General features: G+C 40.6%; 65 protein-coding genes and 1 tRNA gene (2 of these 66 only partly in view). 56 read left to right on the top strand and 10 right to left on the bottom strand.

The window, feature by feature from the left end; all coding sequences use genetic code 11:
• The 28 genes from pnpS to LEUCM_RS09445 all read left to right on the top strand — a co-directional run.
• Positions 1-784: the end of a two-component system histidine kinase PnpS gene (gene pnpS, locus LEUCM_RS09580; protein WP_025016324.1), read on the top strand. Its footprint begins 878 nt before the window's first position; 784 of the gene's 1,662 nt are visible here — the last part of the coding sequence; its start codon lies off the left edge, out of view; its stop codon occupies positions 782-784.
• Between the two features lie 92 nt (positions 785-876).
• Entirely contained in the window at positions 877-1,737 is an 861-nt protein-coding gene (locus LEUCM_RS09575) for a phosphate ABC transporter substrate-binding protein PstS family protein (protein WP_011374210.1), read from the top strand.
• Positions 1,738-1,746: 9 nt separating this feature from the next.
• Entirely contained in the window at positions 1,747-2,670 is a 924-nt protein-coding gene (gene pstC, locus LEUCM_RS09570; protein WP_011374211.1) for a phosphate ABC transporter permease subunit PstC, read from the top strand.
• Positions 2,670-3,554, top strand: a complete 885-nt coding sequence (gene pstA, locus LEUCM_RS09565) for a phosphate ABC transporter permease PstA (RefSeq protein WP_016264731.1) — start codon at positions 2,670-2,672, stop codon at positions 3,552-3,554. The genes pstC and pstA overlap by 1 nt, the downstream gene beginning before the upstream one ends.
• A 9-nt stretch (positions 3,555-3,563) precedes the next feature.
• Positions 3,564-4,373: a phosphate ABC transporter ATP-binding protein PstB gene (gene pstB, locus LEUCM_RS09560; RefSeq protein WP_011374213.1), complete on the top strand. Its 810-nt coding sequence runs from the start codon at positions 3,564-3,566 to the stop codon at positions 4,371-4,373.
• 20 nt (positions 4,374-4,393) lie between these two features.
• Positions 4,394-5,152: a phosphate ABC transporter ATP-binding protein PstB gene (pstB, locus tag LEUCM_RS09555; protein ID WP_011374214.1), complete on the top strand. Its 759-nt coding sequence runs from the start codon at positions 4,394-4,396 to the stop codon at positions 5,150-5,152.
• Between the two features lie 16 nt (positions 5,153-5,168).
• Positions 5,169-5,846: a phosphate signaling complex protein PhoU gene (gene phoU, locus LEUCM_RS09550; protein ID WP_011374215.1), complete on the top strand. Its 678-nt coding sequence runs from the start codon at positions 5,169-5,171 to the stop codon at positions 5,844-5,846.
• Positions 5,847-6,184: 338 nt separating this feature from the next.
• Complete coding sequence (locus LEUCM_RS09545) at positions 6,185-6,655, top strand: nucleoside 2-deoxyribosyltransferase (protein ID WP_011374216.1); 471 nt, start codon at positions 6,185-6,187, stop codon at positions 6,653-6,655.
• Between the two features lie 191 nt (positions 6,656-6,846).
• Entirely contained in the window at positions 6,847-8,034 is a 1,188-nt protein-coding gene (locus LEUCM_RS09540) for a glycine C-acetyltransferase (RefSeq protein WP_056936479.1), read from the top strand.
• A 19-nt stretch (positions 8,035-8,053) separates the two neighbouring features.
• Positions 8,054-9,001: an L-threonine 3-dehydrogenase gene (locus tag LEUCM_RS09535; RefSeq protein WP_025016323.1), complete on the top strand. Its 948-nt coding sequence runs from the start codon at positions 8,054-8,056 to the stop codon at positions 8,999-9,001.
• Between the two features lie 186 nt (positions 9,002-9,187).
• Complete coding sequence (gene liaX / locus LEUCM_RS09530; RefSeq protein ID WP_025016322.1) at positions 9,188-10,663, top strand: daptomycin-sensing surface protein LiaX; 1,476 nt, start codon at positions 9,188-9,190, stop codon at positions 10,661-10,663.
• A gap of 27 nt (positions 10,664-10,690) precedes the next feature.
• Entirely contained in the window at positions 10,691-10,927 is a 237-nt protein-coding gene (locus LEUCM_RS09525) for a PspC domain-containing protein (RefSeq protein ID WP_016264736.1), read from the top strand.
• On the top strand, positions 10,927-11,202 hold the full coding sequence (locus LEUCM_RS09520) for a hypothetical protein (RefSeq protein ID WP_025016321.1): 276 nt from the start codon (positions 10,927-10,929) through the stop codon (positions 11,200-11,202). Before LEUCM_RS09525 ends, LEUCM_RS09520 begins: the two co-directional genes overlap by 1 nt.
• The gene (locus LEUCM_RS09515) at positions 11,202-11,576 is read left to right on the top strand and encodes a phage holin family protein (RefSeq protein ID WP_025016320.1); all 375 of its coding nucleotides are present in this window, start codon (positions 11,202-11,204) and stop codon (positions 11,574-11,576) included. Before LEUCM_RS09520 ends, LEUCM_RS09515 begins: the two co-directional genes overlap by 1 nt.
• A gap of 137 nt (positions 11,577-11,713) precedes the next feature.
• Positions 11,714-12,655 carry an HPr(Ser) kinase/phosphatase gene (gene hprK, locus LEUCM_RS09510; RefSeq protein WP_016264738.1) on the top strand — a complete coding sequence of 314 codons (942 nt, stop codon included), beginning with the start codon at positions 11,714-11,716 and terminating at the stop codon, positions 12,653-12,655.
• Between the two features lie 127 nt (positions 12,656-12,782).
• On the top strand, positions 12,783-13,610 hold the full coding sequence (gene lgt / locus LEUCM_RS09505; protein WP_025016319.1) for a prolipoprotein diacylglyceryl transferase: 828 nt from the start codon (positions 12,783-12,785) through the stop codon (positions 13,608-13,610).
• A gap of 17 nt (positions 13,611-13,627) precedes the next feature.
• A complete protein-coding gene (locus LEUCM_RS09500; RefSeq protein ID WP_025016318.1) occupies positions 13,628-14,650 on the top strand; it encodes an NAD(P)H-dependent glycerol-3-phosphate dehydrogenase in 1,023 nt (340 codons plus the stop codon).
• Between the two features lie 170 nt (positions 14,651-14,820).
• The gene (locus LEUCM_RS09495) at positions 14,821-15,168 is read left to right on the top strand and encodes a hypothetical protein (RefSeq protein WP_229295513.1); all 348 of its coding nucleotides are present in this window, start codon (positions 14,821-14,823) and stop codon (positions 15,166-15,168) included.
• Positions 15,169-15,283: 115 nt separating this feature from the next.
• On the top strand, positions 15,284-16,204 hold the full coding sequence (gene trxB / locus LEUCM_RS09490; protein WP_025016316.1) for a thioredoxin-disulfide reductase: 921 nt from the start codon (positions 15,284-15,286) through the stop codon (positions 16,202-16,204).
• 155 nt (positions 16,205-16,359) lie between these two features.
• Positions 16,360-18,084 (top strand): phospho-sugar mutase, encoded by a 1,725-nt coding sequence (locus LEUCM_RS09485; RefSeq protein ID WP_025016315.1) that lies wholly within the window; start codon positions 16,360-16,362, stop codon positions 18,082-18,084.
• A gap of 124 nt (positions 18,085-18,208) precedes the next feature.
• A complete protein-coding gene (locus LEUCM_RS09480; RefSeq protein WP_025016314.1) occupies positions 18,209-18,841 on the top strand; it encodes a YfbR-like 5'-deoxynucleotidase in 633 nt (210 codons plus the stop codon).
• Positions 18,842-19,048: 207 nt separating this feature from the next.
• Positions 19,049-21,052: an excinuclease ABC subunit UvrB gene (gene uvrB, locus LEUCM_RS09475; protein WP_016264745.1), complete on the top strand. Its 2,004-nt coding sequence runs from the start codon at positions 19,049-19,051 to the stop codon at positions 21,050-21,052.
• 9 nt (positions 21,053-21,061) lie between these two features.
• Positions 21,062-23,914, top strand: coding sequence for an excinuclease ABC subunit UvrA (gene uvrA / locus LEUCM_RS09470; RefSeq protein ID WP_056936480.1), 2,853 nt, complete (start codon positions 21,062-21,064; stop codon positions 23,912-23,914).
• Positions 23,915-24,035: 121 nt separating this feature from the next.
• Positions 24,036-24,572, top strand: a complete 537-nt coding sequence (locus LEUCM_RS09465; protein ID WP_016264747.1) for a DUF308 domain-containing protein — start codon at positions 24,036-24,038, stop codon at positions 24,570-24,572.
• Between the two features lie 125 nt (positions 24,573-24,697).
• Positions 24,698-25,582 carry an RNase adapter RapZ gene (gene rapZ / locus LEUCM_RS09460; protein WP_011374234.1) on the top strand — a complete coding sequence of 295 codons (885 nt, stop codon included), beginning with the start codon at positions 24,698-24,700 and terminating at the stop codon, positions 25,580-25,582.
• Positions 25,579-26,613: a gluconeogenesis morphogenetic factor MgfK gene (gene mgfK, locus LEUCM_RS09455; RefSeq protein ID WP_016264749.1), complete on the top strand. Its 1,035-nt coding sequence runs from the start codon at positions 25,579-25,581 to the stop codon at positions 26,611-26,613. Before rapZ ends, mgfK begins: the two co-directional genes overlap by 4 nt.
• Positions 26,614-26,615: 2 nt before the next feature.
• Positions 26,616-27,560, top strand: a complete 945-nt coding sequence (whiA, locus tag LEUCM_RS09450) for a DNA-binding protein WhiA (RefSeq protein WP_011374236.1) — start codon at positions 26,616-26,618, stop codon at positions 27,558-27,560.
• Between the two features lie 91 nt (positions 27,561-27,651).
• Positions 27,652-28,107 (top strand): MarR family winged helix-turn-helix transcriptional regulator, encoded by a 456-nt coding sequence (locus LEUCM_RS09445; RefSeq protein WP_025016313.1) that lies wholly within the window; start codon positions 27,652-27,654, stop codon positions 28,105-28,107.
• A gap of 114 nt (positions 28,108-28,221) precedes the next feature.
• On the opposite strand, the gene LEUCM_RS09440 is transcribed toward LEUCM_RS09445, so the two are convergent.
• From LEUCM_RS09440 to LEUCM_RS09430, 3 genes are all read right to left on the bottom strand, one after another.
• Positions 28,222-28,746, bottom strand: coding sequence for a DsbA family protein (locus LEUCM_RS09440; RefSeq protein ID WP_025016312.1), 525 nt, complete (start codon positions 28,744-28,746; stop codon positions 28,222-28,224).
• A gap of 224 nt (positions 28,747-28,970) precedes the next feature.
• A complete protein-coding gene (gene clpP / locus LEUCM_RS09435) occupies positions 28,971-29,555 on the bottom strand; it encodes an ATP-dependent Clp endopeptidase proteolytic subunit ClpP (protein ID WP_025016311.1) in 585 nt (194 codons plus the stop codon).
• A 543-nt stretch (positions 29,556-30,098) separates the two neighbouring features.
• Positions 30,099-30,680, bottom strand: a complete 582-nt coding sequence (locus LEUCM_RS09430; RefSeq protein WP_025016310.1) for a glycoside hydrolase family 73 protein — start codon at positions 30,678-30,680, stop codon at positions 30,099-30,101.
• A gap of 214 nt (positions 30,681-30,894) precedes the next feature.
• On the opposite strand from LEUCM_RS09430, the gene LEUCM_RS09425 reads away from it, so the two are divergent.
• Positions 30,895-31,854 carry a nucleoside hydrolase gene (locus tag LEUCM_RS09425; RefSeq protein ID WP_025016309.1) on the top strand — a complete coding sequence of 320 codons (960 nt, stop codon included), beginning with the start codon at positions 30,895-30,897 and terminating at the stop codon, positions 31,852-31,854.
• 189 nt (positions 31,855-32,043) lie between these two features.
• Positions 32,044-33,993, top strand: coding sequence for an adhesive domain-containing protein (locus tag LEUCM_RS09420; RefSeq protein WP_025016308.1), 1,950 nt, complete (start codon positions 32,044-32,046; stop codon positions 33,991-33,993).
• A gap of 75 nt (positions 33,994-34,068) precedes the next feature.
• Here LEUCM_RS09420 and LEUCM_RS09875 read toward each other — a convergent pair.
• Positions 34,069-34,180: transfer RNA gene (locus tag LEUCM_RS09875), tRNA-OTHER, on the bottom strand.
• A 729-nt stretch (positions 34,181-34,909) separates the two neighbouring features.
• Here LEUCM_RS09875 and LEUCM_RS09415 point away from each other — a divergent pair.
• The 3 genes from LEUCM_RS09415 to LEUCM_RS09405 all read left to right on the top strand — a co-directional run bounded on the left by LEUCM_RS09415 (position 34,910) and on the right by LEUCM_RS09405 (position 36,944).
• The gene (locus tag LEUCM_RS09415) at positions 34,910-35,554 is read left to right on the top strand and encodes an NAD(P)H-binding protein (protein ID WP_016264756.1); all 645 of its coding nucleotides are present in this window, start codon (positions 34,910-34,912) and stop codon (positions 35,552-35,554) included.
• 99 nt (positions 35,555-35,653) lie between these two features.
• Positions 35,654-36,034 carry a winged helix-turn-helix transcriptional regulator gene (locus tag LEUCM_RS09410; RefSeq protein ID WP_025016307.1) on the top strand — a complete coding sequence of 127 codons (381 nt, stop codon included), beginning with the start codon at positions 35,654-35,656 and terminating at the stop codon, positions 36,032-36,034.
• A gap of 163 nt (positions 36,035-36,197) precedes the next feature.
• Entirely contained in the window at positions 36,198-36,944 is a 747-nt protein-coding gene (locus LEUCM_RS09405; protein WP_025016306.1) for an SDR family oxidoreductase, read from the top strand.
• A 31-nt stretch (positions 36,945-36,975) separates the two neighbouring features.
• Here the strand turns inward: LEUCM_RS09405 and LEUCM_RS09400 are convergent, their stop codons facing one another.
• Positions 36,976-37,377, bottom strand: a complete 402-nt coding sequence (locus LEUCM_RS09400; protein WP_025016305.1) for a MerR family transcriptional regulator — start codon at positions 37,375-37,377, stop codon at positions 36,976-36,978.
• A gap of 79 nt (positions 37,378-37,456) precedes the next feature.
• On the opposite strand from LEUCM_RS09400, the gene LEUCM_RS09395 reads away from it, so the two are divergent.
• From LEUCM_RS09395 to LEUCM_RS09385, 3 genes are all read left to right on the top strand, one after another.
• Entirely contained in the window at positions 37,457-38,200 is a 744-nt protein-coding gene (locus tag LEUCM_RS09395; RefSeq protein ID WP_025016304.1) for an SDR family NAD(P)-dependent oxidoreductase, read from the top strand.
• Positions 38,201-38,283: 83 nt separating this feature from the next.
• Positions 38,284-38,823 carry a hypothetical protein gene (locus LEUCM_RS09390; protein ID WP_025016303.1) on the top strand — a complete coding sequence of 180 codons (540 nt, stop codon included), beginning with the start codon at positions 38,284-38,286 and terminating at the stop codon, positions 38,821-38,823.
• Between the two features lie 174 nt (positions 38,824-38,997).
• A complete protein-coding gene (locus tag LEUCM_RS09385; protein WP_025016302.1) occupies positions 38,998-39,915 on the top strand; it encodes a zinc-binding dehydrogenase in 918 nt (305 codons plus the stop codon).
• Here LEUCM_RS09385 and LEUCM_RS09380 read toward each other — a convergent pair.
• Positions 39,912-40,766: a helix-turn-helix domain-containing protein gene (locus LEUCM_RS09380; protein ID WP_025016301.1), complete on the bottom strand. Its 855-nt coding sequence runs from the start codon at positions 40,764-40,766 to the stop codon at positions 39,912-39,914. The genes LEUCM_RS09385 and LEUCM_RS09380 overlap by 4 nt on opposite strands.
• Positions 40,767-40,840: 74 nt before the next feature.
• On the opposite strand from LEUCM_RS09380, the gene LEUCM_RS09375 reads away from it, so the two are divergent.
• Entirely contained in the window at positions 40,841-41,023 is a 183-nt protein-coding gene (locus LEUCM_RS09375) for a hypothetical protein (protein ID WP_025016300.1), read from the top strand.
• 21 nt (positions 41,024-41,044) lie between these two features.
• Here LEUCM_RS09375 and LEUCM_RS09370 read toward each other — a convergent pair whose 3' ends face one another.
• Both LEUCM_RS09370 and LEUCM_RS09365 read right to left on the bottom strand, forming a co-directional pair.
• Positions 41,045-42,163, bottom strand: coding sequence for an NAD(P)-dependent alcohol dehydrogenase (locus LEUCM_RS09370; RefSeq protein WP_096695404.1), 1,119 nt, complete (start codon positions 42,161-42,163; stop codon positions 41,045-41,047).
• A gap of 110 nt (positions 42,164-42,273) precedes the next feature.
• The gene (locus LEUCM_RS09365; protein ID WP_035146470.1) at positions 42,274-42,915 is read right to left on the bottom strand and encodes a DNA-3-methyladenine glycosylase; all 642 of its coding nucleotides are present in this window, start codon (positions 42,913-42,915) and stop codon (positions 42,274-42,276) included.
• Positions 42,916-43,053: 138 nt separating this feature from the next.
• Between LEUCM_RS09365 and LEUCM_RS09360 the strand changes: the two genes are divergently transcribed.
• The 7 genes from LEUCM_RS09360 (at position 43,054) to LEUCM_RS09330 (ending at position 49,044) form a co-directional block, all read left to right on the top strand.
• Complete coding sequence (locus tag LEUCM_RS09360) at positions 43,054-43,926, top strand: ABC transporter ATP-binding protein (protein WP_051524261.1); 873 nt, start codon at positions 43,054-43,056, stop codon at positions 43,924-43,926.
• A 3-nt stretch (positions 43,927-43,929) separates the two neighbouring features.
• Positions 43,930-44,673, top strand: a complete 744-nt coding sequence (locus LEUCM_RS09355; RefSeq protein WP_025015939.1) for an ABC transporter permease — start codon at positions 43,930-43,932, stop codon at positions 44,671-44,673.
• The gene (locus LEUCM_RS09350; protein WP_025015938.1) at positions 44,673-45,800 is read left to right on the top strand and encodes a sensor histidine kinase; all 1,128 of its coding nucleotides are present in this window, start codon (positions 44,673-44,675) and stop codon (positions 45,798-45,800) included. The genes LEUCM_RS09355 and LEUCM_RS09350 overlap by 1 nt, the downstream gene beginning before the upstream one ends.
• Complete coding sequence (locus LEUCM_RS09345) at positions 45,793-46,398, top strand: response regulator transcription factor (protein WP_025015937.1); 606 nt, start codon at positions 45,793-45,795, stop codon at positions 46,396-46,398. Before LEUCM_RS09350 ends, LEUCM_RS09345 begins: the two co-directional genes overlap by 8 nt.
• A 92-nt stretch (positions 46,399-46,490) precedes the next feature.
• On the top strand, positions 46,491-46,793 hold the full coding sequence (locus LEUCM_RS09340) for a DUF6506 family protein (protein ID WP_235803805.1): 303 nt from the start codon (positions 46,491-46,493) through the stop codon (positions 46,791-46,793).
• Positions 46,794-46,916: 123 nt separating this feature from the next.
• Entirely contained in the window at positions 46,917-48,554 is a 1,638-nt protein-coding gene (locus LEUCM_RS09335; RefSeq protein ID WP_025015935.1) for a peptide ABC transporter substrate-binding protein, read from the top strand.
• Between the two features lie 82 nt (positions 48,555-48,636).
• Entirely contained in the window at positions 48,637-49,044 is a 408-nt protein-coding gene (locus tag LEUCM_RS09330) for an organic hydroperoxide resistance protein (protein WP_025015934.1), read from the top strand.
• A 65-nt stretch (positions 49,045-49,109) separates the two neighbouring features.
• On the opposite strand, the gene LEUCM_RS09325 is transcribed toward LEUCM_RS09330, so the two are convergent.
• Positions 49,110-49,289, bottom strand: coding sequence for a hypothetical protein (locus tag LEUCM_RS09325; protein ID WP_035146478.1), 180 nt, complete (start codon positions 49,287-49,289; stop codon positions 49,110-49,112).
• A 167-nt stretch (positions 49,290-49,456) separates the two neighbouring features.
• On the opposite strand from LEUCM_RS09325, the gene LEUCM_RS09320 reads away from it, so the two are divergent.
• From LEUCM_RS09320 to LEUCM_RS09300, 5 genes are all read left to right on the top strand, one after another.
• Positions 49,457-49,819, top strand: coding sequence for a hypothetical protein (locus LEUCM_RS09320; RefSeq protein WP_025015932.1), 363 nt, complete (start codon positions 49,457-49,459; stop codon positions 49,817-49,819).
• 128 nt (positions 49,820-49,947) lie between these two features.
• A complete protein-coding gene (locus LEUCM_RS09315) occupies positions 49,948-50,838 on the top strand; it encodes an ABC transporter ATP-binding protein (RefSeq protein WP_025015931.1) in 891 nt (296 codons plus the stop codon).
• Entirely contained in the window at positions 50,838-51,704 is an 867-nt protein-coding gene (locus LEUCM_RS09310) for an ABC transporter permease (protein WP_025015930.1), read from the top strand. The genes LEUCM_RS09315 and LEUCM_RS09310 overlap by 1 nt, the downstream gene beginning before the upstream one ends.
• 26 nt (positions 51,705-51,730) lie before the next feature.
• The gene (locus LEUCM_RS09305; RefSeq protein ID WP_025015929.1) at positions 51,731-52,183 is read left to right on the top strand and encodes a LytTR family DNA-binding domain-containing protein; all 453 of its coding nucleotides are present in this window, start codon (positions 51,731-51,733) and stop codon (positions 52,181-52,183) included.
• 5 nt (positions 52,184-52,188) lie between these two features.
• On the top strand, positions 52,189-52,596 hold the full coding sequence (locus LEUCM_RS09300; RefSeq protein ID WP_035146481.1) for a DUF3021 domain-containing protein: 408 nt from the start codon (positions 52,189-52,191) through the stop codon (positions 52,594-52,596).
• A gap of 59 nt (positions 52,597-52,655) precedes the next feature.
• Here LEUCM_RS09300 and LEUCM_RS09295 read toward each other — a convergent pair whose 3' ends face one another.
• On the bottom strand, positions 52,656-53,003 hold the full coding sequence (locus LEUCM_RS09295; protein WP_025015927.1) for a bacteriocin immunity protein: 348 nt from the start codon (positions 53,001-53,003) through the stop codon (positions 52,656-52,658).
• 254 nt (positions 53,004-53,257) lie between these two features.
• Between LEUCM_RS09295 and LEUCM_RS09290 the strand changes: the two genes are divergently transcribed.
• The 7 genes from LEUCM_RS09290 to LEUCM_RS09260 all read left to right on the top strand — a co-directional run.
• The gene (locus LEUCM_RS09290; protein ID WP_025015926.1) at positions 53,258-53,512 is read left to right on the top strand and encodes a hypothetical protein; all 255 of its coding nucleotides are present in this window, start codon (positions 53,258-53,260) and stop codon (positions 53,510-53,512) included.
• A 413-nt stretch (positions 53,513-53,925) separates the two neighbouring features.
• Positions 53,926-55,092, top strand: coding sequence for a sensor histidine kinase (locus tag LEUCM_RS09285; protein WP_035148484.1), 1,167 nt, complete (start codon positions 53,926-53,928; stop codon positions 55,090-55,092).
• 1 nt (position 55,093) lies between these two features.
• Positions 55,094-55,840, top strand: a complete 747-nt coding sequence (locus tag LEUCM_RS09280) for a response regulator transcription factor (RefSeq protein WP_011374269.1) — start codon at positions 55,094-55,096, stop codon at positions 55,838-55,840.
• Between the two features lie 404 nt (positions 55,841-56,244).
• Complete coding sequence (locus LEUCM_RS09275) at positions 56,245-56,580, top strand: hypothetical protein (RefSeq protein ID WP_025015924.1); 336 nt, start codon at positions 56,245-56,247, stop codon at positions 56,578-56,580.
• A 98-nt stretch (positions 56,581-56,678) separates the two neighbouring features.
• A complete protein-coding gene (locus LEUCM_RS09270) occupies positions 56,679-56,861 on the top strand; it encodes a hypothetical protein (RefSeq protein ID WP_016264785.1) in 183 nt (60 codons plus the stop codon).
• Between the two features lie 137 nt (positions 56,862-56,998).
• Entirely contained in the window at positions 56,999-57,334 is a 336-nt protein-coding gene (locus LEUCM_RS09265; RefSeq protein WP_235803807.1) for a bacteriocin immunity family protein, read from the top strand.
• Between the two features lie 18 nt (positions 57,335-57,352).
• Positions 57,353-57,478: the beginning of a bacteriocin immunity protein gene (locus tag LEUCM_RS09260; RefSeq protein WP_082267673.1), read on the top strand. The gene runs 162 nt beyond the window's last position; only the first 126 of its 288 coding nucleotides appear in the window; the start codon lies at positions 57,353-57,355; the stop codon falls past the right edge of the window.

Raw genomic sequence — 57,478 nt, 5'->3', positions numbered from 1 at the left:
GAATCGGGAACGATTTGTCGATGCCAATGTGGTTCAGTTAAATACCGTGAAGTCTAAATTTCAGGCGTTAGTGATCTTGTATGATTTAACTGATATTCGCCGAGTGGAACAGATGCAGCTCGACTTTGTTAGCAACGTCAGTCATGAATTGAAGACGCCAGTGACGGCAATTACGGGCTTTGCTGAAACGCTGTTGGCAGGGGCCAAGGATGATCCGGAAACTTTACAGCAGTTCTTGAAGATTATTTACGAAGAAAGCACGCGCCTGACAGCCTTGATTCAGGATATTTTGGCGTTATCACACTTGGACCGTCAAGATCAAACGCAAGCGCAAGATATTGGGTTAAAAGCGATGGTGACAGCTAATTTAGAGTTGATGCAACAAAAGATTCAACAAAAAGAAATTCACGTTTCCGTCAATATACCAGAGACGCTGACGTTTAAGACGCAAAAAATGAAGTTAAACCAAGTCTTGAAGAATTTGATTGCCAACGGTATTACCTATAATAAACAAGCGGGGTCTCTTGTGATTGCGGCTCAAGTCGATCATCAACAATTGATAATCCGAGTTGTTGATTCAGGATTAGGTATTCCAAGTGATTTACAAGAACGGATTTTTGAACGGTTCTATCGCGTTGATCAGGCTCGGGCGACACATAAGAGTGGGACTGGGTTAGGCTTAGCGATTGCCAAGGAAATTACCGAAAGTATTGGTGGGCAATTGACGGTTGAAAGCCAATTAGGGGTCGGTAGTCAGTTTATTTTAACCTTCCCCTTAACGTGATTTACAAAATATTTACATTCAATAGTGTTAGATTTTACAATTCTTTTCTATAATTAATCAAAGGGTTTAAATGGAATTCGTGGAGGATTAGCATGCGTAAACGTAGTGTTATTGGCTTATTAGTCACATTCGTTGTATTACTATTAACTGGTTGTCAATCTAAACAAAATGGGCAATCAGTCACGGCAGTTGGGTCATCGGCCTTACAGCCATTGATTGAAGCGTTAGCCGAACAATACAGTGCCCAACATTCAGGTCAGTTTATTAACGTTCAAGGTGGCGGTTCTGGGACTGGTTTAAGCCAGATTCAAGAAGGCGCCGTTCAAATGGGTAATTCTGATTTATTCGCAGAAGAAAAAGCTGGCATTAAAGCGGGCAAATTAGTCGATCATAAAGTGGCGGTTGTTGGTATTACACCAGTCATTAATAAAAAAATTGGCGTTAAGAATTTATCGCTGACGCAGTTAGCTAAAATCTTTAGCGGCGAAATTACGAACTGGCAGCAAGTTGGTGGTCCTGATCAAGAAGTAGTCTTGGTTAACCGAGCACAAGGTAGCGGTACTCGTTCAACCTTTGAACAATGGGTGATGGGTAATCGCAAGACAAAGCCAGCGCAAGAACAAGATTCAACTGGGATGGTCCGTTCAATCGTGGCCAATACACCCGGGGCGATTAGTTATCTAGCCTTTTCTTATGTGGATAACACGGTTGCAACGCTTAAACTGGATGGTGTTGCACCAGATGATCAAAACGTTATGAATAACACTTGGCCAATCTGGTCATACGAACATGTTTATACTAAAGGCCAACCAACGGGATTAACCAAGGAATTCTTGGCCTATGTTTTATCGGATAAGATTCAAAACAAACAAGTTAGCAAAATGGGTTACATCCCAGTCGCACAAATGCAAGTTGAACGGTCGTTAGACGGCACAATTACGAAGGTTAAGTAGGTGGCAAAAATGGATCCAATTAAGGCAAGTTTACTGAAAAAATCACGGGCGGCGAAAACCGAAAGCCGTGGAAAATTAATCAGTTTATTGTGTATCAGTTTAATCGTTTTTATCGTTCTGGCTATTTTTTACTTTGTGGCTTCTAAAGGACTCGCAACCTTCTTTAAGGATAAGGTCAGCCTATGGCGCTTTTTAACGCAAAGCGATTGGAATCCAAGTCTTAAGGATAGTCATGGTCGGCCAGAAGTTGGGGCGCTCCCAATGATTATGGGCTCGTTTGGCGTGACGTTCTTGGCAGCCTTATTGGCAACACCATTTGCCATTGGCGCCGGGATTTTCATGACAGAAATTTCACCTAAACGGGGGGAAAAGATTTTACAACCCGTTATGGAATTACTGGTTGGGATTCCATCTGTTGTTTATGGTTTTATCGGGTTATCAGTAGTTGTCCCAACAATGCGCCATATCTTTGGCGGCAGTGGTTTTGGGATTTTAGCCGGAACCTGTGTGTTGTTCATCATGATTTTACCAACGGTGACTTCAATGACCGTCGACGCTTTGAAGAGTGTGCCACGGCACTATCGGGAAGCATCATTGGCACTAGGGGCAACGCGTTGGCAAACAACTTGGAAGGTTGTTTTAAAAGCAGCGACACCAGGGATTTTAACCGGGGTTGTCTTCGGGATGGCACGGGCGTTTGGTGAAGCACTTGCCGTTCAAATGGTGATCGGGAATGCGGCCTTAATGCCACATAACTTGATTTCACCAGCCTCAACATTAACCAGTGTCTTGACAATGGGAATTGGGAACACCGTTATGGGCTCACTTGCCAATAACGCCTTATGGTCATTGGCACTGCTCTTATTATTAATGTCACTATTATTTAACTTATTAGTTCGTTTAATTGGTCGGAAGGGAGCAATGGGTCGCTAATGGATGCAAAAAAATGGGATAAAGTTGCAACCGGCGTTTTAACACTAATCGCTGGCTTAATTGTTTTATTATTGGCAAGTTTACTAGGTTATATCTTAATTCGTGGGTTACCGCATGTGACTTGGCAATTCTTGACGAACCCAGCGTCAACCTTTACAAAAGGTGGCGGGATTGGCGTTCAGCTCTTTAATTCATTCTACCTATTGGTAATTGCGATGGTGATTTCCGTACCACTTTCAATTGGTGCTGGGATTTACCTCGCTGAATACGCGCCTAAAAACTGGGTGACAAATGTCGTTCGGACGGCAATTGAAGTTTTAAGCTCTTTACCATCAGTCGTGGTTGGTTTGTTTGGTTTCTTAGTCTTCGTTATTCAATTTAAATTAGGCTTTTCAATTTTAGCTGGGGCCTTGGCCTTAACCGTCTTTAACTTACCATTGTTAACACGGAACGTTGAAGATGCTTTGAAATCAATTCACTTTACCCAACGTGAAGCGGGCCTTGCGCTTGGTTTATCACGTTATGAAACAGTTAAACACGTCATTATTCCTGAAGCGTTACCCAATATTATTACTGGGATGATTTTAGGAGCCGGCCGGATTTTCGGTGAAGCCGCTGCTTTAATTTACACAGCAGGTCAAAGTGCGCCTTCATTAGATTTCACGAACTGGAATCCAACGTATATCGCAAGTCCTTTGAATCCAATGCGTCCAGCTGAAACATTGGCTGTGCATATTTGGAAGATTAATTCTGAAGGCATTATGCCGGATGCGACAGCTGTTTCAGCTGGTGCATCGGCCGTCTTGATTATCGCTGTCCTATTATTCAACTGGTTAGCACGGGTAATCGGCAAGCGCGTTTACCGCAAAATGACAGCAGCATAGGAGAAGTTTATGGCAGATTATGATTTAACAAAAACACATATCAAAAAATTAGCAGAACCTAAACATGAAATTGCGTTGTCAACTGAAGACTTAAACGTCTACTATGGTGACAAACGCGCGATGCACGATGCGTCATTACAATTTGAACGTTATCGGATTACGGCGTTAATTGGGGCTTCTGGCTCAGGTAAATCAACGTATCTCCGGAGTTTAAACCGGATGAACGATAATATCGCTAATACGCGTGTGACCGGGAAGATTATGTATCGGGATGTTGATATCAATAGTGATGAAGTTGACGTTTATAAGATGCGCGAACATATTGGGATGGTTTTCCAACGCCCTAATCCGTTTGCTAAATCTATTTACGACAACATTACATTTGCATTGAAACAACATGGTCAAAAGGATAAAAAGTACCTTGATGAAATCGTCGAAACAACGCTGAAACAAGCTGCACTTTGGGATCAAGTCAAAGATTCATTGAATAAGAGTGCTTTGGCCTTATCGGGCGGGCAACAACAACGGCTTTGTATCGCACGCGCAATCGCGATGAAACCTGATATTCTCTTGATGGATGAACCGGCTTCGGCTTTGGATCCCATCTCAACAAACACCGTTGAAGAAACATTAATTCGCTTGAAAGAACAATATACAATTGTCATTGTGACGCACAATATGCAACAAGCAGCGCGGATTAGTGATTACACAGCCTTTTTCCATTCAGGGCACGCGCTTGAATTTGATGAAACCCGGAAGATGTTTACCCGGCCTAAGATTAAAGCGGCAGAAGATTATGTGTCTGGTCATTTCGGCTAGCATACAAGGAGGTTTGCCAGTTGGCGAATAAAATTATTGAATCCTCAGATGTTCATTTGTTCTATGGTAAAAATGAGGCCTTAAAAGGCATTAATATGGATTTTGCAGAAAATGAAATTACGGCGTTAATCGGGCCTTCTGGTTGTGGTAAGTCAACGTATCTGCGGTGTTTAAATCGGATGAACGATTTGATTGATTCCGCAACGGTGACGGGCAAGTTTTTGCTTAATGGTCAGGATATTTATGCCCCTGAGATGGATACCGTTAAATTACGGAAGGAAGTTGGGATGGTTTTCCAACAACCTAATCCATTCCCATTTTCAATTTACGATAATGTTGTCTATGGTTTACGTTTATCAGGCGTGAAGGATCACCGCGTTTTGGATGAAGCAGTTGAAACCAGTTTGAAACAAGCTGCCGTTTGGGATGACGTGAAAGATAAGCTCCACGAAAGTGCTTTGTCACTTTCAGGTGGGCAACAACAACGGGTCTGCATCGCCCGGGTACTTGCTGTTAAGCCTAAAGTCATCTTAATGGACGAACCAACATCCGCACTGGACCCAATTTCGAGTACAAAAATCGAAAATATGTTGCTAGAATTGCGCCAACAGTATACCATTATAATGGTGACGCATAATATGCATCAGGCTTCTCGTATTTCGGATAAGACAGCATTCTTTCTACAAGGTGAATTAATTGAATATGCACCAACGAAGAAAATCTTCTTAAACCCAACCGAAAAAGAAACGGAAGATTATATCAGTGGCCGTTTTGGCTAAGAAAGAAGGGAATAGCATGCGTAGACTTTTTGAAGATGAATTGAATGAACTGCACGTTCGTTTTTCCGAAATGGGCATGATGGTCAATGAAGCCATCTATAAATCTGTTAAAGCCTTCATTAATCACGATAAGCAATTAGCAAGAGAAGTGATTGCCGATGATCATAAGATTAATGAACGGGAAACGGATTTGGAACGTAAGAGTTTCGAATTAATTGCACTTCAACAACCCGTGTCGACTGATTTACGAATTATCGTAACCATCATGAAGGCTAGTTCTGACTTGGAACGAATGGGCGATCACGCGGTCTCAATCGCTAAATCAACGATTCGTGTGAAGGGCAATACCCGTGTACCAGATATCGAAAAAGATATCGCGGATATGGCCGACAAAGTAAAACAAATGGTAGAAGAAGTCTTGGATGCCTACGTTAAAGAGGACCGGCGCCGAGCAATTGCCATTGCTGAAGAAGATACAGCAATTAACGCTTATTCGGAAAACATTTACGATGACTGTGTTAAAGAAATGCAACGTGATTCAGAAACAGTTGTTGGCAGCATGGATTACATGCTTGTTGCCAGTTACTTGGAACGAATTGGTGATTACGTTACAAACATCTGTGAATGGATTGTTTATTTAAGAACCGGTAAAGTCGTCGAATTAAATTCAAACGACAAAGAAGACGAATTTTAAAAGAGTGTTGTACCAGCCGAATATATTCTGAGGATTAGCATAGAATGGCGAATGATTGCTGGAAGCAATCATTTGGTATTCGTAGCTAACCGGAAGAATATGGCTGATAAAACACGTTTAAGAAAAGAGTGCGTTTAATTCTGCTCAGTTTCTGAGCATTAACACAGCTCCGTAAATAACTGATGCAATCGGTTGTTTGATGAGCAGGGTTAAGCGCAGGAAACTAGACTTAAAAAGCACGTTTGAACTAATAATATTCGCCAATCAAAAAAGGGGCGGTAGACAAAAGCGATTTTGTCCCACCCCTTTTTAATGTTTAATAAAGAGGAGTCGTAACAATGCAAAAACAAATTTACCTAGCGGGTGGCTGGTTCACCCCTAAACAAGCAGACATGGTCGCACGCGCCCACAAAGCGTTGGCAGCTAACCCAACAGTTGGGTATATCCATAGTCCACAAGAACATCAATACAAAGATGTTACTGAAGATAATGATCCTAACGGTTTATTCGGTGGTTACGAATGGGCTAACCAAACTTATCAAAACGACATCACTGCAATGGACTTAGCCGATATGGCCGTTGTTTTATGGGATATGGCTGATGAAGATACCGGGACCGCTTTTGAAGTCGGTTATCTTAACGCAAGCCACACGCCAATTGTGTTTGTTTGTGAAGATGACTTGCAAGAAAATCCGATTAACTTAATGTTAGCTAAAGGCATCAGCAAGTGTGTGACGGATATTAATGAATTAGAAACCTTAGATTTCCAATTTGTAGCAGGCGAACCTTACCCAGGTAAAATCATTTAACCTCGTATTTTCAAATTGAAAAAAGCCCGTCTGAATTATGATAATTCGGACGGGCTTTTTTTAATGGCCTTCTTATAATTGCCCCCGTTAAATAGCGGTTTGTTAATCTGGTTAAAAAGAACAATTCATTTTATTGTAAACGATTACATTGCATGCTATGTTTTACTTATCAAATGGACAGGAGTGATTGGATGACTAAAACGTTAGAAGCATTCTTGCACGAAGGATTAGCATCATTGAAGGAACAGGGGTTGTATAACACAATTGATGTTTTAGAAGCGCACAATGGGCCAATCATTAAAATTAACGGTCGCGAACTGATTAATTTAGCGTCTAATAATTATTTAGGCTTTGCTAATCGCGATGAATTAAAAGCAGCGGATCAGGCTGCCACGCAAAAGTGGGGTGTTGGGGCTGGTGCAGTGCGGCCAATTAACGGGACGCTCCAGATTCATCAAGATTTAGAAGCTAAGATTGCCGAATTTAAGGGAACAGAGGCGGCAATCGCGTTTCAATCTGGTTTTAACTGTAATATGGGCGCAATTTCAGCAGTGATGACTAAAAATGATGCGATACTTTCGGACGAATTAAATCACGCATCAATTATCGATGGCTGTCGCTTGTCAGGCGCGAAGATCATTCGTATCAAACATCAAGATATGGCAGATTTAGAAGAAAAAGCAAAGACGGCAACTGAAAGTGGTCTTTACGAAAAAGTGATGTATATTACCGATGGTGTCTTTTCAATGGACGGTGATGTGGCTAATTTACCCGAAGCCGTTAAAATTGCTGAGAAGTATCAACTGATTACTTACGTTGATGATGCGCACGGCTCTGGTGTGATGGGGCATGGGAAAGGCACTGTTAAGCATTTCGGCTTACAAGATAAGATTGATTTCCAAATGGGGACGCTCTCCAAAGCAATCGGCGTTGTAGGGGGGTATGTTGCGGGGACTCAAGAATTAATCGATTGGTTGAAGGTTCGGGGGCGCCCATTCCTGTTCTCAACATCATTAACGCCTGGTTCAGCGGCTGCTTGTATCACAGCGTTAGATTTAATCATGGCCCATCCCGAATATGTTGATCAGTTATGGGAGAATGCCGATTACTTCAAAGCTAAATTAAAAGCGGTTGGTTTTAAAGTCGTAAAATCGGAAACACCAATTACACCTGTAATTTTAGGCGATGAACAATTAACCCAAAAATTCTCGCAAGCATTGGTTGCAAATGGTGTCTATGCCAAACCAATCGTATTCCCAACCGTACCATTAGGAACGGGGCGGATTCGTAACATGCCAAGCGCTACTCATACCAAAGCTATGTTGGATGAGGCAGTGACGGTGTATGAAAAAGTGGGTCGTGAACTAGGGATTATCTAAATTCAAAGGAGGAACTAACATGCATAAAGTGATGGTAACGGGTTGTTTAGGACAAATCGGATCAGAATTAGTGGCTCAATTGAGAGCACAAAACGGTGTCGATAGTGTGATTGCAACGGATATTCGCCGACCAGACCATAACGAAACGGTTGAAAGTGGCCCGTTTGAAGTGTTAGATGTGACGGACTATGATCGAATGCTTAAAATTGCGACAGATTATCAAGTCGACACACTCATTCATCTAGCCGCGTTATTGTCAGCAGTGGCTGAAGAACGGCCACAATTTGCTTGGCAGTTGAATATGACCGGCCTCGTCAATGCATTGGAAGTGGCCCGTGAATTAGATTTGAAATTCTTTACACCAAGTTCAATTGGGGCATTTGGCCCTAGCACGCCTAAAGATAATACACCACAAGATACGATTCAACGACCAACAACAATGTATGGCGTGACTAAAGTGTCTGGTGAGTTGCTCTGTGATTACTACCATACTAAATACGAGGTTGATACACGGGGCGTTCGTTTCCCAGGCTTGATTTCTTATAAGACGTTGCCTGGCGGTGGGACAACCGATTATGCGGTCGATATCTACTATGAAGCTTTACGCAAAGGTCACTATGAATCATTCATTAAAGAAGGGACCTATATGGATATGATGTATATGCCAGATGCCATAGGGGCCATCATTAAATTAATGAATGCCGATCCAGAACGCTTGATTCATCGAAACGCTTTTAACATTACGGCAATGTCTTTTGAACCAGAACAAATTAAAGCTGCGATTCAAAAAGAACTACCAGACTTTGAAATGACTTACGCCGTTGATCCAGCGCGTCAAGCAATTGCGGACTCATGGCCTAACCAAATTGACGCGAGTTGCGCCAAAGCGGAATGGGATTTTGAACCGCAATATGATTTAGAAGCAATGACTAAGGATATGCTGGCGCAATTAAAAACTAGAATCTAATTGTAGTAAAGGACCGGGCCCCAATCGCCCGGTCTTTTTTATGTCCCAACTGAGTATCGCTCGGAGTACCTAAATAAAAATCAACCTTTGGACCTATGACATTTCCAATTAAAATGGGCATAATGGAACCATAGTCAAGTGTGACAGATATAGAGGTCATCATTTAAACCAATGGAGGTCATAACAATGAATGAACGTCAAAGAATTTTAGACTTAGTGAACCAAGGTGTATTAACATCTTCAGAAGCCTTAATCTTATTAGAAAATTTAGCTAAAAACGATCAAAATACAACTAAAATGTCAGCAGAACCTGAAGTCCCTGATATTGATGATAACGAACAAGAAACGACACCAGAAACTGATCAACGCGCGATCGTTGAAGAACGCGCAAGAGAATTAACAATTGCGCTATCAGGTGTTAACCGCCAGTTACAAGACTTGAAGCAAAAAATTCAAGCCGACCAAGAACAAGTGACTGTGCTTGATACAATGGAAGATTTAGATAGTCTGACAAGTGAAAAGGCGGCTGAACGCCAAGCACTCAAAACAGCTGTTTTACAAAACCAAGCTCAAATTGATGACTTGGAAGAACAACGGCAAACATTAACGGAAGAATTAAATCAAATTGAAAAGCAACGTCGGCAGATGGCGAAGAATCAATGGTCTGAAAAGCTAGGCCTTTCAGATGATTGGAAAGAAAATACCAGCGAAACATTCGATGAAATCAGCGGTCGTTTAGGTGAAGCAAGCCTACATCTCGGTAAACTCATGAAGGAAACTGCTAAAAACGTGATGGATAACGTTGACTGGAAAGAAGTTAACTTCAAGGTGCCAGGTTTGGCAACCGAAAAATTCACGCATGAATTTATTTACTCAGACGTGACACCAGAAATGATTAACGTCAAAGTAGCCAACGGGAACGTCGATTTCAAGATTTGGGATCAACCCGAAATTAAAGTTGTGGCTCAAGTCAAACTTTACGGTAAGATGGGTGAACCAACAGCCCGCGAAGCTTTTGAAGCTCGTAGCAACATCAATGTAACAGATGCTGATTTGGTCTTCCAAGTCCCTAACAAACGCATTCAAGCGGACTTAACATTCTACCTACCAGCTAATAATTACTTACAAACCAACGTTAAGTTATTAAACGGCGATATTGCGTTAGATGGGTTCACAGGACGTGATTTATACCTTAAAACGTCAAATGGCCAATTGACATTGAACAGTACGAATGTCGCAATGTTAGAAGCAGAAAACGTTAATGGTGGAATCACCGTTACTGACGGCCACTATGAAGATATTCTAGGGACAACCGTCAACGGTAATATCGTGATGAAAGCCCAAGTGTTAAATAGTAGTGTTTCAACTGTTAACGGCGATATCAAAGCTTCTTTCAACGATAATCAGTTACAACATTTGAAAGCTAAGTCGGTTAATGGTACGGTTAAGTTAGCTTTACCACAAACAATTGGCTTTACACTTGAAGCTCGCACACGTTTTGGGATGATCAAAAACCGGCTAGCCAATGCGCAAACGGTTGATCAACACCAAAGCACAGGGAGCCAAATGTTACAATTAGCACGAAACGAAGATATGCAAGCAGCCCAATTAACATTAGGAACAACAACTGGTAATATCTTATTAAAAGACAATGAAAACTAAAAAATAATGAATGGTGGTTTCTGAATAATGGCACAAAAGAGATTATATAAATCAAGAGATAACCGGATGATTTCCGGTGTAATGGGTGGGATAGCAGAATACTTCAATGTTGACGCGACATTGGTTCGAGTGCTCTACTGTTTGTTCTCAATCTTCTCAGCAGCTTTCCCAGGGATTGTCGTCTATATTATCTTGGCCCTCGTTATTCCGGAACGGCCAAGTCAAACGCGTCGCGATTCTCATGATGAATGGAGTGAATATTAATGCCTTTTCTATTAATACTAGTCCCAATTTTGGCGATTATTCTCGCCATTACGGTAATGGGCGTCTTGATTGGTTCAGTGATGATTCTCTTCAAGTTCGCTATTCCGTTACTAGTGATCTGGCTCATTTACCGCTTAATTGTCGGTCATAATAAACCACGTCACCATTACCACGAACAACAACATCAAGCCTATTACGGTCAACCGAGCGATGCTCGGGGGCGTAAGGAAGCACGTGATGTGAAAGTCGATGATGACAACTGGAGTGATTTTTAATGCGCTATTGGACCCGCGTTTTAGTGAATACAATCTTATTTATCGCAATTTCGGGCTTACTACCAGGACTGTTTCATGTTGACGGTATTTTAGTCGCCTTAGTGGCAAGTATTGTCTTATCAATTTTAAACGTGCTAGTAAAACCCATTTTGCATATCCTCTCATTTCCAATTACGTTTTTAACACTCGGCCTTTTCAGCTTAGTGATTAACGGGATTATGTTGGAATTAACGTCAATCTTCGTCAGTTCAGGGAGTACCTTCCCGAACGTCACATTTGGCTTTTCTGGATTAGGCGCGGCGATTGTCGTGGCGTTCATCCTATCGATTGCCAATACGATCATTGGCAATCAATTTAGCAGAGAGCGTTATTAATGATAAAGCCTGCATCAGAATTTTGATGGCAGGCTTTATTTTTATATTAATTTAAGAAAACGCCTACATTAATGTTGAAAAATGTATTCAAAAGCAATATGATAGTACGTATAAGAGTAGAAAAAGGACGGTATATCATGGCGGATAGTGTTTCAATGGAAAGATTAGTGACGGACCTTAAGTTACAAGTGTACTCAGGGGAAGCTCATTTAAAAGAGAAAACAGTGACGTTGAGTGATATCTCTCGTCCTGGACTCGAATTAACCGGTTATTTTAATTATTACCCATACGAACGAATTCAATTATTTGGGATGACGGAAGTTTCCTTTACGCAAAACATGACGGCGGAAGAACGCTTAATGATTATGCGGCGGATGGCTTCTGAGAACACGCCTTGTTTCTTAATTTCGCGTAGTTTAGAACCACCTAAGGAAATGTTACAAGCAGCTGAAGAATCTGGTATTCCAGTGTTAGGATCAAACCTATCAACAACCCGTCTTTCAAGTTTAGTGACGGATTATTTAGATGGTCAATTGGCTGAACGGCGCTCAATGCACGGTGTCCTGGTTGATATCTACGGTTTAGGGGTGCTCATCACAGGCGATTCTGGTGTTGGGAAGAGTGAAACCGCACTTGAATTGGTTAAACGGGGCCATCGTTTAATCGCGGATGATCGAGTTGATGTTTACCAACAAGATGAACGGACGGTTGTTGGTGAAGCACCAATGATTTTGCGACACTTACTTGAAATTCGGGGGATTGGCATTATCGATGTCATGAACCTCTTTGGGGCTGGTGCTGTACGGGCTGATACATCAATTTCATTGATTGTTCATTTACAAAACTGGTCACAAGATAAGAAGTACGATCGTCTTGGTTCCGATACAGAAGAACAAATGATTTTCGATGTCCCAGTACCTAAGATCACTGTGCCCGTTAAGGTTGGTCGTAACTTGGCCATCATCATTGAAGTTGCAGCAATGAACTTTAGAGCCAAATCAATGGGCTATGATGCAACGAAGACTTTCGAAGCGAACCTAGGTAAGTTAATCGAATCTAATTCTGACGACGAAAACTAATTTAAACGTTAAAAGTACCTTAATATAGTAGGTCATCCGACTAGATTGAGCTATACTGTTATAAAGACAGGATAGTACTCAGTCTAGTTTTTTTAATTGAATATGAGGAGCGATTATCGTGAACCTAATATTAGGTGTTTTAAATCCGATTGCCCTACAATTAGGGCCGTTGGCGATTCATTGGTACGGCGTGATTATTGCTAGTGGTGTCGTATTGGCCGTTGTGTTGGCCTTGCGAGAAGCTAAGCGCCGCAATGTCAGTGAAGATGATATTTTGAATTTAATTTTATGGGCCTTACCGTTTGCTTTGATTGGGGCACGGCTTTATTATGTCATTTTTGAATGGTCCTATTACCAAGCCAATCCAAGCGAAATTATTAAAATTTGGCACGGTGGGATTGCGATTTATGGTGGTTTAATTGCCGCAACAATTGTGTTCATCATCTATTGTCGCAAGCATTTCTTGTCGCCGTGGTTAGTTTTGGATATCGCGGCACCAACGGTTATGATTGCCCAAGCAATTGGTCGCTGGGGGAATTTTATGAACCAAGAGGCCTTCGGGGCTAAAACGACGTTGCACTTCTTAGAGACACTTCATTTGCCCAATTGGGTGACTGATCAGATGTTGATTGATGGTGCTTATCGCCAACCAACTTTCTTATATGAATCGACTTGGAATGTTTTAGGGTTTATAATCATTATGAGTGTCCGTCATCGTCAAGGTTGGTTTAAACAAGGTGAGATTTTATTGAGCTATATCGCTTGGTACGCCTTTGGTCGCTTTTTCGTTGAAGGGATGCGGACCGATAGTTTATTTATCGGACCATTACGTGTGTCACAGATTCTATCACTCGTGTTGTTCTTTGGCGCGATTGGGCTGTGGATCTGGCGCCGTAAACAACAGACGTTACCCGACTATTTAGAAGGTAATACACTGCGCTCAGCAGTTAAATAAAAGGAGAATTAGGATTAATGACAGTTAATGTTGCAGTTTTAGGTGCCGGTTCATGGGGCACAATTTTAGCCAACTTATTAGTAGAAAATGGCCACCACGTCGAATTATGGGGGAATGATCCTGAGAAAGTAGCAGAGATTAACGAACAACACACTAACAAGCATTATTTACCCGAATTCAAGATCAATCCACGCTTACACGCAACTTTAGATTTGAACGAAGCGTTTGAAGCAGTGGACGTTGTTTTATTCGTTATTCCAACGCAAGTCATTCGGCTAGTGGCAGAACAAATTGCCCCAGTGCTAGAAGCCAAAGGGGTTAAACCCGTGATTGTCACAGCTTCTAAAGGGTTGGAACAAGGGAGTCATAAACGAATTTCAGAAGTTTTAACTGAAACTATTCCGGCAGATGTCAGAAATGGCATCGTGGTCTTATCAGGTCCTAGTCATGCTGAAGACGTTGCAATGAAGGATATTACAACTCTAACGGCTGCTTCAACTGATTTAGTGCAAGCCCAATGGATTCAAGAAATCTTCATGAACGATTACTTCCGCCTTTACACGAATACGGATGTCATCGGTGTTGAAATGGGTGCGGCTTTGAAAAACGTGATTGCTTTAGGCGCAGGTGCATTACACGGCTTGGGTTACGGTGATAACACGAAGGCTGCTTTAATGACACGGGGCCTAGCCGAAATTTCTCGTTTAGGGGTTGCCATGGGTGCTAACCCATTAACGTTCATCGGTTTATCTGGTGTCGGCGATCTCATCGTTACTGGGACCAGTGTGCATTCACGGAACTGGCGAACAGGGAATGCTTTAGGCGAAGGTCAAAAGTTAGATGATGTTCTAGAAAATATGGGTATGGTCGTTGAAGGGGTCGCAACATGTAAGGCCGCTTATGAATTAGCACAACAACGCTCAGTTGATATGCCAATTACCAACGCAATTTACAACGTCCTTTATCGTGGTTGTGATATTCGCACCGAAATTGGTAATTTAATGCAACGTTCTGGTAAACCAGAAATCGATTTTAAATAGACCAATTAAATTATTTGATAAAAACGCCATCATTTTAAACGGGTATCGCATCCGCAAAACGAATATGTTATGATGACATAAGTTGATAAAATGACTAAAGGAGAACCGATTACTTTATGGGCGATTTGGTATCTGTAAGACCAACTTGTGAATTTTATTTTGACAGAGGGATGCAAGCATTTGAGCGATTTCATTATGAAAAGGCGCTCACTTGCTTGCAACGCTCTAAGTCACTGGCAAAAACGAAGGATGATTACATCTTCGTGGTTTGCCAGTTAGCAATTTGTTTAGAATCGGTCGGTAATTACCGTGGTGCTGTGATTGCACTGGAAGAAATTCCAAGTGTTAATTACCAGACACATCCGGAATTACAGTATTTTTTAGCAACGGCGTATGCTTTTTTAGGGCAGATGCAAGAGAGCTATCAATTAGCGAAAGCCTATTTACAAAGTGATGACTCAGATTTTGAAGCTGAGGCAACCGAACTATTACAAGAATTGAAACAAATTAAAGGTTAATTAGCATTACGGAAAGTTCGCCGACTGGTCAAACAGTTTGGTGGACTTTTTTTTAATAACGGGTAAGATACACTCTATTAGAAGTAACTTGATAAAAGTAAGGAGATTATGCGAAATGGCTAAAAGTTATGATGTAATTGTAATTGGTGCTGGCCCCGGTGGGATGACGGCGGCGCTTTATGCATCACGTTCGAACCTATCTGTTTTAATGTTGGACCGAGGAATTTATGGTGGTCAAATGAACAATACAGCAGAGCTCGAAAACTATCCTGGCTTTAAGTCAATTTTGGGCCCAGAATTGGGCGAAAAGATGTATGCGAGTGCCACACAATTTGGTGCTGAATACGGTTATGGGACAGTTAATAGCATCGAAGACAAAGGTGAGTTTAAGTTAGTCCATACCGATGAAGGCGACTTCCAAGCACGGGCCGTGATTATTGCAACAGGTTCTGAACATAAGAAAATCGGGATTCCTGGCGAAGATGAATACGGTGGTCGTGGTGTCTCATACTGTGCCGTCTGTGATGGTGCGTTCTTCAAGAACAAGGAAGTCGTTGTCATCGGTGGCGGTGATTCAGCGATTGAAGAAGGCCTTTATTTAACACAATTAGCTAGCAAAGTAACCGTTATTCACCGCCGTGATCAACTACGTGCGCAAAAGATTTTACAAGATCGCGCATTTGCTAACGATAAGATGGCTTTTGTCTGGAATGCACAGGTTAAAACGATTGAAGGCGACGATAAAAAAGTAGCTGCTGTCACTTATGTTGATAAGGAAAGTGGCGAAACTAAAGAAGTCCCAGCAAGTGGTGTCTTCATTTACGTCGGTATTGATCCAATGACAAGTGCTTTCAAAGACCTAGGTATTTTAACGGAAGCCGGTTGGGTTAAAACAGACGACCACATGGCAACTAGTGTCCCCGGGATTTTTGCAATCGGTGATGTTCGTGAAAAGGACTTACGTCAAATCACAACAGCAGTCGGTGACGGCGGCATAGCCGGCCAAGAAGTCTTCAAATATATTCAAAGTATTTAAAGAACGTTTAAATGAGCTATACCAATGAAAGCGCCGGTCCATAAAAAATGGATCGGTGCTTTTTTTAAGTTTCATAACACTTGATGCCCTAGGGAAAGCGTTTGATATATGCTATAATTATAGTGAGATTTTATAACAAATGTGGGGGTTACAAAATGAGCTGGCAAGATAATTATGCAATTTGGAATAATCAAACAAAAATGGATTTACCTTTAAGAGAAGCTTTAGACAACATGGCAAACGATGAAGAAGCGCTTGAAAAAGCCTTCAGCGTGCCAATGGAATTCGGGACAGCTGGTATGCGTGGTCTCTTAGGCCCTGGGATTAACTGCATGAATATTTATACAGTTCGTCAAGCAACAGAAGGCCTTGCCCAATTCATGGAAACTTTACCAGAAGCAACTAAAAAACGTGGGGTTGCGATTAGTTTTGATTCACGTTACCAATCAGAAACTTTTGCACACGAAGCAGCACGCGTTTTAGGCCAACATCAAATTCCAACATTCGTTTTTGATGCTTTGCGCCCAACACCTGAATTATCATTTACGGTCCGTCACCTACATACTTATGCAGGAATCATGATTACCGCTAGCCACAATCCTAAGCAATACAACGGCTACAAGATTTACGGCGAAGATGGCGCTCAAATGCCACCTAAGGAATCTGATATGATTACAAGCTATATCCGTCAGGTATCAGACCTATTTGCAATTGAAGTTGCTGACGAAATGGCCTTACGCGAAGCCGGCATCATGGCTTTAATTGGTGAAAATGTTGATCAAGCTTATTTAGCAGAAGTTAAAAAAGTAACGATCAACCAAGAATTGGTGGATACTGTTGGTAAAACAATGTCATTAATTTACACACCACTTCATGGTACTGGGAAAGTCCTTGGTGAACGTGCTTTACGTCAAGCAGGCTTCGAACAATTCACAATGGTGGCCGAACAAGCCGTTGCTGATCCAGAATTTGCAACAACACCATTCCCTAACCCAGAATTCCCGCAAACTTTTGATATGGCTATCGAACTTGGAAAAGCGCAAAAAGCAGACCTTTTAATTGCGACTGATCCAGATGCCGATCGTCTTGGGGCCGCTGTACGCCAACCAGATGGTAGCTATCAATTAATGACAGGGAACCAAATCGCATCTGTTTTACTTCGCTATATTTTACAAGCAAGTAAAGATGCAGGAACATTACCAGCAAACGCCGCTGCAGTTAAATCAATCGTTTCAACGGAATTGGCAACTAAGATTGCTGCTAGTTACAATGTTAAAATGATCGATGTCTTAACGGGCTTCAAGTTTATCGCAGAGCAAATCCAACATTTTGAAGATACTAATGAAAATACCTTCATGTTTGGTTTTGAAGAAAGTTACGGCTACTTGGTTAAACCATTCGTCCGTGATAAGGATGCCATTCAAACGCTGGTTCTATTAGCTGAAGTGGCAGCTTACTACAAATCAAACGGTAAGACGTTGTACGACGGTATTCAAGAACTATACGCTGAATATGGCTACTATGCTGAACAAACGACAGCGATTGATTTTGAAGGCGTCAACGGCCCACAACAAATGGCTGACTTAATGGTTAAGTGTCGTGAAGAAAGTCCTGTTGATTTTGCCGGCGTCAAAGTCGCTTCAGCAGAAGACTTCCAAACACAAACGCAAACATTTGCTGATGGTCACACTGAACCAATCAATTTACCAACATCAAACGTTTTGAAATATCACTTAGAAGATGGCACATGGATCGCAATTCGTCCAAGTGGCACAGAACCTAAGGTTAAATTCTACGTTGGGACTTGTGCTGACGATGAAGCAACGGCTGATTTGAAATTAGCTAACTTTGAAAAAGCAATTCAAGACCTTGTTAAATAACAAAATCCTCATAAAAAGGGTTACTATTTTACATTGACGCAAAATTTATCTATAATAAGTGCAACAAATAGGCGGACTATATCGTTAGTCGGTCTATTTTTGTAAGAATGGAGGCTTTTTTCGAATGGGTATGCATCAGTATTTGCAAGGGTTAAATAATTTGGAGACACTAAACCGGGCACCAGGATTATTTAAGTATCAGGAACATTCCGTCGCAGCGCATTCATTTAAAGTTTGCGAGATTGCGCAGTTACTAGGCGATATCGAAGAAGAAAATGGCCAACCAATCAATTGGCAAGTCTTATACGAACGGGCGTTGAACCATGATTATACGGAGCGTTTTATTGGGGACATCAAAACACCCGTTAAATATGCGACGCACGAGTTACGGACGATGTTAGCCAATGTCGAAAGTTCTTTAACGGATAACTTCATCAATAATGAAATTCCCGGTTTTTTACAAGAACGCTATAAACGGCGCTTGAGTGAAGGTAAGGATGAAACTTTGGAAGGCCAATTATTGGCAGTTGCCGATAAGATTGATTTGCTTTATGAATCATTTGGCGAGATTGAAAAGGGGAATCCAGAGAATGCCTTTTTGGAAATTTTTGCAGAAAGCTTGAAAACGATTATGCAATATCAAAATTTGTCGAGCGCACAATATTTCATCCGAAAAATGTTGCCAGACCTATTGAGTGAGGATTTTGCCGACCGTGGCAAGCTCACACAATTGGTGCGCCAAACGTTGTCAAACTAGGCTAGTTCACTAGTGTAGCGAAAATACGTTCGGTATGTTAGAATGGTAATTGATAAAAAAGAGGGCATCTGTTCAGTGGCTTAATCACCACGCGCAGATGATCACTGACAACTTATAAATGCGTCATTTAAGAAGGTGTCTGGTACAAAACCCCGTTTTGTATCAGGCGCTTCTTTTATCGCAATAAAACGGCACTGGAGGCAATTCATGATTGATAGACAGAACGATAACCTATTTGACTTAGTCGCACCATATGAACCTGCTGGCGATCAACCTGCTGCAATTGAAACCTTAACGAAGAATTTTGAGGCAGGTGCTAAGGCGCAGGTCTTGATGGGCGCTACTGGGACCGGGAAAACTTTTACAATGTCCAACGTGATTAAGAATCTCAACAAACCAACGTTGATTATTTCGCATAATAAGACATTGGCCGGTCAACTGTACGCGGAATTTAAGCAGTTTTTCCCTAACAATGCGGTTGAATATTTCGTGAGTTATTATGATTACTACCAACCAGAAGCCTATGTGCCTTCCAGTGATACGTATATCGAAAAAGATTCGAGTATTAATGATGAAATCGATAAACTACGGCATTCAGCGACGAGTTCGTTATTAGAACGCAACGATGTGATTGTTGTGGCCTCTGTTTCTTGTATCTTTGGGTTAGGGGATCCACGTGAATACCAAAATCACGTCTTGTCACTGCGTCCAGGAATGGAAGTTGAACGTAACGACCTATTACGTCAGTTAGTTGATATTCAATTTGAACGTAACGATATAGATTTTCAACGGGGGCGCTTTAGAGTGCGCGGTGATGTGGTTGAAATTTTCCCAGCTTCTCGTGATGATCATGCGCTGCGCGTTGAATTTTTTGGTGATGAAATTGATCGGATTGTTGAAGTGGATGCCTTAACGGGTGAAGTGATTGGCGAACGGTCGCACGTTGCCATTTTCCCCGCAACGCATTTTATGACGAATGATGAAAAAATGGAAAAAGCCATTGAAAGTATTAAAGCTGAATTGGCTGAACGGCTAGCTGTTTTAAAGGGCGAGGGTAAGTTACTAGAAGCGCAACGCCTTGAACAACGAACAAACTATGACCTTGAAATGATGCAAGAAATGGGTTATTGTTCTGGGATTGAAAATTACTCACGCCATATGGAAGATCGCCAAGCCGGCGAACCGCCTTACACGTTGCTAGATTTCTTCCCAAAGGATTCAATCATGATGATTGATGAATCCCATGTTACTATGCCCCAAATTCGGGGGATGTACAACGGTGATCGTGCGCGGAAACAAATGTTGATTGACTATGGTTTCCGGTTACCAAGTGCGTTAGATAACCGCCCATTAACGTTGCCAGAATTCGAAGAGCACGTGAATGAAATTATGTATGTGTCGGCCACACCAGGGCCTTACGAAGCGGAACAAACCGATATTCAAGTGGATCAGATTATTCGACCAACCGGCCTGTTGGATCCCAATATTGAAGTCCGACCAATTATGGGCCAGATTGACGATTTAGTCGGTGAGATCAATGACCGCATCGAAAAGAATGAACGGGTCTTCATTACAACTTTAACCAAGAAGATGTCGGAAGATTTAACCGATTATCTCAAGGAACTGGGAATCAAAGTCCGGTACTTGCACAGTGATATCAAGACGTTGGAACGAACGGAAATTATCCGTGATTTACGACTGGGCAAGTTCGATGTCTTAATTGGGATTAACTTATTACGGGAAGGAATCGATGTGCCTGAAGTATCCTTAGTGGCGATTTTAGACGCAGATAAGGAAGGCTTCTTACGTAGCGAACGTTCCTTAATCCAAACCATTGGCCGGGCATCTCGTAATGAAAATGGGCAAGTCTTGTTGTACGCCGATAAGATTACGGATTCAATGCGTCACGCAATTGATGAAACTAAACGGCGACGGACAATTCAAGAAGACTACAATACAGCTCATAACATCACACCGAAAACGATTATTAAACCAATTAGAGATGCGATTTCAATGGTTCAATCAGTTGAACATCCAGAAGAAATTAAGATGACCAATGAGATTGATCTAGAGAACATGTCGAAGGCTGAAAAACTAGAAATGGTTGAACGACTATCCGAACAGATGCGCTTAGCAGCTAAGAAACTTGATTTCGAACAAGCGGCGACATTGCGGGATACCATTTTAGAATTAAAAAGTGAAATAGATTAGAGGTCAAGTATGGCAAATGATAAGATAGTAATTCACGGCGCACGCGCCCATAATTTAAAGGATATCGATGTTACGATTCCAAGAGATAAGTTAGTGGTCATCACCGGGTTATCTGGTTCTGGGAAGAGCTCTTTAGCATTTGATACGTTATATGCAGAAGGACAACGGCGCTATGTTGAGAGTTTATCAGCATACGCGCGTCAGTTCTTAGGGCAAATGGATAAGCCGGATGTTGATTCAATTGACGGGTTAAGTCCAGCGATTTCGATTGACCAAAAGACGACCTCTAAAAACCCACGTTCAACAGTTGGGACAGTCACTGAAATCAATGACTACCTCCGCTTATTGTGGGCCCGAGTTGGTCAACCCATCTGTCCAAATGATGGTACTGAAATCAGTAGCCAATCCGTAGAACAAATGGTTGATCGGGTATTGGCTTTACCAGAACGGACTAAACTCCAAATTATGTCACCGATTGTTCGTGGTAAAAAAGGGCAACACAAAAAAATCTTCGAGAAGATTCAGCGTGAAGGCTACGTTCGTGTCCAAGTGGATGGCGAAGTAATGGATGTTAGCACGGATTTAGAATTAGATAAGAATAAGAAACATGATATCAATATTGTTGTTGATCGAATCGTCGTTAAAGACGGTGTTCGGTCACGGTTATTTGATTCGTTTGAAGCAGCTTTGAGACTATCTGACGGTTATGCGACAGCTGATGTGATTGACGGCGAACAACTCTTGTTCTCTGAACATTATGCTTGTCCAATCTGTGGCTTTACGGTTGGGGCATTAGAACCACGGCTGTTCTCATTTAATGCACCATTTGGGGCTTGTCCTGAATGTGATGGCCTAGGTTTAAAACTAGAAGTTGATACGGACCTCGTTGTCCCAGATACAAGTAAAACATTGCGTGAAGGGGCGATTGCGCCTTGGAATCCAATCAGTTCGCAATATTACCCACAAATGTTAGAACAAGCTTGCACGGCCTTTAAAATCGATATGGACCGTCCTTTCAGTAAGTTGACACCTCGCCAAAAAGATATCATCTTAAACGGCTCACAAGGCAAAGAATTCCACTTCCATTATGAAAATGATTTTGGTGGCGTTCGCGATGTTGAAGTGCCTTTTGAAGGGGTCCTCAGCAATATTGACCGTCGTTATCGTGAAACGAATAGTGATTTCACACGGACGCAGATGCGGACCTATATGACGGAATTAACGTGTCAAACGTGTCACGGTAAGCGACTAAATCGTCAAGCCTTGGCAGTTAAAGTCGGTGGACAAGATATCGCCGAAGTTTCAGACAATGCAATCAAGGATGGCCTCCCATTCTTTGACAATCTTGAACTTTCTGAAAAAGATCAAGTGATTGCGAAACCCATTTTGAAAGAAGTTCATGATCGCCTGACTTTCTTGATTAACGTCGGCTTAGACTACTTAACGTTGAGTCGGTCAGCTGGGACACTTTCCGGTGGGGAAGCACAACGGATTCGTTTGGCCACACAAATTGGGTCGAACTTATCTGGCGTGCTTTATATCTTAGACGAACCTTCAATCGGGTTGCATCAACGTGATAATGACCGTTTAATCGGTTCTTTGAAGAAGATGCGCGATTTAGGGAATACTTTAATCGTGGTTGAACATGATGAAGATACGATGCGAGCAGCCGATTACCTGATCGATATTGGCCCAGGTGCTGGGGATCTTGGTGGGAAAGTGATGGCCGCTGGCACACCAACGGAAGTTGAACAGAATCCCAATTCCTTAACGGGTCGTTATTTAGCGGGGCAGGATTATATTCCGGTACCGTTAAAACGACGTCAAGGGAATGGCAAAAAAGTGCGCGTAACTGGCGCTGCCGAAAATAATTTAAAAGATTTAACGGTTGATTTTCCATTAGGTGAATTTATCGCCGTGACTGGTGTTTCTGGTTCTGGTAAATCAACATTAGTGAATACGATTTTGAAAAAGGCCCTTGCGCAAAAGATGAATCGTAATTCAGCTAAACCGGGTCAATATAAGACCATCACGGGTTATCAAAACCTTGAGAAGTTGATTAATATCGACCAAAGTCCAATTGGCCGCACACCACGGAGTAACCCAGCAACTTATACCGGTGTCTTCGACAATGTCCGAGATTTATTCGCACAAACCAATGAAGCAAAGTTACGGGGTTACAAGAAGGGCCGCTTTAGTTTTAATGTGAAGGGCGGTCGCTGTGAAGCCTGCAAGGGTGACGGGATTATCAAGATTGAAATGAATTTCTTACCGGATGTCTATGTCCCTTGTGAAATTTGTCATGGTAGTCGTTATAATTCAGAAACGTTAGAGGTGGTTTACAAAGGTAAGAACATTGCTGAAATCTTGGATATGACCGTTTCTGAAGCAACTGAATTCTTCGAAAACATTCCTAAGATTGCTCGTAAACTACAAACAATTGTCGATGTTGGTTTAGGTTATGTGACATTAGGCCAATCAGCAACAACCTTATCTGGTGGGGAAGCCCAACGGATGAAATTGGCTTCTGAATTGCAAAAACAATCAACGGGTAAGAATTTGTATATCTTAGACGAACCAACAACAGGTTTGCATACGGATGATATTAAACGATTGTTAGGGGTCTTAGAACGGTTAGTTGATGAGGGCAACACTGTTTTAGTCATTGAGCATAACCTTGACGTGATTAAAACGGCTGATCATATCATTGATTTAGGACCAGAAGGTGGCGACAAAGGTGGTACGATCGTTGCGACCGGCACACCTGAAACATTGGTGAACGTCGCAGAAAGCTACACGGGACGTTATTTGAAACCAATTTTAGAACGTGATACAGCGCGCACACTAGCGGCACAAGAATGAGTATTGGGCTGAGGTCAATGTTGATCTCAGCTTTTTTGATGGGCTTCTTTTTTATGAAAGTTATTGAGCATTGGTCCCAAAAAAAGTATGATAGATTTATTAGATAGGAAGAGGTGGTAAGATGTTTAGAAGAAATGATTGGCGATTTGATTGGTCAGAATTAATGACCGGGATTATTTTCCTAATTGGGGCGTACTTCTTGTTAAATAAGCCGAAAGCAACATTATCTGGCTTAGTCATCATTGTGGCGGTGGCTGCGATTATTCGGGGAATTGCTAAAATTAGTGTTTACGGACAATTAAGACAAGATACTGGTATTCGGGCGACCGTGATGTTGGTCAATGCTATTTTAGATATTGTCATCGGGTTATTATTCATCTTTAATATCCCAGCCGGCATTTTTACAATGAGTTATATGTTTGCAATTTGGTTCTTGCTAGATGCAATCGTCGGGTTATTAAATGTAAGTCATTTGAAGCAATTTAACATGGGCTTGTATATTCTATCGATTATCTTAAACGTTTTAGGATTGATCGTGGGCTTATTATTATTAATGAATCCAGTGGTGGCAGCTGTGACGATGACTACCTTATTAGGTTTTTACTTCGTGATTGTTGGAATCAACGCGATTGTTATCGCGATTGCGCGTCGGTTATAAAATGAAAAGTCTAGAACAACATTCAGTTGTTTTAGACTTTTTTAATGTTTATAGTCATGTTTACTTTCAATGACACACCAGGCATGCTACAATGGAATAACCGATAATTCGAGGAGTGGGGACTAATGACAGATACGTTGAATTTAGTAGTAATTACTGGGATGAGTGGTGCGGGTAAAACCGTCGCAATGCAGAGTTTTGAAGATTTAGGTTATTTCTGTGTTGATAACATGCCACCTTCATTGTTACCCAAATTTTGGGAATTAGTGAAGGAATCCGGTAAGGTAACGAAGATCGCGTTAGTGATCGATTTACGTTCACGCGCCTTTTACGATGGGATTATTGAGATGCTTTCTGGTCTTGATAATACGCAATTTGTCACAACTAAGATTTTATTCTTAGATGCTTCTGATGAAGAACTTGTTTCCCGTTACAAAGAAACGCGTCGTTCGCACCCACTTGCGCGCAATGGCCGTTTGATGGATGGGATTCACAAGGAACGTGAATTATTAACTGAAATTAGAAACCAATCTCAAATGGTGGTTAATACATCAATGTTATCACCTCGCGAATTACGGGAACAGATTTTCCGGGTCTTTAAGACCTCTGATAATCCGTCATTTCATATCGAAGTGATGTCATTTGGGTTTAAATATGGCTTGCCAATTGATGCTGATATTGTGATGGATGTGCGCTTTTTGCCTAATCCATACTATGTTGCGGAATTCAAAGCGTTAAACGGGTTGGATAAACCAGTCCGAGATTACGTTATGGAACAACCTGCAACAGAAAAATTTTATCAACAATTGACAGCACTATTGAAAAGTATCATGCCAGGTTATCTTAAAGAAGGTAAAACAAGTGTTACGATTGCAATCGGCTGTACCGGTGGACAACATCGCTCAGTTGCATTAGCACAACGTTTAGCGGATGATTTAGCCGTTGACTATCCAGTTGATGTGACGCATCGTGATATGAAGAAACGAAAGGAATCGGTGAACCGCTCATGACAGCTACTAATCGCATTATCCGGGTGATTAAAGGTCGTCGTCCCAAGGTGGTTGTGATTGGTGGTGGGACGGGACTCCCCGTTATTCTAAAAAGTTTACGTGAACAAAATGCGGATGCGACCGCCATTGTAACGGTCGCAGACGATGGTGGTTCATCTGGTGTTATCAGAGATTATATTAACGTTGTGCCACCTGGTGATATTCGGAACGTTTTGGTGGCTTTATCAGATTTACCACAGTTAACGCTCGATATTTTTCAATATAGATTTAAATCACATGATGCCTTCTTTTCAGGGCATGCAATTGGTAATTTAATCATTGCGGCGCTTTCTGAAATGGAATCTGGCATCTTTGATGCGGTTCAACGACTTTCAGAAATGATGGCTGTTGATGGGCATGTTTACCCGGCCGCTAATGTGGCCTTAACGTTAAATGCGGCCTTTCAAGATGGGACACAACTGGCAGGTGAATCTGAAATTACCGCAGCGCGCAAGCAAATTAAGCGCGTTTGGGTGACGAAGACGGATCCTAATGATCAAGAGGAACCAACCGCAGTTCAAGAAGTTGTCGAAGCGATTATGGCAGCCGATGTTGTGGTCCTTGGACCAGGAAGTTTGTTTACCAGCATTTTACCGAATTTAATGATTAAAAATCTTGGTGAGGCAGTTAAGCAAACCAAAGCCGAGATTATTTATATTTGTAATATTATGACTCAAAAAGGTGAGACAGAACGCTTCACTGATGCTGACCATGTCCGGGTTTTGAATGAACATCTAGGGCAACATGTGGTGGATACGGTCCTTGTCAATACTGGCCAAGTGCCAGCTAATTATTTGGATCATCAAAAATATGATGAAATTTTATGGCCGGTCGAACATGATTTTGACGGGCTGAGACAACTAGGTTGCCGAGTGATTTCCGATAATTTTTTAAAACTCGACAATCACGGTGTCTTCCATAATGGTCAAAAGGTCGCAAGTGAAATTATGAATCTTGCCTTTCAGGTTAATACAACTAAGCGAGGTGAATAAGGATGGCTTCATACGCAAGTGAAGTAAAAAAAGAGCTAACGCAACTCGAAGTACATCCAGAACATGCACGTGCTGAATTGGCCGCTTTAATCAGAATGAATGGTTCATTAAGCTTGATGAACCATCAATTTGTTTTGAACGTGCAGACAGAAAATCCGGCGATCGCTCGCCGGATTTATAGTTTATTGAAGCAAAACTATCAGGTTGAATCAGAGTTATTGGTTCGCCGTAAAATGAAATTAAAGAAAAATAATCAATATATTGTGCGACTCAAATATGATACAAACACGGTTTTAAACGACTTAAACATCGTTGCTGAAGATGGGTTTACCATTCATACACGAGTGTCAGAAGATATCATTGATGAAGATCAGCGCGTACGTTCATATCTAAGAGGCGCCTTTTTAGCTGGTGGTTCGGTTAATAATCCGGAAACCAGTCGGTATCACTTAGAGATTTATTCACTCTACGAAGAACACAATCAAGATATTGTGCGGATGATGAATAGATTTGGGCTAAACGCTAAAACAACGGTTCGCCGCAGTGGTTATATTACTTATTTGAAAGAAGCGGAAAAAATTGCTGATTTCTTACAGGTGATTGGTGCCACGAATGCGATGTTGAAGTTTGAAGACATTCGAATTGTACGCGACATGCGTAATTCAGTGAACCGGTTAGTTAACTGTGAAACAGCCAATTTAAATAAAACGATTGATGCGGCTGCTAAACAGATTGAAAATATCGAGTATTTAAGGGATTCAGTAGGACTAGATAATTTACCCGCGAAGCTGCGGGAAATTGCATTATTACGGTTGGAATTTCCGGACATTACTTTGAAAGAACTTGGTGAAAAGATGCCGAGTGGGGCAATCTCAAAATCAGGGATTAACCATCGTTTAAGAAAATTAAATCAATTGGCTGAAGGTTACCAACAAAAAGTCATTTAGAAGAAATACTCGTTAATAAGTGCACAAGCGTTGACTTTCGCAATTAAATTGTGTACACTATAAACTAACGGGTTTCCGGGGAGGAAAACATATGATTAAACCAGTATTATTAGATGAGCAATTATGCTTTTCGATTTATCGCGCACAGAAAGCTTACAACCATTTTTACGGAAAGGTCTTGAAACCTTATGGCTTAACTTATCCACAATTCATTGCAATGTTAGCATTGTGGGAACATGGGACAATGTCAGTTAAGGAATTAGGTCACCATTTAGAATTAGATAGTGGGACATTAACACCACTATTGAAACGCTTAGAAGCGGATGGTTGGGTTGATCGTAAGCGCACATCTGACGATGAACGTCGCGTTGATGTTTCATTAACAGATCAAGCAGAATCACAAAAACTTGAAATCTACGAACGTGTCGGTAACTGTACCAACTACCTAGATTTCACAAGCGACAAATATCATGACTTACGTCAAAGCATGAATGAAGTCGAAAAACATTTAAATGCCATTCAATCAGACACTGATCGATTTGCTTAAAGCAAATCATGATGAGTGCAAAAATTAAGCGATCGAGGTTCTTGTTTTAAAGAACTTTGATCGCTTTTTTATATTAAAAAGCGCGCCCTTGAACAAATCAAAGGCGCGCTTTACCTATTTAGCTTGTAAAATCCTATCGAGTTCTTCTGGTGTTATTGATTCATCAAAAATGTGTTCACCAGCGATGATTGTTGGGACGAATTTGATATTGGCGGCTTGAGCTTCGTCAACAATGGCAGCTAACTGCACGGTATTATCAAGTGGGCTTAGTTTAAGGTTAGCCTGCATGTATTTATCGAATTCAGAATCCGATAAATCAGGGCGCCACGTTTTTTGATGAGTGTAGAGAAAATGGATGGCGTTTAAAGCAACAGCGGGTTGATCGAAGGGTAGGTAAGTATGGGCGAGGTTACCGATTAATAGATCATCTTTATCCTTGTTATATGGTTTGATGATTCGTCGTACTTTACCGGCTTCGACGGCCTTAGTGAGCTGTTCCTCTGATTTGAGGAACCATTTGCGACAATAGGGACAAGCTAAATTCAAAAATTCAACAAGTGTGACGGGTGCTTCAGGATGGCCAATGACAATGCCACCTTCAGTTGTCACTTGATCACTTTTAATAACACTAATATCCATAATAAAACCTCCTCTGTATTAAACTAAGTATAGCAAATACGTAGCAAAAAAGGACATCACAAGGTTTAAACTTGAGGTGTCCTGTTTGAAGTAATGTCCGGAATGAAAACGTGCTTCCTCAAACTGTCTTTTCCGGTTAAACAAAAAATGGCAATCATGGTTGAAAAACACCATAATTGCCATTTTTTGTTAATCCTCAAAGTCAAAGCGTTTGAGTCAGCACTCTATTTTGGTTGGTTAACCATAATGTCGTCAATCAAACCGTAATCTTTTGCTTCTTGGGCTGTCATGTAGTTATCACGATCAGTGTCTGCTTGTAATTTTTCGAAGCTTTGACCAGAATTATCTGCCAAGATTTGGTTCAAACGTTTCCGAGTCTTCAAAATTTCGCGAGCTGCGATTTCAATTTCAGTTTGTTGACCTTGTGCACCACCTAAAGGTTGGTGAATCAAGACTGTTGAGTTAGGCAATGCAAAACGTTTGCCTTTTGTCCCAGCTGAAAGTAAAACGCTGGCCATTGAAGCAGCCATGCCCATAGCGATTGTTTGAACATCAGATTTAATGAAGTTCATTGTATCCATGATTGCCAAACCGGCTGTCACAGAACCACCAGGTGAGTTGATGTAGATTGAAATATCCTTATCTGAATCTTGCGCATCCAAGAATAGTAATTGCGCAATGATTGTGTTAGCCATTTGGTCGTTTACTTCACCAGATAACATGATGATCCGGTCTTTTAGTAAACGAGAGTAAATATCGTAGGCGCGTTCGCCACGAGATGTTTGTTCGATAACTGTCGGTACTAACATTGAATTGCCTCCTTATATAAAGCTGAGAAGATGGGCTTAACCAAAGTAATTGGTCAATCTTCCCAATAATCTATAAACCAAATTTTACAGCAAAGGTCAACTATGGTCAAATGGTAAGTCCTAAATACTGATTAATTATGTAGGGTGCAATTTAATCCAGAATATGTTATACTATTTATTAGTTAATCAGCACGTATCACTGTAGTATCAAGTATTGTTTGAAGACTTTAATCAACTGGAGTAACCCTGGAGTTACAAGTAGTGTAAAGAGGCGGCTTACGCTGTTTAAACGAGAAAATATTTAGAAACACAAGAATTGAGACATAATTGCATTAACCCAAAAATAAAACCGGCATATGAACATGCCTTAACCGCTAGTGATTTAGTACTAGCGAGCGGCGCCAATTAGTGACTGGCGCCCCGACATTATGTCAGAATTTAATATGCGAAATTAATTAGAAGGCCACCTAGAAATAGGTGGCCTTCGTCAATTCTATTAGAAAACGCCTGATATCAATTAACCGATATCAGGCGTTTTCTAATTTAAGCATCATATTCCGCCAAGTCATAGTCTTGGATTGCCTTTTTAATTTTAGTTGCGTAGTTAGGATCAGTGGCATAACCAGCTTTTTGTAAGAGGTCGGCTTGTTCCGCATAATTAGTGAGGTTGGTGAGTGTCGCGTAAGTGCCAACACTCAGAAAATTACTGTGATCTTGAATTGCGATTTCAAGAGAAGGGTAAACTTTGAAGTAATCTTTAATCGTTGTTCGTTGATTATTTTCGTATTCGTCGGTGTTCATTAGGATTTGCTGCCCTTGGTATTGTCCCTTAACACCAAAAAGGTTATTGGCCTTGGTTGCTAAATCGCTGCGCCCCCAGTCAGATTCGATAATGGCTTGCGCGATAACAATACTAGGTAAAACCTGATGCTTTTTTTGATAGACCAATTTAGCATTTTGACCGATTTTTTTAATGAAGCGACTTTGCCGTTGTTGTTCTTCTTGGTTAGTTTCCCAGGTTCGAGCGGGTGCTTGACTGCTTTGATGTAGGCCACAGCCAGTCAGTAGCACTAATAGGCCACTGAAAACTAGTCCGATCCGTATTTTAGACGTGATTGTTGCCAATGAATTGCCTCCCAATTGATAGTAAAGTTCAGCTTAACAAATAATACGGTAAAAGAATCAAAATACCCCCGAATTTTAGTGTGATTTAGTTAACTTTAAACAAATTTAAGAATAATCGGTTGGATTACAGTTTAGAATTTACGTTGTTCGCGCAATGCGGTACACTAAAGTTAGTACCAAAAAAGCGTTCACAAAGTTTAGGAGGAGTTGTAAAATGACACACAAAATGATTTTAGATTTAGATACTGGGATTGATGATGCTTTGGCGATTGCCTATGCATTGGGTTCACCAGAAGTTGAATTAATTGGCATTACCTCAGAATATGGCAATGTTTTGACGGAAAGAAGTGTCGTCAATAGTCAACAAATCTTACATTTATTGGGCCATCCAGAAATCCCAGTTTATTTAGGGGCTGGTCATTCTACGACGACTAACGACTTTAGCGTGTTACCAATTAGTGCGGAAATCCACGGGCAAGATGGGGTCGGCGAAATCCATTTAACACAACCGCATGCGGATGCCGCTAGTCAATCAGCTGTTGATTTTATATTAGCTGCTTGTCAACAGTATGGGGCTGATCTCAGCATTGTCGCGACTGGTCCAATGACGAATTTAGCATTAGCAATTCAAAAGGATTTACCAACGCTTCAAAAAGTGGGACAAATTGTCATCATGGGTGGCGCGCTCACAGTTTGTGGGAATGTTTCGCCATATGCGGAAGCTAATATTAGTCAAGATCCAGAAGCAGCTGATTTACTTTTCAAGAGTGGGTTACCAGTCACGATGGTCGGCTTAGATGTGACACTCAGAACACTCTTCACTAAGACGGATACCCAGGAATGGCGGGAACTTGCAACGGATGCGGCCAAAGCCTATGCTGATATGGTTGATTATTATATTAAGGCGTATGAAGTAACATCACCTCATTTACATGGTTGTGCCCTACATGATCCATTAGCAGTTGCAGTGGCAATTGATTCAAGCCTTGTGACAACCTTCCCATTGAATCTGAAAACAGAGGTCGAAGGGCCTTCACGTGGTCGGACAATTGGGGACAATGCCCGTTTGGACGATCCAAAAACGAGAACAGCTGTCTGTGTGCAAGTTGATACACCACGCTTTTTAGCTGAGTTCAAAACACGGATTGGGCAACTCTTAAAAGTAGCAAAATAATTAACAAGCAAAAAAATAGTATTATTAAAATGAAGGTCGTATATTAGCGTTAAAGTAAGCACCTATGGCTATATAGTCATGGGGGCTTTTTTGTGTTATTTTTTATAACTAATAATTACCATAAGCATAAAATCACCTTTTGTATTTTGTGAATGTTAAGTTGAAACTATACGAAAGGAGTGTTGCCAAATGAAAAAGGTTAGTCATAAGAAATTGCTTAGGCGGACATTATATGTCTGTAGTGGCACGTTGTTATTACTGAATAGTGGTGTTGGGGTGGCGAGTGTCTTTGTCATCAATCAAAATCGGGCGCAAGCGAGTCAGGTGAATCCACGGGCCGGCTTAGCTGATATTTCGATTTTGCAAAATGCGAGTTTGACCTCGACAACGGGGACACAAATGACCCCTAATGCACAGGGAAACTTTGATCTATCGTTAAATTATACGGGGCAAGGTGTTGCAACAGTGGGTGTTGCGGATAAAAAGGTTTTGGTTTACGCCTTACCCGCTTCGCTTCAGGGTAAAGTCGTTGGTGGTAGTACAGTTGATATTCAAGCTGATCTTTTACCAATCATACCTGGCGATGTCCCAGGTGTTAAAACGTTATTTGATGCATTAGGTTTAACAATTACTGCTTTGGATAAGGCTTTAAAAATTCCAGCAGTTGTTGCGGCCTTCAATGATCTTAAGAAAGTTCAAGATTTAGGTAGTTATCAAGAAACGGTTACTGCTAACGTCTCTCCTGATGGTAAAACAATTTCGGTCGACTTTACGCAAGGTTTTGGTCGTTATGTGCATCAAGCCTATGCGGCATTATTTAATACTTTGCGGGATGCAATCGCAGCCGTTCATTCGGACAATATACTTATCGAGACTTTAGTGAAAGCGCTTCAAAAAGCAAGTGCAGATCTTTTTGCAATTATTGATGCCATTGCCGGGGGCACGTCGACAATTTTAGATAGTGCTTTGAGTGGTAATTTATTAGGTTCGGCTAGCGGTACTTTGCATACCACAGTTAGTGATCCGGGTGTACCAACTGATACGGTTAAAGCAGCTGCGATTAATAATGCCTTAATTTCAGCAGACATTTTGACGGCCGTTGAGCAAGAAGGGGAAGCAGTAACGTTGAATTTTCCAACGACTGCGACTAATCCGATTGAAAATTATGATGTGGCAACACCAACGGTAACCCAACCAGTGGCTGGGCAAACAACAGTCGCTGGGAACGTCATTTTAAAAGAACCAATTCCAGATGTCACAAGTTTTGAAGCGACAGTTACCTTAGCTGACGGCACGCAAAAAACAGCCGCGGTTGATGAAAATGGTAACTTTAACGTGCCAATCGACGCAGTTAAAGCAGGTGACAAATTAACAGTCGAAATAATCGCACATAACGGCGATCACGAAAAGGGTAGCGATAAGGTTAATGTGACCGTTGAAGCCGGCAATCCAGGCGAGACGAACCCACTAGAAAACTATGTGGTTGCTAAACCAAGTGTTGACCCAGTCAAAGCTGGTGATACGAAAGTGACTGGTAAAGTCACTATCAATAAGCCATTCCCTGAAGGTACAACGTTTGAAGCAAGCGTGACAATGCCTGATGGTTCCGTTAAATACGGTATGGTTGATATCAACGGCAATTTCATCGTTAAAACAGGGCAATTAAAAGCCGGTCAAAGATTGATCGTCACGATTATTGCGCATAATGGTGACTTTGAAAAAGATGGTCAACCAGTTACAGTTCGAGTAGCCGATAATAACCAGGATGGCTCTGGCAACGGCAATGGCGGAACTGGTAACGGTGGCAACACGAATGGTAATTCAAACGGTAGTCATAATCCGGGCAACAATAATGCCGGTAATGGTGGCCAAACGAATAATGGTGGTAATGGGCAACTAGGGAATTCAAACAACGTCAATAATTTGACGAATAACGGATCGAATAGTGGTCAAAATAACCATCATATGTCAAATGTGGGTGTTAGTGACACAACTGGTAGTCAAAATGCTAACAGTAAAGCTGGCGATTTACCACAAACAGACGCCAATAAGACTGGTGTCTGGGCAGCGGTTGGGGCATTCTTAATCGCAATGGTGGCACTATTTAAGAGCTTATTACCAATCAAACGTGATAAATAATAAGTTATCTGAATAACGCCACAAAAAAAGGGTGATCATAATGATCACCCTTTTTGTATTTTCTTGGAAGGAAAATCGAGCTAGCGGGGATTGAACCCGCATTGATCATCATTTAGTGTCTCTAACTTGATTTTTCTTGGGAGGAATTTCAAGTGATGATCAGTTCTACCGATTAAACTATAACTCATTGGTGGAGCGAATTAGACGATTACTTTAGGGAGGAATGTCTAATGAAATTCATGTTTGTCAGATGATTCTTGGGAGGAATTTATCTGATGTATAAAGAATACCAATTGAATGTGAATGAATTGTGAAAATTCACGGATGAAACTAAGTAGAATTTGATACTTTCATATGACGGCCTTCGATGCGCCATATTGGTGGAGCGAATTAGACGATTACTTTAGGGAGGAATGTCTAATGAAATTCACGTTCGTCAGATGATTCTTGGGAGGAATTTATCTGATGTATAAAGAATACCAATTGAATGTGAACGAAATATGAAGATTCACAGATGAAATTAAGACGAATTGACGGCTTTTATGCGAAAGCAAAAATGCGAGGTAAAAAGTCGCTGAGTAGCGGCCCTTTACCTCGCATCTTTGGTTGGCCAGCTATTGGGAGATAGCGACCTTGCAATTGAAGTTCTTGGGAGGAATTTCAATTGATTGCTTATTATTAGGATGGTTCTGGGAGAAAACCGACATAGGGAGGTATGTCGATTCGGGTTAATCAGATGATTCTTGGGAGGCGTTCATCTGATATAAATAGAATAACAATTAAATATGAACAAAGTATGAATATTTAATTGCGATTGTTAGATAAATATGACTATCTTTTTGTAAGTGCTTTTATTTGTAAAAAAGGTTAGCAGTCGCTACACTTTAGATAGTGATAAATTTAGGAGGCGTTTTAAATGGAAAAGGTATTAATATTAGGGGCGCATGGCAAGATTGCACAATTGACACGAGCACAATTGCTAGCTAAAACGGATGCGCAATTATTGTTATTTCTAAGAAAAGCGAACCGACTAACGATCCAAGATCAACAACGCGAACAGTTGGTTGAAGGCGATGCTAGCCAGCAAGCTGATTTAGTCCAAGCAATGAAGGGTGTCACAGTCGTCTACGCAAATTTAGCGGGCGCTAATATTGAAGCACAGGCTAAAGCCGTTGTATCTGCTATGAAAGCAGCGGGGGTTAAACGCTTAATTTGGATCTCAACACTCGGCATCTATGACGAAGTTCCCGGGGCATACGGTCAGTGGAACCATCAAATGTTAGATGATGGTTATTTGCCAACATACGCAGCCGCCGCCAAAGTAATTGAAACGTCAGGGTTAGCCTTTACAATTATTCGCCCAGCTTGGTTATCTGATAAGGACGAAATCGATTATGAAATCACACACCGCACGGATACTTTCAAGGGTACCGAAGTTTCCAGAAAAAGCGTCGCTGCAGAAGTTGTCCGTTTGATTCAAAACCCAACTGAAGCAGTTGGTGATTCATTGGGCTTAAATAAACCCAATACGGATGGTGACAAACCAGAATGGTACCGCTAAAAAAAGAAGGTCATAGCGACCTTCTTTTTTGTGTTGGATTTTCTTTTGACTGCGGTTAAGGTATGATAGACCAATCATAATCAAATTGAGGTGGCTTTAATGAACGAACCACAAAATCATTATACAAATGGCGTACTAATGACCTTAGCGGTGATGGGCACAAAATGGAAACCATTAATTTTATGTCATTTAGTGGATGGTCCCCAGAGACCCGCTGACTTAAAAAGAGCGGTTCAAGGAATCTCATCAAAAGTGCTGACGGATCAGCTACGAGAACTAGAGCGCGATGGGATTATTACGCGGACCATTTTTAATGAAGTACCACCACATGTTGAGTATGCCATTTCTGAATATGGACAATCATTGGTGCCCATTCTAGGCGTGATGGCCAACTGGGGTGAAGCCCGAATCGATTTTCTAAAGCAAAGCGGTGTAGCAGTCGATTTGACTTACACAGATCATGAAAAATATGAGCTTTAATGAAAAGACAAGCTGGTAAAATTTTTTTGAAATTGTCTTGATTAATTTAAGCTGTCATACCACAAAACTTACTTTAAAGTGCCTTAGTTAGTCGAAAGTGCGTAATTGTTTATTCTGATAAGCCGCCTATACTAACCTTATCAACTAAAAGTGAGGGATAAAAATGACAATTAAAAATAAAGTCGTCGTGATTACCGGCGCGTCAAGTGGGATTGGTAAAGAAACAGCTACGTTATTAGCAGCTAAGGGGGCCAAGTTGGTCTTAGCGGCCCGTCGTGAAAGTATGTTAGCACCATTGGCTGCATCGTTGACTGCTAAATACGATACGGAGATTATCTATCAAAAAACAGATGTGACGCAATTAGCAGATGTAAAAGCCTTGATCGATTCTGCAATCACTAAATTTGGGCGCATCGATGTGTTGTTTAACAATGCCGGGTTAATGCCTGTTTCAATGTTACGTGACGGTAAAGTCGATGAGTGGGAAGCAATGATTGATATTAATCTGAAGGGTGCCTTATACGGCATTAAATACGCACTACCAATCATGGAACAACAAAAGAGTGGTCATATTATCACAACTGATTCGGTTGCGGGCCATTTTACAGGTGAAGGTTCGTCTGTTTATTCAGTCACTAAATATGCGATGCGGGCTGTGATGGAAGGCTTACGAGTTGAAGAAGTTGGTAAAGGTATCAAATCAACACTAATTTCACCAGGGCATGCGCAAACTGAATTGGCCGCTAAAATTAGTGATCCGAAATTAAGAGAAGCGGTTCACAAGAGTGAATCAGAAACTGGATTGAGTGCCAATGATGTGGCTAACGCCGTGGTTTATGTAATTGATACACCAGCTAACGTGGGAATCAATGAAGTTATCTTACGATCGATTGATCAAAGAGATTATTAGTCAAAAAAAGCCGTGCTAATGCACGGCTTTTTTACTGTTCTTTAAGATAGGTAAACATGGTACCGATAATTTCTTTAGCATTAGAATCTGTGTAAACTGATAGTTTAAGGTCAATTTCGTCCAAGCCTTCAAGTAATGCTTGTTGCTTTTTAACGACCGCTGCTCTATGATTCAGCAGAAGCGTCTTGCGGGCTTCAATTGATTCTGGCCCAATCATGCAGTAGTCAATATATTGCTTGATGTCAGCAATTTTCATCTGTGTATTTTTTAAGCAACAGATTGTATAGATGAGAGACATGTCGGCATCGGTAAAGGCTCGGTAGCCGCTACTATCTCTTTTGACAAAGGGTAATAGACCTTGTTTATCATAATAGCGAATCGTATAGATTGAGAGGCCGGTTATTTGAGAAACTTGTTTAATTGAGTATGTCATAATATTTTTTCAATTCTTTCTTGCACTAGAGTATGGTCTATTGTTTATACTGTAAAGAAATCAAAGGAGATAGTCAATTATGAAAACTGCATTAGTAACGGGTTCGGATAAAGGATTAGGATTTGAATTGGTCAAGAATTTAAGCCAAAACGGTTGGCAAGTGATTTTAGGCGTCCGCAATTTAGAGCGTGGCAACCAGGCAATTAGTCAGTTAACATCATTAGGACTAACTAATCTGAGCCTCGTGCAACTCGATTTAATGGACGAGGTTAGTATTAAAGCAGCTGCTGTTGAAATTGAGCAAAACCATACACAACTATCATTACTAATTAACAATGCGGGTATTCCCGGCAAGGAATACGTGGGTTATGAAACGCCGATTGAGGATCTAAAAGCCACGATGCAAGTCAACTTCTTTGGCACCTATCTACTGATTAACCAATTAACGGGATTGCTGCATCAAAATCAAGGCACAATCGTCAATATTACGGTGCCAACTAATGCCAATCATCTTTGGAACCCACTCGCCTATAAAACAAGTAAGGGCGCTCAAAATGTGATGACGACTTCGTTGGGGATTTCGTTTGAACAACAAGCGCAAAACATATTAATTTATGCGATTCATCCAGGCATTATGTCGACGGACTTAAATAATAACGTCACGGGACCTTTCGTGCATTCTGCCGAAGTGGTTGGCAAAAAAATTATTCAAACGATTTTAAATAAAAAACACCGGTCGGGCGACTTTGTTGAAATCTATCATCAGATTCCAGATAATGCGTTAGTTCGCATGTTAGCAAAGCGGTTTGGGCCACAAGATTAGGGATACTTCCTGATTAAAAAAAGATTGTATTCTAAATCGAAGATATCTATAATGAAGCCTATTCTGTTAGAAGAGGTTACAAAATGTCATTGATTGGAATTTTAATTGTTATTTATTTTTGCTATAGCCAGTTTAAAGCAGAACGGCCAAGACGTTTCCGCTATCTTTTACTACCACTCTACGCGTTATTGATGTTTGTCACGACTTTTAAGCTGAACGCTACAAACCTGTTGTTGGCTACCGTTATTATATTATTGGGAATTGCGATTGGCACTTTTCAAGGTCGGTTTGCGCAACTGTCTTTAGAAAATGTTCAAGGTCAAACGAAAGTTAGCATTAGAGGTGGTTGGCCGTTTCTATTAGGCTGGGGATTAATCTTGGGAATTCAAATTTTGTTAAGTATTTTTTTAGCGCACCACCAAATGGATGCAGCAGAGCTCTCCCAAGAAGTTTTGCACAGTGCGCTAGAAGAATTATTACCATTTAGAAGAATTTACGCCTTTGACTGGTGGATTCTATGGGCCTTGTCGGGAAGTAGTAGTTTAGCCTATACCGGGATGTTGGCTTATCGATCACCAGATTTTTGGCAGGCAATTCGACGAAGATCACATCGAAAAAGTTAGAAAACCAACTAAATTAAATTTAATATTACGCAATAGTATGTAAGTTATTAATTTATAGAACGACATAGTCTAAGTTAGGACTATGTCGTTTTTTTATATTAGTATTCTTATTTTTAAAATGATGACTACCTTTGTATAGTAAAGAGGTTCAATGATATAAAAGGAGAGCTTACAATGAAAGCAATAATGCAAAATGATTTTTCGGGGATAGCTGGCCTTGCAATGACAACGATGGCTGATCCTAAAGTATCAGCGTTATCTGTAATTGTTCGAAATCAGTTTATACCAGTTTTACCTTATGATTGGTTGACCGGTGAGGGTGCTTTAAAAGCGATACGACCGGTTAAATTACCAATGGTTATCGGGTATGGCTTTGGCGGCATTGTTGAACAGGTTGGTCGCTTACGTAATCAGAAATTAGTGGGACGCGCAGTGATTGGTATTCAACCTAACGGTGCTGCCAAAACAATAATCAATTCGCAAGTACCACCGTTATTATTCAAGGTGCCACAAAATGTCACTTTACAAGCGGCTACGACATTAATTGGCGGTGGCGATGCGGCACTACACGCGGTGCAAAAAAGTTGGATTAACAAAAACGACATTGTTTTGGTTACCGGTGCTTCAGGAGGTGTGGGAACCTATTTAGTGCAGCTGTTGAAATTGGCAGGGGCAACAGTGATTGCGTTAGCCAGTTCTAATAATCTCGCCTTTGTTAGGACGCTAGGTGCCGATTATGTCTTGAATTATCAGACTGATTTACGCCAACAATTGCGAAATGTTCCGCAGCCTAATAAGGTGATCGATACGGTTGGTCAACAAGATTTATTAACTTTAATTAGTCAGCAGTATGAGACATTAGCCATTCTATCCTTATCAATCCCATTTTTTCGTCCTATGAAAATAAACCAGCACTTTGAATTTAGCAATGGTTCAGTCGGTATTAATGGTTATCAACAACTATTGGCAATGCTTGCCAATCATCAATTGCGCGCTCATATTCAGGCTGAATATAATTTTGAGGATATTAAAAAAGCCCATTTTGATTCGAAAAATGGGCATTCACAGGGACGGATTTTATTAAAGTTTTAAAATGAATGGGTTGTGATATCAAAAATTGTAGCGAGAGTCTCGCTTTTTTGATAAGCAACTTCAGCTGTTGAAGGTTGACTCAATTGTTCGGCAGCTTTAGCACAGACTAGAAAGAGATCCGCTAGCATGTAATGTGATTGATGTACAGTTGTCCAATCGATGCCTTCATTTGCAATTAACAATGCAGTTGCATATTCAGCATGTTCGAATAGGCTTAGACTATATAAATAGTAGAAACTGTTGATATTTTCATCAAAAGATAAGAGGCGGTTAGTTTTTAGAATGACACGTAATTGCTCGAATTTGGTTGTGTCGATTATTTGTGTTTCACGCTGTTCAATATAAGCGATTGCCGCTAGAATAAGGCCTTCGGTAGATGTCCACAAGCTCGCTTTAGAATGACTAGTTTCAGCTAAAGCGAGTTTCAGGTACCGTAAGCTATTAGCGACAGGTTGCTGTGTTTGGAAAAGCGCCACACCATAATAGTAATAATAGGTTTGTAAATCAACTTGGCGATGTAATTGTTGAACTAGTGAATCATCATCTAAATAGGTAAGTATTTTTGTGTATTGATGTTGGTTACAGAGCGCTTGAATGGTGGGTGCAAACTCTGGCAGGCTATCAATGACTAAGTAATCATGAAGAAGATCGTTAGTGATTGAAAGATGTAGACGTTGGCAAATTTTTGCTAGGAGAATAGCATTGGGGATGTAGGTGCCTTTTTCGATTTGGCTAATCATCGGCTGTGAACAAATATCAGCGGCCAACTGTTTTTGAGAGAGGTGTTGTGCACGTCTTTCGAGTGCAATTCGCTGCCCCAATGCAGTTACGATAGTTGTATCTGATATCAAGTTTAAGCCCCTTTCAAAATGTTATTTGCTTAAATTTAACATGCCCCAAATTAAAATAAAAGGGAGGAATTAAAATGCCAGTGTTATTAGTCATATTATTTATGATGCTTATTTTCAAAGCGACGTTGACCAAAGCCGCTGTCACTGTGTTAGGAATGTTACTTGGGGTTTGGTTAGTACGGATAGTGTTAATTGGATTAGTATTGCTTTTAATTAAAATAGTTGTACGAAAGACTCAAAAAAAGCGAGATGCCTAAGCATCCCGCTTTTATTTTGGATTAGAGTTGGTAATCTGGGTCGATAATTAAGACGGGTTTGATTGTTTCGCCCTTAATTGATGCTTCATTAGCAAGATTAATATCTTCGAAGTCATAAAATTTTTCAGTTTTATCAAATGGGAACATCCCTTGACGGTAAAATTCAATTAAACGAGGAATGTCGATTTGTGGGATTGAATCGCCCATATTAATGCCAACGACTGATTTATCGTTAACGCATAAATCGTTCCAAGTATCGAGATCAATGTGGTTAGGAGTAACAGCAATTGTTGCTGAAACACCACCTTGGCAAAGGGCTTTGATTGAGTCTTCCATGACTGGTGTAATCCCAGTGGTGTCGACACAGAAGTTCACACCACGGCCGTTAGTGAGCGCTTGAATAGCTGCGACAACATCGTCTGTTTGACGGCTGTTAATGGTATCAGTGGCGCCAAGTTCTTTAGCGAGTGCCAAGCGTTCGTCGATAATGTCGACTGCGATGACTTTGGTACAGCCAGTAATTTTACCGGCCATCATTGCGGCTAAACCAACGGCCCCTGTACCGAAGACGGCGATTGTATCACCAGGTTTTGGTTTTAAAGTATTTAAAACAGTACCACTACCAGTGACGTAGCCACAACCAAGAGGTCCGAGTTCACGTAAATCTAAATCATCAGGCACTTTAACGGCATTTCTTTCACGAACGACAGTCGTTGTGGTGAATGATGATTGATCAAACATATCAGCAACATGGTGTTCGTTTTCAGTAAAGTGAGAACTACCGTCTGGACGTACACCAGAAAGGTTATTTTCAGCATAATTTAAACATTGGGTTGGTACCCCTTTAAGACAGTTTTCACAAATACCACAAGCATAAAATGACAGAACGACATGATCGCCAACTTTTAAGCTTTGGACGTTTGAGCCAACTTTTTCAACAATCCCGGAACCTTCATGACCAAGCACAATTGGATAACCAATAATTGCATCACCTTTACGGAGTGCTTCATCAGAATGACAAATGCCACTTGCGACCATGTGGACTTGAACATCATCTGGATGGAGTGGGGCTAATTCAATATTATCTTTAATGACAAATGGTGCACCTTGTTGTTCAACGACTGCTGCTTTAATTTTCATGAGAATACCCTCTTATTTAAATATTTAATTCACAAATAATTATAACATTTTTGAAATCGTTTACAATATCAAATTAAGGCTATCAATTAAAAAGACGGAATAACTGAACCCTAAAGCCATCCGTGTTGTTCACGGTCCCAATCTTTTTTTAAAGTGCCGCTGACATAGGGATTACCGGTAATAAAATAACGATAAGGGAGTTGGCCACTGGCCGCTTCAGTATTAACGCCGATGCGGGGAGCCGTTGTAATGTGACGTGGGTGTTGCCGATTTGCAAGATCAATTGTTAACGGTGCGGTGTCCACATTTTTAAAAGTCAGTTGTTTATCATGAATTCCTAAGGCGCCCATTAATTTGCCGGGGCCATTAGTGAGGTTAACACCAGGTTTGTTCGGCCGATTGCGTTGCATCTGCGCCAAACCGTGAGTGGGTTCGATGGCCCGAATCAAAACGCCTTGTGGTTGATCCACAGCTTGCGTCACAATATCAAATAGGAAGAAACCGCGTAATTGGTAGATATAAATCGTGCCGGGTTCGTGATAAAGGGGTTCACTAAATGGCGTTCGTCGACCGTTATAAGCGTGTGCCGCAGTATCTTGAGCACCCACATAGGCTTCGGTTTCAACGATTAAACCACCGAGGGTCCCTTGGTGGCTCGTGTATAACAGGTGAGTACCCAGTAAATCACGGGCAATCTCGGTTGTGGGACGATTGGTAAAAAAAGACATTGGTGCTGATTGTATGCTTGTCATCTTAAAACCTCCAAACAAATTTATTTTAACACGGTGCTGCGAAGATGTGACATTTGTCATATCAAAATCATGACAAATGGGTCTAAGCGTGCGGGAGAGATTTCGCTATACTTGGTTTATTCAAACGAGGTGACTAAGATGATTGATATTCAACAATTAAAAATGCAATTCGATTCCCAAGTTGTTTTAGCAGGACTTGATTTAACTGTTCAACCGGGTGAAATTATCGGCTTGGTCGGTGCTAATGGGGCCGGCAAATCAACGTTAATTAACCTAATGCTGGGGCGATTAACACCGACGCAAGGTCAGATTCGTATTTTGGGCGAACAACCAAATGAAAAACACCACTTTAATCAAGTCGGCGCCATGACCCAAGGGGATGTGCCGCTAGCACGTTTAAAAGTAATCGAAGAACTGGCATTAGTGCGCAGTTATTATCAAACACCACTACCGATTGAAACGTTGTTAACACTTGCGGACTTAACGGAACACGCCCAAAAATTAGTGTCCCAGTTGTCAGGTGGTCAATTACGACGTTTATCATTTGCCCTCGCTATGGCGGGCAATCCACAACTTCTCTTTTTAGATGAGCCGACGGTTGGCATGGATGTCGGTAGTCGGCAGAAATTTTGGCAGCAGATTGATTGTTTGAAAAAACAAGGGAAAACGATTATTTTAACGTCCCATTATTTAGAGGAAATTGAGCACATTGCGACCCGGATTTTAATTCTTAAGGCGGGCGAATTTCAATACGATGGGGACTTTGCCACGTTACAACGCCAATTCAAGGATGCGCAAGTTAGCTTTACGACGACCGAACCTCTAGATAGGTTTACACAGTGGTCGGCTGTTACCAGTGCAAGTCAAGATGGCGCAAAAGTGACATTACAAGTTAGTGATAGTGATCAGGTATTAGCACAGTTGGCGCCGTTACTAAACACAAAAGTCCACGATATTCGAATTCAAGCGAGTTCGTTAGCCGATATCTATCGCGAAATAATGGGGGAATAATAGATGAAGACAGTGATGACACAAACAAAAATGGATTTTAAGCGGGCCTATTTAAGAAATCCCAGATTTGCTTTTTTCTCTTTATTAATGCCAATTGGTTTTTATCTCTTGTTTACAAAAGTGATGAATCAAGGTCTAGTGAGTGCAAGTTTCAATTTACAGTACATGGTTAGCATGACGACGTATAGTTTAATTCTCAGCAATGTTTTTACGTTATCGACGCTACTTTATAATGATATGAGAGAGGGTTTGTTAGCGTTGATTAACCTGTCGCCAACTAGCAAAGCGACCTATTACACGGCAAAGTTGCTTAATCTAGGCGTTATCAACGGCTTAACCATTATCGTTATTTTTGTGGTCGCAGCACTTAGTAATCAGCTCCAATTAGCATGGACAACATGGCTATTAACAGCGGGGTGGTTGTGGCTAGCAAGTTTGCCACTTTGTTTGCTGGGCATTAGCATTTCGTTTTTAAATGATGACAATCAAATTCAGTTGGCGGCGAATTTACTCGCATTTCCACTTGCGATTTTAAGTGGTCTTTGGTGGCCGTTAGCGATGATGCCTAAACAGGTACAAGTCATTGGCCGGCACTTACCGGTTTATCCAATCAATCAAATCGCGCAATCAATTGTCTTAAAAAAGACAGTTCACTTCGCAGATTATGGCGTAACGCTTGGTTGGACTGTGATATTAGTTGGGCTTGTCGTATACTTAAATCATTATCAAAAGGGAGCACGTCATTAATGTCTTTTTTTAAACGTTACATTGCAATGCCTCAACAATACGGTCTTTTTCCGTATGTTTGGTTACTCTTTTTATTTTTCCCAATCGCCTATGCGTTTCCGTTTAAAACATTGCGGCAACAGGTCATTATAGGTTTGGTACTTATTTTTGTGATCGCGTACCGCAATAGTTATGTTGCCACTACGTATCGACCGTTCTGGTTGTTGCTCCAAATGGTGGTGAGTGCGATTCTTGCGGTGATTGTTCAAGCGCTCTATCTCAGTATTTATACGGCCTGGGTGTTTGGCTCGATTCCGATGCGCCGGCGTAGTTTCTGGGGTTATTACGGAGCCTATCTACTTTCAATCTTGGTACCCACTCTTTTTCTTTACTATTATTATGGTGGTCAGATGGGGCGTGATGATTGGGTTGGCTTAGCCGTCTATGGCTTATTCTGCATTTTATCCCCATTTTCGGCAGGTTCAATTCAACGTTATAATCGCAAAAACCGGCAGTTAATGCAAACCAATCAACGATTGACGGAAATCATTAAACAAAATGAGCGCCAGCGAATTGCCCGTGATTTGCATGATAACTTAGGACAATCGTTTTCGATGATTACTTTAAAAGCGGAATATGCGCGTAAGTTATTGGCTAAAAAACCGGATGCGGTGCCTGAACAATTATTGGCAATTGAACAAGCGTCCCGCCAGAATTTAAAAATGGTGCGTGACATTGTGGCTGGCTTACGGCAAACGACAATTGCCGAAGAATTGATTAATCAAGAACGTAATCTTAGTGTAGCGGGCATCATCTTATTAACCAAGGATGAAAATCAAATTGAAGGCTTGCCACAATCAAACCAACAAGTATTAGCACAATGTTTACACGAAGCAGTGACTAATATTATTCGTTACAGTCACGCCACGGAGTGTTACGTGACGTTTGCGCAATCGGCAACGACTTTTCAGATGACGATTCAAGATAACGGCCGAGGCTTGAAAAAGGCTGACCAGTTTAAAAGTCATGGAATCGCAGGGATGCGTGAACGCTTGGAAGTGATTCAGGGTGAACTGACCGTTGACGGTCGCCATGGGACCACGTTAACACTGACAATGCCAATCGCCACGGAGGCAAAAAATGATTAAACTTTATTTAGCAGAAGATCAACAACTTTTAAACACGGCACTAGCCGGTATTTTAGAGCTAGAAGATGACCTAACAATGATCGGGACCGCTACAAATGGCCAAGTCGCCTTGGAACAGATTGCAACCTTACAACCGGATGTCGCTTTACTGGATATCGAGATGCCGGGGTTGACGGGACTTGAAATCGCTCGACGATTACATGAACAACAGCCACAGGTTAAGGTCATTATTTTAACGACCTTTGCTCAGACTAGTTATTTCAAACAGGCGATTAGCGCTGAAGTTGCTGGTTATCTCTTAAAAGACGGTCCCAGTGACGATTTAATCGTCGCGATTCACTCGGTGATGGCCGGCAAAACAGTCTACGCGCCAGAATTAGTGGTCGGCTTAACCAATCAACCGCAAAACCCACTTTCACAACGAGAAACCGATGTTTTGCAGGCAGTGGCCAATGGTTTGAGCAATAAAGAAGTCGCGAGTCAACTCTTCTTATCGGATGGGACCGTCCGTAATTACATGTCGACAATTCTCAGCAAACTAGCCGCCAGTAATCGGATTGAAGCAATCCAAATTGCGCGCCATAATGGTTGGTTATAACGGTCAGACTTTAAAATTGCATCGCAGTCGTTAATTGACTATGCTTGCAAGCATAAAGGAGGCGTTAATATGAGTTTAGAAAACTTGCATAAATGGGCATTTTTCTATTTTTCACCCGCATTTTCCCTGAACAAAATACCGTTATTAATCGCAATCAGGCTGGGACCTGTGAAATGATTACGGTCGGTTTTGATCCAAGCGCTAAAACGGATGGCTCGGTGATTGAACTTGCCTTACAATTGAAGGCAGAAGGGGTTCAGTTTATCGAACTTTGTGGTGGTTTTGGGCCAACTTGGACGACTAAAATTAATGAGGCCCTGAACTATGAAATACCGGTGGGCGCGGTTATGTACGGCCCTGAATTCCGCCAACCATTATTTGAAATCATGCAATAAAACGTTACCAAGTAGAGATTTATCTGAAAATAGCAGATAAGTCTCTTTTTTAAGCCTTTTTTATTAACTTTCTGTGTGCGGTCCGGTATAATTCACTTATAAATTGTAAGAATGAGGGATACGATGTTAAAGAAGCGACGAACATTCATAATCGGATTGGGGGCTGCACTATTATGTAGTCTGTTCTTGATCCTCAATGTTGCTAATGTGCAGGCCAAACAAGTTTTACAGTTGGGTGCACAGGCGCCGCTTGATACGATCGATATCTCGACTTCAACGGGTTACGGTCAAACTGGTAATATTTTCGAAAGTTTATACCGACTCGGCAAAAAAGGTAAAATTGAAGCTGGCTTAGCAAAGAGTAGTCAAGTTTCAGATGACGGTTTAACGTGGACTTTTAAAATTAGAAAAGCACAGTTTAGTAATGGTGATCCAATTCGGGCCCAAGATTTTGTTTATTCTTGGCAACGGACGATTAAACCAACGACTAAATCGCCTTACACGAACCTATTTAGTAATATCAAAAACGCCCCAGCGATTGCGGATGGCAAATTAGATCCGAAGCAATTAGGGGTCAAGGCTTTGGATAAACACACGTTACAAGTCACGTTAACCAAACCGGTTGCCTACATGAAGACCTTGATGGCTTACCCATTGTTTGCGCCACAAGATCAAAAGGTGATTGAAAAGTACGGTAAGAAATACGCAACAAAGTCAAAATACATGGTTTACTCGGGACCATTTACGCTTCAAGGCTGGTCCGGAACGAGTGAAGAATGGCAATTCAAGAAAAATCCGCGCTATTGGGATCATAAGAAAGTGAAGTTAAGTGCGGTTAAGTTTACGGTGTTGGAAAATACCAGCACAGCGTTATATCTCTATCAAGATGGGCGCTTGGATTTAACCCAACTCGATAATCAACAAGTTGAAAATTATAGTAGTAATCGCGATTTCAAGCGTTATCCTTACGCGCAAACTTACTTCTTAAAATATAATTTCAACAGTGACAATCAACAGGTCAAGCACATTTTGAACAATCAAGATGCGCGTTTGGCACTATCCTTAGCGATTAATCGGAAGACAATGAACAACCGCCTCTATGGCTTTAAAACAAATCCGGTCACGGGCTTTGTCGCCTCTGGGTTGGCCAACTCACCCGTTAAAAAGGTCGATTTTGTCAAATCACAAGCTGTGCCACACACGGTTGATTACGAACCAAAACTGGCCAAAGAATATTGGCAAAAGGCGCTAAAAGCAACCGGGATGAAGAAGGTGACACTCTCATTAACAGTTGATAGTGATGATCCGAATACATCTTATGTCAGCCAGTATTTAAAAGGGCAGTTGGAAGAAATTTTACCAGGCTTCCATCTCAACTTAAGAACGGTGCCTAGCCAAGTTGCAAGCAGTCGCGATCATGAGGGCGACTACGACATCCTATTATCCGCTTGGGGGGCCGATTTCAAAGATCCAATTTCATTCTTAGAAATCATGCTACCAGGGGCGGCCAATAATACCGGTGGCTTCAAGAATGCGGATTACCAAAAAAACGTTGATTTAGCCACGAATCAAGATGCTAATGATCCAAGTCAACGATGGGCTGATATGGTCGAAGCAGCACAAGTCTTGAACCGCACACAAAGCCTGACACCGTTATACCAAAACGAAACGGGTTATCTCCAAAATCCAAAGGTCAAAGGGATTATTCATAATACTGCTGGAACGCAGTGGAGTTATAAGACCGCGTATATTAAGGGGTAATAAGCCACCAAACAGATTATTATTGTTTCAAGTGGCGCTATGCTAAAGTAAGGGTATCCAATTTAGAAAGAGGGTATTTTAAATGGCAAAGCAATATGAAACAACGATGATTAATGAAGGTGGCCGAAACGGATTTGTTTACGATCCAGAAAAATCAACGAAGTATGTGATTAAAGCGCCTGGTACAGATAAAACTGGTAAGAGTACCAACCCGGAACAACTTTTTGCTGCCGGCTACAGTTCATGTTTTAACAGTGCCTTGGAACTCGTTTTGAGCCAGGATCAGATTAAAGCTGAAACGACGGTTAAAGCAACGGTTTCACTTTATAATGATGGCCCCGCAGATTTCTATATCGGGGTTGAACTTGTCGGTCATATTGAAGGCCTCTCACCAGAAGATACAAAGCTCTACCTCGAAAAAGCCCACGAAGTTTGCCCATATTCTAAAGCAACACGTGGCAATATCGACGTTAAAATTGATGTCATGTAAGTTAAATATAAAAGCGCCGCAACAATCAGAAATTTGATTGTTGCGGCGCTTTTTTATTTTTTAAATTAATGAGCCCTAGTGTTCATCTGTAACCAACTCTTCAAATTAACGCCAACAATGCACAGTACCAAGCCAATGATGATTGCACTATAACCAATTTGTTGACTGGCGATGATTGTCAGTATCAGCATAATGAGGCCCGCTAGCGAATAATAATAAGCATCAAGGGGATTGAATTTATGCATGAATAAAAACCTGCCTTATATCAATAGTGATTTAAGTATCACATGGTATAAGCCGTTCTTTCAATTGAGTGGGCAGAACTTCACTATTTTATAAACAAATCAGGCGCCTTTTTTTACTAGATTGCTTCAGGTATACTAAATAAAAATCGTTATGTGGGGTAACTAAGATGACTCAGAAAAAGAAATGGCCGGTATGGCTCAAAGTCGTGATGTGGATTGGGATAATTGGTGGTGGCTTTGCCGTGATGATTATGTTGAATCTAGCTTATTCAAAAGGGCTGACCGCAATTGCCCAGAGACTAGGTGTGCCTTATGGCTATTACCACCATATGCATCATGAGCGGCACCACTATGAAGAACAATATATGGCCAATGATTTCGACGAGGTGGGGTTAATCTTAGGCGTTTTAACGGTCTTAGGCGGCGTATACTTACTCTTCAGTTTACTAGAAAATCAGGAGAAAAAACGCAAGAAACATGCAATCAAACAACATAATAAGCGGCTTAATAAAGTAAAGAAACGTCACTAGTGACGTTTCTTTTTTTGATGCGCTTAAAAGAACAACTTATCGCAGTATTCAGACCACTTATCTAGAAGTGGAAGACAGACCAGCCACTTTGCCAGTAAACTAAGGTGATTGATAAGGAGGTTGCAGCGATGACATTACTGACAGCAACAGGGATTACAAAAAAATTTGGCACTAAAACTGCCGTTAAGCAGATTGATTTAACGGTTCAAACCGGCCAGCTAGTGGCTTTCTTAGGCCCCAATGGCGCGGGTAAATCAACCACGATTAATTTATTAACCGGTACGATTGCACCGACTGCCGGGACAATTGAGATGACAGGTTTCAAGCCGGATAATCGCCAATATCAAAAGCAGATTGGCGTTGTTTTTCAAAAAAGTGTTTTGGATAATCAGTTGACGGTTTGGCAAAATCTCAAAAGTCGTGCTGATATGTACCAAGGCGTCACTTTAACACCTGAAAGTGAATTGATTACCGCTTTTGGTTTAACGTCGATTCTTAAGCAAACTTACGGGACACTATCGGGCGGTCAGCGCCGGCGAGTTGATATTGCCCGGGCGTTGATTCATCAACCTAAACTACTTTTTTTGGATGAACCGTCTACTGGCTTGGACATTCAGACGAGAACTGTTATTTGGCAGACGTTAAACCAATTACGTCAGCAACAGGGCTTAACGATTATTCTGACGACGCCTTATTTAGAAGAAGCGGCTGAAGCTGATTTTGTCTATGTTATCGATCATGGTCAGATTATTGCGGCCGATACGGTTGAGCAGCTACAAGCAACCTATGCACAAAGTCAGTTGATGATTGAAACCGATTATCCTGAAGTTGTCTTAGCCCAATTAGCACCAGAATGGCGTGTCTTACAAACAAACCATCAATTACAGATTGCGCTACCCGATGATCAACAGGCAATCGCTTTATTAACAAAAGTGCAGTCGGTGATTACCCATTTTGAATTTCGCCAGGGCAATATGGATGATATTTTTATGGCACTAACAGGAAAGGAGATTCGCTAATGATGGCTTTAGTTAAACGGCACTTAGCGCTTTATTTCGGTAACAAAAGTGGGGTGTTCTTTTCATTATTGGGCGCGTTAATTGCGTTTGTATTGTACCTCGTTTTTTTGAAGCATAATATGCTAGCCAGTTGGTCACAATTAGCGGCTCCACAGAAGTTACTTGATCCCTGGTTAATCGGGGGGACGTTAGCTGTGACGGCGGTCACCACAACTGCCAATGGCTTGAATCAGATGATTGTCGATCGCGAATCGGGAATACTGGCCGATTTAGCATTAACTGATATGTCCTTCATCGGCATTCAGTTCAGCTACTTAGTAAGTGCCGTGATCATTGGTACCTTGATGCAGTTGGTTATGTTTGTAGCAATGGTTGGTTATTTTAACCTCACGGATCAATTTGTGTTGTCGCTAGCAGCAATCGTACCTGTTACGGGCATAATGTTATTGAGTAGCATTGTCTGGACGACGTTTAACGTACTAATTTTATCGTTTGTCACGAATCTGGATTCTCTAGGGAAAATCGGTACCATTTTAGGGACGTCCGCCGGCTTTTTTGCGGGGGTTTACTTACCAATTGGAGCTGTTCCGGTCGCCGCTCAAAATTTAATGAAAATCACGCCGTTTCCATATAATGCGGCTATCTATCGCCAAGTATTGATGGCTGATCAACTAAAAACGACTTTCAAACAGGTACCTCAATTACGTCATCAGTTTGAACAGACGTTAGGCATCGGCATTCAGTTGCAGCATTTAACCAGTTGGCAAGCAAATACCTTAATCTTAGTGGGCTTTAGTGTCGTCTTTGGCGCGCTCACACTGGTGTTTGCCAAGAGCAGTCGTCGCAAAGCAATCAATAAGGTATAATAAGCAGATAAAAGGTGGTGGGTGATTTGAAGGTTAATTTTGAACAAAATGAAGACTTGGCAGATGATGATATTCAAGTGACGGTTCAAGCTGCCCACCTTTCGCCGACGGTCATCGAATTGATTCAAGCGCTGGAAGCCCGCCAGCAATCGGTTGATGTTTATCCGATTACAGTTGATGAACGGGTCGTGTTAGTGCCAACTGCTGAGATTATCGCACTAGAGGTCTACGGTAATGATGTGACGCTCTACACGGTTAAGGCGACCTATCAAATTCGGGGTGTTTTGAAGAAGATACTCAGCAAATTAAACCAACAAGATTTCATTCAAGTTGCAAAAGGGGCTGCGATTAATTTGAACCATCTCCAATCGTTAGAGGCTGCTTTTTCTGGTAGTATGACGGCCTTTTTAACGAATCAGTTGAAGATGAGTGTGAGTCGTAAATACTTACCAGAGTTGCGACAACAATTAGGGATGTGAAAAAGATGCTGAAAGAAAGTTTAAAAAGTGCGGGGATTGGGTTATTGATTGGTTCATTTACTTTTTTAGTGGTCATCATGAGCCTCAATTCAACGATTACAATAACGCGTGCTAATATTCTAAGTAATTGGGTCATGAGTGCCTTGATTGGGATTATATCAATGATTTTTGATAGCGAAAAAATACCGTTCGCATGGGCGCTCTTTAGCCATTATTGTGGGGTTTTATTACTGGTTGGCTTAACCGGCATTTATAATGGCTTGTGGCCCATTTTTATAGCCCATCCAGTTCGCCATGTATTGTTCGTAACACTGATTTACGCTCTCGTTTGGCTGGGATTGCAAATTAGTAACTGGATTGATGTGCGCCGAATGAATGAAAAACTGGCTAAACGCCGACAAATGAAAAAATAAAAAAGAAACGCGACTAAAATAACGAATCTTGTGATTCATTGGTTAGTCGCGTTTTTAGTTTAAACTCTAGCGTATTTACGGGCATCAGAATAGTTAAAAAATTCAGCTTTGGACGTGCAGTCGCCACGATAAACACCATTCCAGCCGGCTCTTTGACCATAAGCACCTAGGTCGATTAATAATTGTTCTTCAGATTTATTGAGATGAATTTTACCAAAGCCAACACTATAAATATAATTTGAGAGGCGGTTGACTAACGCTTCAGGATTCTTGGCAGTTTCAAGTGTGAGATAGACCTGACTCAAAACATCGGTAATGTCGAGAAGTGCGTTTGATTTATCTGGATGAGCCATTAGGCTGTTGTAAAGTGTGTGAATATTTTCTTTGACCATTGATTGATTTGTCATGTAAATCCCTCCATGGATTAATATATTTCATACTCGTTATAGTGCTCAGACAATATTTTGTCAATCATGATTAGTCGCTAATTTGACCTGACTGGTAAAATTTAAAATGTGCATTACTGTATCGATAACGTTTAACGTTTGAAATGAGACGTTAATCTTTTTTTTGAATATTGGCCTAATAATAAGTCATAATGAACGGATAAGATACTTAGTTGGCCAATTAAAGTATTGATTACTGATTAGGAGGATGCCTTTTGAGCTTATTATTAAAACAAACCCAGGAATACCAAAGAATTCTTTCTTTGGTAATATCAATGATCATTATAGCGGCCGCCTATTTGAGTCACTCACAAGCGGCTTTAGGATTTCTAATCGTTTTTGGTGTTGCTAGTTTAGGGGAGCATTTCTTACTCTATTCATCGAATGTCGAAAACAGTTGGACAGGGAAAGTAGATTTAATGATTAAAATCATTGGTCTATTCTATGTCCTATATAAATTTGTTGGGTAGTTAAAAGTTGGAATAAAATCATTTATTCCAACTTTTTTAGTTGTTATCGACTGTTGGCGGATGTTAGTTATTTTTAATAAGATAAGCTTGTGAATTATGTATAATTTGATTAGACTAAGATTAGAAGAAAGTATGATGATGTTTAAAAAACTTTCAGAAAAAATAGGGGTATGGTGAAATTTTCTTCGTGTTAAACGTAGATTTGATTGCCATAAGATAGGTTGTTGGGACAAATGTTATATACGGATGTATGGGTTTCTTTTTTACAAAATTTCGTTGCAATTTTATTGATTTTTTTATTGTATAGATATGTTCAAAGAAAAATAACATTTAAACGCATCGTAATGGACGTGCTAATAACAGTTATTTTTTCAATACTATATCTGTTTATTTCAGATGCATCCTTACTCGTGATGGTATTAATCCGGTTGGGATGGCACTTTCATCAGCAGAAAGAAAATAAGATTAAAACAACAGATAGTGCCGATTTAATTCTGATTATTGTTATTCAGTTATTATTAGTTGCCATAGGGACGATTATTAGTCAGTTTAGCATGTCGATTATCAAACATGATTTTAGCGTCAAAATTTTGAGTAGCAATGCTACTGAAATTACATTATGGGGCATCTTCATTGCCGTTATACTGGATGGTTTATTTTTAATTTTATTGAAAAATAACCGTCCCAAGTTACAACGCTTAAATCAAGAAATTACAGAATTTTCATTGGAAAATCAATACTTCAGATTTACGTTCGGTCTATTTTTAGCGATACAAGTTGTATTGGCAATTGGAAATCTTCAAGGGATAACAGCAACGATATTATTAACCATTATTATCATTTTTGGTGTCCTCATCGGGATGACATTTTGGCAAGTGATGCTTTTTTTGAAGGCTTATTCGATTCGCCAAGAAGCCAACGACCAATTTGTCCGGAATCAACAACTTCAAGATTATCTAGTCAATATCGAACAACAATACACCGAATTACGGCGATTTAAGCATGATTATCAAAACATCTTATTATCGTTGGAAAGTTTTGCTGAAAAGGGCGATCAGCAACAATTTAAGGCCTATTATCAAGAACTATTAGCGCAACGGCCAATTCAAAGTGAAATTCAAGGGGCAGTCATTGCACAACTTGACTACTTGAAAAATGAGCCAATTCGAGGATTAGTCATTCAAAAGTTTTTGGCGGCCAAACAGGCTGGTGTCACCTTAAAATTTGAAATGACCGAGCCAATCGAATTACCAAGCGCTAATTTATTGACGGTTATTCGGATTATCGGTATTTTATTAGACAACGCTATTGAACAGGCTGTTCAAGAAACAGATAAATTAGTGAGTTGTGCCTTCTTACAATCTGAAGGCTTAATCGAAATCACGATTGAAAATACGGCCAGTCAAGTTAAGGATATCCAAGCATTTTCAGAGTTAGGTTATTCAACCAAAGGTGCTGGTCGGGGGACTGGTTTGGCTAACGTACAAGATTTGATTGCCAAACAAACCAATTTATTCTTAGAAACACAGATTGAAAATAGAAAGTTACGACAGACATTGATGATTACGGAGGAAACTTAATTTGTATCCCGTTTATTTATTAGAGGATGATTTACAGCAACAAGCGATTTATCAGCAAATTATCGCGAATACGATTATGATTAACGAATTTGCAATGACTTTAACATGCGCTGCCAGTGATACTGAGACATTGTTGGCGGCAATTAAGGACCAGCAACGAGGTTTATTCTTTTTGGATATGGAAATTGAGGATAACCGCCAAGCCGGTTTAGAAGTGGCGACTAAGATTCGGCAGATGATGCCGTTTGCGCAAATTGTCTTCATTACAACCCACGAGGAACTGACATTATTAACGTTAGAACGAAAAATAGCGCCCTTAGATTACATTCTCAAGGATCAGTCAATGGCTGAAATCAAAAGGCAATTGATTGATGATCTGTTGTTGGCTGAGAAGCAAAATGAAGCAGCAGCGTATCACCGAGAAAATTTATTTAGTTATAAAATCGGTCCTCGCTTTTTCTCATTACCATTAAAGGAAGTTGTTTATTTATATACTGAAAAAGAAAATCCGGGGCATATTAATTTGTTAGCCGTTACTAGAAAGGTTACCTTTCCAGGAAATTTAAATGCGCTGGAAGCCCAATATCCAATGCTCTTTCGGTGTGATAAAAGTTACTTAGTTAACCTATCTAATATTGCCAATTATGACAGTAAAACGCGTAGCTTAAGCTTTATCGATGGTAGTGAAGCAAAGGTTTCGTTTCGTAAATCACGAGAATTAGTAGCTAAATTAAAACAAATGATGTAACGCATATTAACGTTTAACCGATAAAGTTGAACGTTAATATTTTTTTTGCGCAGAAATGGTAAATTGAAGCATAATAGTTCTATAAATGGCAATTGAACTAGCCTGAAACAGGCCTATTCATAAATTAAGGAGAATATAAAAAATAGTGTTTCTTAAGAAAAGTAACGGGTTAATTATTATTTCAATTTTATTAATAATAGGTGGTATTGGTCTAATAATCATCTTAGGCAATGAAGATCGTTTTAGACTAGCGGATATAATGCTTATTATCGGGATGACCTTGTTTATTAATATTAAGTTCAAGGACCGTCATTAACGTGTTTGATAGACGTTTAAGATAAAAAATTAAACGGTGAAGTAAATATCATTAGAGAAGCATCTGAAGACTTTAGGGAGGGGAAGTTATGAAGAGATTATGCATATTAGTTTATCAAGGGCTGTCATTTCTGATTGATAATTTGGTTATCTTTAATAAGAAGGAACGGAATTTTGTGAAGAAGTTAAACAATAGAATCGATGAACTATCGATGAGCTGGCAAGTAGAACTTGATAGCTCATTTGGAAATATTAGTGATATTGAAGTCAAAGCACCGCAAGCCGTGTTATTAAAAAATGGCTTGCGATATTGTTTTAATACTGGCAGCTTCCCTGAAAATGATATCTATCAATTGGGAGCTTTAGAATTACAAGAAGGTGATATTGATGCCGTTATTTCTTTTTTGAAGCATTTAGATAGGTAGTTTGAATTTCTTTGATACACAATTATTTTATAAGGTATCAACTAGATACTTTATTAAAAAAATTAATATTTATATTTAAATGGAGGAGTGCATTAATAATGCGTTTAAAAAAGAATTTCTATAAATCATTAGATCTCTATATTGGTATTTGGGCCTTAATAACTAGTTTTACAGTATTCAATGAAACGATGTTTAGTGTTTCTTGGTGGTTGGATATTGTTGGTGTCATAATAGGGATTTCATTAATCGTATCAGGCTTATTTTTAGGCGATAAAGCTTAATTTTTGCGCCTTCGAAATAGTAATAAGAATACATACTAATACCGAATATTAACGTTTAACTGATAAAGTTGAACGTTAATATTTTTTTACTCGAAAATGGTAATTGGCAGCATAATAGTGTCATAAGGGAGTTGGTTATGTTGACAATTAATGATCAAGAACTATTCGATTTAATCGATGCAGCTTACAATGAAGATTTATCAAATCAACCACAAAAATATGAATACAAGGCAGCCTTATTAGCAGGTGCCAAGCGATTAATCGAAGGTGCAGATTCACTTAGTGTCTGTGTCGATATCTACAATGCTTATCATGAAAATTACATCGTATCGATAAGCTTACCGCGTGCTAATCGCAATTTATATGGTTACATTCATCATAAATTAGAAAAATTAGATCGAAAACGATTACGCGATTTGAATTTAGGTTATGGTTTAATTGCATCTTCAATAATGTTTGGCGGTATGCATTAAGAATGGGAGTTGGGTAATATGAAATGGTATTCAGGTGGTTCAGAACGTAGTGAACAAGCGATTACAATAATTAAGGCGTTATTAACGGATTTACAAGATGCTTCAAAAGGGCCTGCTTTACAAACTGTTTTAACGACTTATCAA

Origin of the sequence: Latilactobacillus sakei subsp. sakei DSM 20017 = JCM 1157, from assembly GCF_002370355.1 — a bacterium.
GTDB classification, from domain to species: Bacteria; Bacillota; Bacilli; order Lactobacillales; family Lactobacillaceae; genus Latilactobacillus; species Latilactobacillus sakei.
The sequence above is the reverse complement of the archived record's forward strand: the minus strand, read 5'-3'. Positions and strand labels throughout refer to the sequence as shown.

Coding starts and splice junctions, on each gene's coding strand:
- LEUCM_RS09285 (WP_035148484.1), top strand. CDS start 53,926: ATGGTATTAATCCGGTTGGGATGGCACTTTCATCAGCAGAAAGAAAAT.
- LEUCM_RS09345 (WP_025015937.1), top strand. CDS start 45,793: ATGATTAAACTTTATTTAGCAGAAGATCAACAACTTTTAAACACGGCA.
- LEUCM_RS09480 (WP_025016314.1), top strand. CDS start 18,209: ATGGGTATGCATCAGTATTTGCAAGGGTTAAATAATTTGGAGACACTA.
- LEUCM_RS09310 (WP_025015930.1), top strand. CDS start 50,838: ATGATGGCTTTAGTTAAACGGCACTTAGCGCTTTATTTCGGTAACAAA.
- LEUCM_RS09545 (WP_011374216.1), top strand. CDS start 6,185: ATGCAAAAACAAATTTACCTAGCGGGTGGCTGGTTCACCCCTAAACAA.
- LEUCM_RS09400 (WP_025016305.1), bottom strand. CDS start 37,377: ATGACATACTCAATTAAACAAGTTTCTCAAATAACCGGCCTCTCAATC.
- LEUCM_RS09405 (WP_025016306.1), top strand. CDS start 36,198: ATGACAATTAAAAATAAAGTCGTCGTGATTACCGGCGCGTCAAGTGGG.
- LEUCM_RS09410 (WP_025016307.1), top strand. CDS start 35,654: ATGAACGAACCACAAAATCATTATACAAATGGCGTACTAATGACCTTA.
- LEUCM_RS09445 (WP_025016313.1), top strand. CDS start 27,652: ATGATTAAACCAGTATTATTAGATGAGCAATTATGCTTTTCGATTTAT.
- LEUCM_RS09375 (WP_025016300.1), top strand. CDS start 40,841: ATGCCAGTGTTATTAGTCATATTATTTATGATGCTTATTTTCAAAGCG.
- LEUCM_RS09535 (WP_025016323.1), top strand. CDS start 8,054: ATGCATAAAGTGATGGTAACGGGTTGTTTAGGACAAATCGGATCAGAA.
- LEUCM_RS09575 (WP_011374210.1), top strand. CDS start 877: ATGCGTAAACGTAGTGTTATTGGCTTATTAGTCACATTCGTTGTATTA.
- LEUCM_RS09395 (WP_025016304.1), top strand. CDS start 37,457: ATGAAAACTGCATTAGTAACGGGTTCGGATAAAGGATTAGGATTTGAA.
- LEUCM_RS09425 (WP_025016309.1), top strand. CDS start 30,895: ATGACACACAAAATGATTTTAGATTTAGATACTGGGATTGATGATGCT.
- pstA (WP_016264731.1), top strand. CDS start 2,670: ATGGATGCAAAAAAATGGGATAAAGTTGCAACCGGCGTTTTAACACTA.
- LEUCM_RS09295 (WP_025015927.1), bottom strand. CDS start 53,003: ATGACAAATCAATCAATGGTCAAAGAAAATATTCACACACTTTACAAC.
- LEUCM_RS09365 (WP_035146470.1), bottom strand. CDS start 42,915: ATGACAAGCATACAATCAGCACCAATGTCTTTTTTTACCAATCGTCCC.
- pstB (WP_011374213.1), top strand. CDS start 3,564: ATGGCAGATTATGATTTAACAAAAACACATATCAAAAAATTAGCAGAA.
- LEUCM_RS09420 (WP_025016308.1), top strand. CDS start 32,044: ATGAAAAAGGTTAGTCATAAGAAATTGCTTAGGCGGACATTATATGTC.
- LEUCM_RS09415 (WP_016264756.1), top strand. CDS start 34,910: ATGGAAAAGGTATTAATATTAGGGGCGCATGGCAAGATTGCACAATTG.
- clpP (WP_025016311.1), bottom strand. CDS start 29,555: ATGTTAGTACCGACAGTTATCGAACAAACATCTCGTGGCGAACGCGCC.
- LEUCM_RS09500 (WP_025016318.1), top strand. CDS start 13,628: ATGACAGTTAATGTTGCAGTTTTAGGTGCCGGTTCATGGGGCACAATT.
- rapZ (WP_011374234.1), top strand. CDS start 24,698: ATGACAGATACGTTGAATTTAGTAGTAATTACTGGGATGAGTGGTGCG.
- liaX (WP_025016322.1), top strand. CDS start 9,188: ATGAATGAACGTCAAAGAATTTTAGACTTAGTGAACCAAGGTGTATTA.
- LEUCM_RS09350 (WP_025015938.1), top strand. CDS start 44,673: ATGTCTTTTTTTAAACGTTACATTGCAATGCCTCAACAATACGGTCTT.
- LEUCM_RS09525 (WP_016264736.1), top strand. CDS start 10,691: ATGGCACAAAAGAGATTATATAAATCAAGAGATAACCGGATGATTTCC.
- LEUCM_RS09440 (WP_025016312.1), bottom strand. CDS start 28,746: ATGGATATTAGTGTTATTAAAAGTGATCAAGTGACAACTGAAGGTGGC.
- phoU (WP_011374215.1), top strand. CDS start 5,169: ATGCGTAGACTTTTTGAAGATGAATTGAATGAACTGCACGTTCGTTTT.
- LEUCM_RS09275 (WP_025015924.1), top strand. CDS start 56,245: ATGAAGAGATTATGCATATTAGTTTATCAAGGGCTGTCATTTCTGATT.
- LEUCM_RS09265 (WP_235803807.1), top strand. CDS start 56,999: ATGTTGACAATTAATGATCAAGAACTATTCGATTTAATCGATGCAGCT.
- LEUCM_RS09320 (WP_025015932.1), top strand. CDS start 49,457: ATGACTCAGAAAAAGAAATGGCCGGTATGGCTCAAAGTCGTGATGTGG.
- mgfK (WP_016264749.1), top strand. CDS start 25,579: ATGACAGCTACTAATCGCATTATCCGGGTGATTAAAGGTCGTCGTCCC.
- LEUCM_RS09485 (WP_025016315.1), top strand. CDS start 16,360: ATGAGCTGGCAAGATAATTATGCAATTTGGAATAATCAAACAAAAATG.
- LEUCM_RS09390 (WP_025016303.1), top strand. CDS start 38,284: ATGTCATTGATTGGAATTTTAATTGTTATTTATTTTTGCTATAGCCAG.
- trxB (WP_025016316.1), top strand. CDS start 15,284: ATGGCTAAAAGTTATGATGTAATTGTAATTGGTGCTGGCCCCGGTGGG.
- LEUCM_RS09360 (WP_051524261.1), top strand. CDS start 43,054: ATGATTGATATTCAACAATTAAAAATGCAATTCGATTCCCAAGTTGTT.
- hprK (WP_016264738.1), top strand. CDS start 11,714: ATGGCGGATAGTGTTTCAATGGAAAGATTAGTGACGGACCTTAAGTTA.
- LEUCM_RS09520 (WP_025016321.1), top strand. CDS start 10,927: ATGCCTTTTCTATTAATACTAGTCCCAATTTTGGCGATTATTCTCGCC.
- LEUCM_RS09300 (WP_035146481.1), top strand. CDS start 52,189: ATGCTGAAAGAAAGTTTAAAAAGTGCGGGGATTGGGTTATTGATTGGT.
- LEUCM_RS09355 (WP_025015939.1), top strand. CDS start 43,930: ATGAAGACAGTGATGACACAAACAAAAATGGATTTTAAGCGGGCCTAT.
- uvrB (WP_016264745.1), top strand. CDS start 19,049: ATGATTGATAGACAGAACGATAACCTATTTGACTTAGTCGCACCATAT.
- LEUCM_RS09325 (WP_035146478.1), bottom strand. CDS start 49,289: ATGCATAAATTCAATCCCCTTGATGCTTATTATTATTCGCTAGCGGGC.
- LEUCM_RS09340 (WP_235803805.1), top strand. CDS start 46,491: ATGGGCATTTTTCTATTTTTCACCCGCATTTTCCCTGAACAAAATACC.
- LEUCM_RS09465 (WP_016264747.1), top strand. CDS start 24,036: ATGTTTAGAAGAAATGATTGGCGATTTGATTGGTCAGAATTAATGACC.
- LEUCM_RS09270 (WP_016264785.1), top strand. CDS start 56,679: ATGCGTTTAAAAAAGAATTTCTATAAATCATTAGATCTCTATATTGGT.
- pstC (WP_011374211.1), top strand. CDS start 1,747: ATGGATCCAATTAAGGCAAGTTTACTGAAAAAATCACGGGCGGCGAAA.
- LEUCM_RS09385 (WP_025016302.1), top strand. CDS start 38,998: ATGAAAGCAATAATGCAAAATGATTTTTCGGGGATAGCTGGCCTTGCA.
- LEUCM_RS09540 (WP_056936479.1), top strand. CDS start 6,847: ATGACTAAAACGTTAGAAGCATTCTTGCACGAAGGATTAGCATCATTG.
- whiA (WP_011374236.1), top strand. CDS start 26,616: ATGGCTTCATACGCAAGTGAAGTAAAAAAAGAGCTAACGCAACTCGAA.
- LEUCM_RS09335 (WP_025015935.1), top strand. CDS start 46,917: ATGTTAAAGAAGCGACGAACATTCATAATCGGATTGGGGGCTGCACTA.
- uvrA (WP_056936480.1), top strand. CDS start 21,062: ATGGCAAATGATAAGATAGTAATTCACGGCGCACGCGCCCATAATTTA.
- LEUCM_RS09315 (WP_025015931.1), top strand. CDS start 49,948: ATGACATTACTGACAGCAACAGGGATTACAAAAAAATTTGGCACTAAA.
- LEUCM_RS09515 (WP_025016320.1), top strand. CDS start 11,202: ATGCGCTATTGGACCCGCGTTTTAGTGAATACAATCTTATTTATCGCA.
- LEUCM_RS09330 (WP_025015934.1), top strand. CDS start 48,637: ATGGCAAAGCAATATGAAACAACGATGATTAATGAAGGTGGCCGAAAC.
- LEUCM_RS09370 (WP_096695404.1), bottom strand. CDS start 42,163: ATGAAAATTAAAGCAGCAGTCGTTGAACAACAAGGTGCACCATTTGTC.
- LEUCM_RS09495 (WP_229295513.1), top strand. CDS start 14,821: ATGCAAGCATTTGAGCGATTTCATTATGAAAAGGCGCTCACTTGCTTG.